This is a genomic window from Bradyrhizobium sp. USDA 223, assembly GCF_044909005.1.
GTDB lineage: Bacteria > Pseudomonadota > Alphaproteobacteria > Rhizobiales > Xanthobacteraceae > Bradyrhizobium > Bradyrhizobium yuanmingense.
In genome coordinates, this window is sequence record NZ_JBIYDR010000001.1 from 633,258 (window position 1) to 690,928 (window position 57,671).

Below are 57,671 nucleotides of genomic sequence, written 5' to 3' on the forward strand. Positions count from 1 at the left end.
ATGAGCGGTTCGCGAGCGCCATGCCGTAGACAACGTGTTAGGAGCTGCAGCTCAGTGATGCGGAAAAATCGGGCGACATTCGCAGTTGCAGTCGATGAGATCGACTAATCATAGTTTCTGACCGTTAGCTTACGACCAAGATAGCAGGCGATCCGCCGGATGGTTCATTTGGAAGAACGGAGCATGCCGGCGTCCGCGGCTATGTGTGTGCCGATTTGGAAGCCATAAAACTGAACCAATTTCACATAAATGGCGCATTAGGCCTGTTCAGCCTTGGCGAGGAGGCCGTCGAGTGATCAAGTACTCTCTCGCGAAGCAGCAATGTAACCCCGATCTATCTGGTGCCACTACTGGTTTTTGCGAGCATCATGAGATCTAGATGTCGTCGCCAACAGGGGAGCGTGCCATGATGAAGACCAATTCATTGAAGACGAGGTGACGCGTCAAGAGTCGCCGATTTCGTCCGCTCATGCGGGATGTGCGGTTCTGCCGGCGATGAGCAGTGAATACTGCCTGGCATCGATGACAAACTGTTTCGCCTCGGAGAGACTTAATGATGGACTTACATAAGTAGCGGCAGGTGCAATCGCCGGCTCGATTCGCCCTACGTGCAGATAGTGGTACCGCTCACGCTCAGACAACCGGCGGCCCGATGGCGCAATACGTCTTAGAGGAATAATCAGAGGAGAGTGAGTGATGATAGACATCTACGGCTTTCGCGGATGGCGCGCTGTAGATTGGTTTAGGAACGTTGGGCCGAGGACCGAGCAGGTTAACTTGTTACGAGACAGCGTCATCTACGTAGACTTCAGGGCTATCCGAGAAGCAAAGGGGCGGGCGTGCGAGCGCAGATGATAGACAAGCTGGAGGCCGGCCGCGTGCAACACGGCCGGTTCGCTACTGCTCCAGGGTCAGGCCCTTCCGGTCTGTTCCTTGTGCAGGGGCCTTGTGGGTGTGAGCTCAAGATAAGTGCGTTCGTCCGTCCTGGCTGGGAGCATGTCGCTGTTTCGACCCCGCGGCGTTGTCCGAACTGGGACGAGATGTGCTTTGTGAAAGACCTGTTCTGGGATGAAGAAGAGTGCGTCATGCAACTGCATCCGCCACATTCAAAGTACGTGAATAACAGCCGATATTGCCTTCACTTGTGGAGACCCACTTATCGAGACATTCCGATGCCGTCCCCGAGCTTCGTAGGCGTCGTTGGATTAAGTCCCTCAGATGCGGCAACGTTGTTCGCGCGAATGAACGCGACAGCATGACGGGCTGAGCTAACAAAATGCGAGCAAGGTGTGGTCGAGCGGGTGCACAGGCACCGGTTCGGCTTCCCGAAATGACGTGTCACATGCGGGTGTATGTCGGGCTCGCTCGACTGTTGCAGTGTTCAGGCGGGCTGAACCTGAAATGCCGCCGTTAAACACGAGCGGCTAACGGCACACTGACCGGGGAGAGAAATGTCTGCGCCACTTGTTGTAGAGTGAACAAAACCGTAACTCGTGTTCAAACCGGGTTTTCGGATCTGTGCTGAAGGTACGTCAGCGGCAACAACAGCATCTCACTGGCCGATGGCCGATCACGGGGACGCGAATTGCGCACTCTTGGAGGCGAAGTTGTGCCGACCGAGCGGCGCAACACGATAAAGGTGAGATCGACCACCAAACCGACGGTCGCGCTGTCCAGCGGTAGCCATCATCCTGACTGCATCTGCAATTCCAAGCTCGCCCTCCGTAAGTGTGCAAGAGTAACTAGCCGTTCGGCCACTGCCTCACACCTGCAGCCCCGCTCGTGAGTGGCACTGTCGTGCAACCAATTGGCCGTCGCAGCGGTAGCTTCCCCAGGCTTGTTGGTGGTCAGCTCTTCGTCAGTTTGCTGCGATATCATCCGCAGCAAGATGTAAGCAGCGCGCTCTCCCTGAGGACGCGTGCGCCGAAGAAGCAGGTGAACCAGCATGTATAATCGACTCGATGGCCAATACACACGCGCTGATCAAGCCGACGGATCGATCAAGCCCGAAGACAGTAGCGAATTTGCGCAAACACTCACTGAAGTCGCGCGACGAGAGAGCCTGCCGTCCGGCGAATTGATCGACAGAATGGGGCTCTGCTTCAGCAAGCCACATACCTCAGAGTCAATCGTTTATAGTCCAAGCAACTCGCGCCACAGCTCCTCTCTGTCCTCCAGCTCGGAGTTATCCTCTGCCGATAGCCCTGTCCGCGCTCTATTCGATTACAGGACTGCTGAACTGCCCGAAGCCAATGTCAACGGAATCTGTGTTGGATTGGTAGCGGAGTGGCTCCTTAACCTCCCAAGCAGCCCGTCATCTCGAATGAGGGCTCTGCTCCCGGACACTGAAAAGCACCGCTCAGCGGCAAGTCGGCAGGAACAGTACGAAGAGCTGAAGGCTCAATTGAAAAACGATGGCGCGGAAGGGTCTCACAACCTCCAGGCAAAAAGCACAACGTTACGCGACGCTGGCTTAGAGCCGTCTGCTGAAGAGACGCGATATAGGTTTGATACATCTTCGTGCATTGACCAGATCGTGAAGGAGCTCACCGAGGATGCGTCCATGTATTTGGTAAGCTTGCGTTTCGCTGCAGGTGGCGCCCACATGATTGCGACAGTGACGTCGAATGGAACGACGACCCTCTTTGATCCTAACTATGGGGAATTTTCTGTTCCGTCAGATGAGGTCGGAGAGTTATTCAAGAGTCTTGCGGAGCGCTACAGGAGCCCCCCGAACAAAATGTACATATCGACTGTCGTCACACAAAGGGTGACGTGAGGACTTCCTAGGTTGCAACGGACCTTACCCGATGCCCCCGCACGGAACCTCATCGGCCGGTGCGGGACAGCCACGTCGCCTAGATGGTGCACTCGACGCGGTTCTTCGGATGTTGGATCGGTGCTCTCGACGGAAGCTCTCTGGAAGTAGTGCAGAGAGGGGAGAATGTTCAGGTGATATAGGTCGTCCGATCACCCAAGTTCGTGAGCCAGCGTCTTCGCCGCCTCAAAGCCCTTGCACTCGAGCAGGATCGAGGGCCCGTTAGGCTAACTTCCTCGTGTGGGTTCCGATGCCCGGCCAATCGCGCTCAGGGCCAAGGTCGGTGACCAGTCATCCACAGAGCTGGCACAAGCTGTAGTTCGACTGCTTCGGAATCCTCGCCAGCTCTTCTGTACTGATTCGCCAACCAAATAGCTGCAGCCGACGACAACCGCATGCAGTCGCACCGGCGCCCAAACGGAGTCCTCACTCGCCACGAGCTCCCGCGCCTTGTTGCGTCGCTGCACTTCCCGTAGCGTCCGGCTTTGGTGAAAATCTGAGCCACGATCTAACTCAGTGACAACACTATGCACTGCGTCGTTCCAAGCCTCACGGTCGAATTGTTTCGCCGAGCTGGACTACGTTTGAGAACTTACTTGCCGAATAATGCGAGGTGAGATCCTTCTCCTCGACGGAGCGAGCGCATGCGGGCATTGAGCTTGATCTGGAAGACCGCCGCCCGGTAGTGTGGATCTGATCCCAGTCTCACGTCGGAAGCAGCGCGGGCGCGACTCGGCGCTGGTCGGACTGGATGTATCAGATGTTCTCTCTGCCACGCCCGCACCACTGGTTGAAGTTAGCAGAAACGTGACTCGGCGCCAAAATCCCCACGCATACTCGGGGCAAGCGCTGTCCCTACCACGTGCTGCTAACTTCAACATCGATGTAGACGGGCGAGCTTTCCGAAACCTGACGAACCCGACGCCATGCATCAAGCGAAAGCGGCCTGTGCGGGGGAAGCCCTCCCGTCTTGACCCCGCCACCCGCCTAGCGGAAGTTTGACTTAAAAGTATCGCTGAGTACAGACGCAAGCTCCTCCTTTAAGAGGTCGTGAAAACTCGCATATGCCATGTGCCAGCGAGAAGGTGGCAGCAGGACGCTTAAACCACACCACGCCTATCGATGTTTGCAGCGCGTGGCGAATCGAGGCGGCTCAGCCTTCTCGAGCGCCAGCCCCGATCGGGGAGCGGTATCGGGTGCTCTTTAACGCGAAAGCCTTCGCTGCCGCGGCGTGCCGCCAGGAATGAGAAGGTTAGGCCCTCATAGCAGCGCGTGCCGCATGTAGACGTGACAGTTTTCACGGACCCTTCCGCTTACGGAAGTTGCGCGCTGCGCGCGGAACCACCGCGTGGAAGGACGTCGGACATGCGGGAGATGTCAGACATACTGCACCAATTTAAGGTAGTCGTCTGTGAGGACAGGTGAGCGAATGGAGCAAGCCGCATCGTGAAGAAAGGTGGCGAGTGTCCTATTAGCCCGACTGCGAGTTTCGACAGATTGTCGTGCCGGCACGCGAGTGCGGAGAGATGTCAGTTCAGAACTGACCAGGTCAGCCGCCGCTGCGGCGCAATCTGACGCTGAGAAGCAATCAGCAGACATGACAGCTTTTGCCAGTCCCAATGTGGTGAGCCAACCCGCATAGATCAGCACGGCACCGTCAGTCTCATTCAGCCCGGAGAGCTCGTCAATTGCAGCAGCATGGACTGATGCCGCCCCAATCGACCGAAACAGATCGGCTATTTCGTCGCGTGTGGCTTTAGAGAGGAGGCAACGGCCGAGATGCGATAGGAGCGCCTCAGTCGGACCTTCGAAGATGCGGAGGATGCGAGCGTCTCGGTAGATTTTGGCCAAAGGCGTTCCCTCATCGTAGCCGCGGCCGCCTAACAGCTGGACGCATTGATCGGCGACAAGGCCGCACCACTCTGAGGACAAAACCTTCGTCGCCGACGCAAGGTGGACGTTCGGCGCACCGCGCGCTGAAACAAGTCGGCAGGATGCTGCTAGCATCGCCTTCACTACTTCCCGCCGCAGCACCATCTGTCCAAATAGCTGCTCGATGTAACTGTTCTCGATCATGCGTAGTTTACCAAGCCGACGATGGCTTGCATAAGAGGCGGCTACCTGGATAGCGCGCTCAAGGGCTCCAAGACCCATAGCAGCCACACCGATGCGGCCGCGGTTCATACTAGATGCCGCCGCACCCCAGCCGTCTTGATCGCGAGAGAGCACGTAAGAACGGGGCATCTCGACGTCCTGGAACTCCAGGGTATTCTGAATGATGCCACGTAGGCCGAGTGTACGATGCTCGTGCGTGACCTTTAGGCCTGGAGCCTGTCTGTCAACGAGTACACCAACCAGCCGACCTTTCGCATCGGGTCCTGACGCGCGCGCAAAGCAAACGATCCAGCGAGCCCAGTCAGCAAGGCCGATCCAGATTTTGCGGCCAGAGATACGCACTTTATCTTCGTGCATGAAAGCCGCAGCCTCTATATGTCTCGGGGCAGAACCAGCTCCAGGCTCCGTCAAAGCGAAAGCGCAGAGATCGCCGCTTGTTGCACCCCGAATGATATGGGCTTGTGCGGGTATGTGCGATGCCGCTTCGATGCAGGGCAAAGCTAGGAAGTTATGGATAACGAGGGTCGACGCAGCGGAGACATCGAACGATGCCGTGGCGGAGATGAGATCGATGGCCTCTTGCAAAGAGAGAGCTAATCCGCCGTGCTCTCCTGGTGCGGTGAGCCCGAACAGTCCATGCCTTGCCAAGATGCTGTGTAGGGTCGGAGGGAAGGCTCGGCGGTCATCCGCGTCTGCGAAATTCAGCTGACTGAGCTCAGCGATGAAACTGGAGTATCGTGCAGTTGCATGCCCTTCAGCTAAGCGTTCCTGCGTCTCCCCGAATTGAGCGTAAACTTGGGTGTACATGGCCATAAGACCACAATGATCCTGACCGCGTTTCATGCCAATTCATCCGAGAGGCTACCTTGGCCAGACATTGGTATAGTGTGGATGCAGGCGCAGTATAGGCACATTGCCGAGGGCCGGAGTGTCTTGCGGCCGCCCCGCCGGCGAGTTCTTTTGCAAAGCACCCCACCATTCCCATCGGATACCCTATAGATTGGACGCAAAGCAAGCCTTGCGACTTTAGTGTGCGATCATTCTAAAGCATGTCATGCCCCGAGCTCCGCAGCAGGGGAGTTGAGGGGAGCGCCGTCCGCGATGACCAAATGAGGCGCAGAATAATCGGCGCACTTTCCGCAAAATACCTTGTGATTTTTGAGAATGTTCTCCGGGTTCGAACAAGCCCTTAGGCCACAAGATGTAAGTGCGAAACGTCACGAAAGGCATTTCGTCGCTTCCAGTTACGCGACAGGAAAAGAAAGTGGGCAAGGAGGTCGAAAGCGGGCAGGCGGCGCCGGGTCTACCGCACGCCAAGGGTTCGAACATTTGGATGAGCAGAGGCAGCTTCGTGCGTCAAAATAGCCGGCTCCATCGTCGTACCGGACGCGGTACTGTCGTCGCGAAGCACATGAAATTTGAATCGGGGTCCTGCCGCTGCGCACGTTAGATAGGCCGATGGGCCGGACCTTCGGGGGCTGGCAACGGGCTACCGGCCGCTCCATGCAAAAAACCCTGACATTATTGCCAGGGTTTCGCATGTCATCGAGAACTTGAGAAGGTGGATCAGAAGTCCATGCCGCCCATGCCGCCGCCCGGAGGCATCGCGGGGCCAGGGCCGCCCTTCTTGGGCAGCTCGGCAACCATCGCTTCCGTTGTGATCAGCAGCCCGGCCACCGAGGAGGCGTTCTGGACCGCGATGCGCACGACCTTGGCCGGGTCAATGATGCCTTTGGAGAGGAGGTTGCTGTACTCGCCTGTCTGCGCATCGAAGCCAAAAGAGTACTGCTCGTTATCGAGCACCTTGCCGACTACGATCGAACCGTCTTCGCCGGCATTGATCGCGATCTGGCGGGCCGGCCAAGACAGTGCTTTTCGCACGATCTCGACGCCGGTCTTCTGGTCGTCGTTCTGTGTGCGCAGGCCCTTGAGCTGCTCGGAGGCACGGAGCAGGGCGACGCCGCCGCCCGGAACAATGCCTTCTTCCACGGCCGCGCGGGTCGCATGCATCGCGTCATCAACGCGATCCTTGCGCTCCTTCACCTCGACCTCGGTCGCGCCGCCGACGCGGATCACCGCGACGCCGCCCGCGAGCTTGGCCTGACGCTCCTGGAGCTTCTCACGGTCGTAGTCCGAGGTGGTCTCCTCGATCTGCGCCTTGATCTGGGCCACGCGCGCCTCGATGTCGGCCTTCTTGCCGGCGCCGTTGACGATCGTGGTGTTCTCCTTGTCGATCATCACCTTCTTGGCGCGACCGAGCATGTTGAGCGTGACGTTCTCGAGCTTGATGCCGAGATCTTCCGAGATCGCCTGGCCGTCGGTCAGGATCGCGATGTCCTGCAGCATGGCCTTGCGGCGATCGCCGAAGCCCGGAGCCTTGACGGCCGCGACCTTCAGGCCGCCGCGCAGGCGGTTCACGACGAGGGTCGCAAGCGCTTCGCCTTCGACGTCCTCGGCGACGATGACCAGCGGCTTGCCGGTCTGCACCACGGCCTCGAGCAGCGGCAGCAGCTCGTTCAGCGAGGAGAGCTTCTTCTCGTTGATGAGGATGTAGGCATCGTCCATCTCAACGCGCATCTTGTCGGCGTTGGTGACGAAGTAGGGCGAGATGTAGCCGCGGTCGAACTGCATGCCCTCGACCACATCGAGTTCGGTCTCGAGCGACTTGGCTTCCTCGACGGTGATGACGCCCTCGTTGCCGACCTTCTTCATGGCGTCGGCGAGGAACTTGCCGATCTCGGCATCGCCGTTGGCCGAGATGGTGCCGACCTGGGCGATCTCGTCGTTCGAGGTGACCTTCTTCGAGTTCTTCTCGAGGTCGGCCACGACAGCTTCGACCGCGAGGTCGATACCGCGCTTGAGGTCCATCGGGTTCATGCCGGCGGCGACCGACTTGGCGCCTTCACGCACGATTGCGGCGGCCAGGACGGTCGCGGTGGTGGTGCCATCGCCGGCAGCATCCGCAGCCTTCGAAGCCACTTCGCGCACCATCTGGGCGCCCATGTTCTCGAACTTGTCGTCGAGTTCGATCTCCTTGGCAACGGCAACGCCGTCCTTGGTGATGCGCGGCGCGCCGAACGACTTGTCGAGCACGACGTTGCGGCCCTTTGGACCAAGCGTGACCTGTACGGCATTGGCGAGAATGTCGACGCCGCGCAGCATACGATCCCTCGCATCTACTCCGAACTTGACTTCTTTGACTGACATAGAGAATTCCCTCAGTTCCGTTTAATTCATCCTTCAGCGCCCCGGTGGGCTCTCCTCAGGAGGGTGAGCTGTGCCAGCCCAGGATTAGGCGACTTTCTTCTTGGAGAACACATCGGTGAGAACGCCCATAATGTCGCTCTCCTTCATGATCAACAGGTCTTGCCCATCGATCTTGACCTCGGTGCCGGACCATTTTCCAAACAGCACCCGCTCACCGACTTCGATGTCGATCGGAATTAGCTTGCCAGCTTCGTCGCGGCCACCGGGGCCAACGGCGACGACTTCGCCCTGGGAGGGCTTTTCCTTGGCAGTGTCGGGAATGATGATGCCGCCAGCGGTCTTCTCTTCTGCGTCGATGCGCTTGACCACGACGCGGTCGTGAAGCGGACGGAAAGTCATAGAGGTCTCCTGAGCGTTTGAACAAGTTGAAGTTAGGCACAATGTGACAAGTAGACTGTAGCAAGAGTCAGGCCAGAAATGCGCTGAGCGATCTATCCTTCCAGTTCTGTAAAAGCATTGCCCGGGCAGCGTGTGTGTTTGTCCGGAAGCAAACGCGCTGAGGTGCACAGCCCACTCGGGTGTTGTGAAAAAGACATTGCGCTTCTTCGAAACACCCGCAGAGAGCCCCGGGACACTTCAACGTTGCTCAGGCGGCGGTTGCACTGATCGAGAGGCCTCGGGTTTCGACGACGTCGGGATCGCACATAATTACCTGGCGGTACAATCTAGCAGTGTGGCCGGAAGCGTGCGGTCTACAAGCTTTATCGAAGAGCGGCTCGTCCAATCTACCGTAGTCGTGCATGCGAATATGTATGCAACGATCTCGAAAGATCAGGTGCTGTTTCTTGTAAGCGGTGGCGTGCTCCAAGGCAGGTCACCATCGAATTGTACCGGATTGCCCGTGTCCAGCCGTGGCAGGGCGCTCAAAGCCTGCCGAATCGACCCTGGTCGTCGGTACGCCGACAGCACTTGAAGAAAGTTGCACGCGCCACGAAAGCTTGATTGCACCGAGCAACGCGTGCGTCCCGGCTTTCGCCGACTTCGTTCCTCGCCCACGAGCGCCGGGAGCTACTGGCAGCGAATCTGAGATGGCGGCCATCAGTCGGCCGAGCACATTCTGCGCAATTGGCATCCATATCTGACAGGTGACGCCCAAACGAGGGTGCTCTTTCGGCAACTCGAAAGAGCTAAGACGACGATCTGGCTCACTGAGGCCGCACTTTCCGACAATAGGTTCGAGAATTGCAGCGCGAGGGATAGCCTCTCCGGTTGATGCCGATGGCATCCAAACAGCTTCGTGGATCAAGAGGACTGGCGGATAAATGAATCTTATACCTTGATATACGTTGTGCGGCGGCTTCCGGCGTGTGAAGGCGGATTTGAAGTCGAAATTTCACCAGATCTCCGCGCACCATGGAAAAGCAGCTGTGTCGTCCGTAGAAGTACATCAGCACATCGTCTCACTTCTTCAGAAGCCGAATCCAGTCATCCTGGATATCGGCTGCAATGACGGGACTGATACGCAAAAGTTCCTAGAACTGTGCCCACAACCCCAGCTCTACTGCTTTGAGCCGGACCCTCGAGCGATCGCGCGCTTCAAGAAGAAGCTCGGCCCATCCCTCAATAGGGTGAAGCTGTTTGAGATCGCCATCAGTGATCGAAACGGAACGATCGACTTCCATCCAAGCAATGCAGATGGCGATGCGAAAGATTGGGACCTATCCGGTTCAATACGCCGTCCAAAAAACCATCTTACCGAGTACGATTGGGTCCGGTTTGATCACCCTGTCTCCGTTGAGACACGGCGGCTGGACGACTGGTGCAGCGAAGCCAAGCTGGACGGAGTCGATTTTATCTGGATGGACGTTCAGGGAGCCGAGGCCGACGTTATCGCCGGCGGTATGCGGACCTTGAGCAACACGCGGTTCATCTACACCGAGTATAGTGACCGCGAGCTCTACGAAGGGCAGTTGTCCCTGCAAGCCATTCTTAACTTGTTGCCATCATTTGAAGTGGCGGCTCACTATCCGCGCGCAGTGGAAGGTGATGTCTTGCTCAAGAATACGCGTGCCTAGCGGCTACTCAGATCGAGCGTCTCATTCACGGCCTGACCAGCGGATTCTATGCTGGCCGCAGCTGCACAACGTTGATCATCAAGGCGAGCGGTTATCGCGAGCCGGACAGGCAGTGCGGCTGCGGTTGCCATTGGGCCGGCGTGCACGTTGGCCGATCGAGCGGGAGCGGCCAGCGCGCTATCGCAGTCCTCGGATCCACGCCGTCCTGAGGAAGGCAGGGCCGTGGGCTAGCGTGGCGATCGAACAGCCGATGTAGCAGCACGGCGCTCGCGCGCTCATGGCGCCGCTACGTCGGTTCGGCTCCACCGACACTCGCCAGGATCTAACGCCGATCACGCCGAACCTGATCGCGTGGCTTCACCGGCGCAGCCAAAATCGCGCCCGGCTTGCCGATATCACTCCATCCAAACGGCATAGGGCTAGCTGTATTGGCGGGCGCCATGGATCTCTTCAGCCGCAAGAGAGCCGCCCGGGCGAAGCGCGACCTCATGCGGGCCGAAGCGCCTCTTCCGCGCCGTCGATGCCGATTCGCCAGCAGCGGCAAGATGATTGATCGATTTTCCGATCGGGGGTGTACAGTACGCTTCAGGTTAACGTCCCACGGCCGTTGCCAGCGCTGGCGTGCCGCATCGATGAGCCGCAAGGGTGAGTGATAGGATAGTGGGCCATGGAGAGCTTCTTCCGCGCCGTGCGCCCCAAGCGGCAAGTAGGCAACCGGTGCGAGAGTCGAGCCCGCTTGCGTGGTGGTTTGGAGAGTTCGTGAGTTGAACCGCGAGCCGTTGCGCAGAAGTTCAGGTGTATCCTGGGCGGCCACGTCAATGATCGGGGCAGGGGCCAAGAGATTATAAGGGCTCGTATGTTTGGACAACGAACGGGTAGTCCAGGATATGGAGGGGCATCAAGACAGCCCAGCGGTGTCTTTGTTCACATTGAAACATGGGGCCATGTCCTCAGCGGCAGACCAAATCATCACGCAAGTGCAGTAATCCGTCGGCGTGGCGTGTGGCTTGCCCATGCGTGCCCCACTTTATGGGAAGCCCGGTTGTATTGCACTTCCCAGCAGGGCGCGGCCAGCGCTCTGGAGCGTTCCCTCGTTTAAAGCTGCGTGCTGGGCAACCACGAAGCTGTCGCACATGGCGCGGGCTAGATTGCTGTTACTATAGAGCGCCTCAGTTCCAGCAAGACCGCTCGCGATCCTGCACACCTCTGCCCCCTGCCGCGCGGCGTTCGTCGCGGCGAGTCGCATTAGCGTCGTGGTACCAAGATTTACCTCACCCTTGAGCGCCTCCTTCCACAGCTCCTCCGTGGCTTCGTAAAAGAAGGAACGAGCGGAACGTAACATGGCTTCGGCTTTGGCGATTTCAAGCTGGACATAGCCGCGCTCAGCCATCACGGGCGCTCCAGTGATCGAGGCACGGGTTTCGGCCATGGCGATTACGTCGTCTATTGCGGAGCGCGCAATCCCGATGCCGACAATGGCATGCGCCTGCGCGGCGAAGGCGACGGCCGGATAACGATAGATCGGCCCATCAAGTGTCGGCGGACCGCCGCGGATCAAGGTCCATTCCTCTGGCACAATGACGTCGCTGACCACGACATCGTGGCTTCCGGTGCCTTGCAGTCCGATGACGTCCCAATTGGGCCGAATTGTCACCTTCTCGGCCGGCATCACCGCTACACGCGGGAGGTCACCGCTCGGATCGTCTTCCAAGGTGATACCAACTCCTATCAAATCCGCCTCGGGTGAGCCGCTAGCGAATGGCCACACGCCGTTCACGATAAATCCGTCGGCGCATCGCTTAGCGGGTTGGAGCGGGAAAAGCGCACCCGCCAACACCACGTCAGGTCCATTGGCGTACACTTTGCGAAGGGTGTCGTCGGGAAGAGCAGCGAGGTAGCGAGCTCCATCCCCGAAGCTGGCGACCCAACCGGCGGAGCCGTCGGCCTCGGAAATGCGCTCAACCAGCCGACAAAAATCGGCTGGCGTTCGCTCCTCACCGCCGAATCGCTTGGCAGCCATAGCCCGATAGACGCCGACGCGTCTGAAGCCGTCGACGATTTCTTTTGGAATCTTCTGCGCGCGGCTAAACTCGTTGCGACGCGCTCGGATGTCGACGAGTAGCTTCGACAGATCAGCCCAGGTCGCAGTCGCGGCGTGGGTCCCGGAAGTTATCTTTTCTGGTGGAGCGTTCATAGATCATCCTCCGTATCTTGAGCCGATCATCGCCGCGCGTCATTCATATGGACTAGGCGTATGGCGAGGCCAGGTGATCTGGCACCCGCTGGGCGGCATTCTCAAACCTGTCGCAGTTGATATCGAATGCATGAGATTGCATGGGGTAGCTTCCCAAGTTAAGCGGCCGGAGGCCTGAACGAGATATAGCTGTTGTCGCTGGCATTGAGGCTGGCCGGCAAAGCAGCCGGTACGCTGCGGCGGCATCGATCCGCCTTTGCCGCACTGACTCTCCGGCGGTCGATCGGGGGCTGCGGTGCATGTCTTCTCCACATGAACGTGTGGTCACACTTGGGACAGGCCGGGTCGAACCAAGTTTGGAATTCTTGAGTTGTGCTTGGTAGAGCGCCCAAGCCTGCGGCCTCTTGCCCGCCTTCCCAGCAATTGACGTGCCATCAAGCATGGCTGCCGACTTTGTCTGAATCGCGCGAGATCACTCCGCCGTGCCATGCCAGCACGATGCTCGTGTCTCCGTGTTTTCTTTCAGGCACAAGATGTCATTAACTCAACAAGCGGCAAAGAAAACCACAGAGGCGGACCTCGACCGCCAACGACCGGGTTCAACGTTCCTGCTTAAGCTTAAGTCCCGCTCCGGTCTCCTGACGCCACCAACAGCCCAAATTTGCTGCTCGTGCGACTGCTGGTGAGCGCTTGCTTAGATGCTGACCTCCAGACCGCAGGTGTTCAAGAAACGCACGGCGGCTCCAGACGCTGTAATTGCACGATTAACTGTGGTTCGAGGTGACTGCAAGAGTGCCCCGCTCATGCAAGCGAAGACGAAGCGTTTCGAACAGGTTTCGGGGGCTTTCCGGGCTTGCCAGCAACAGAGGAGCCTGTCCGCGTTCTGTCGTACCGAACGCAAGAAGTTCGTGCACATTCCTGACTGGCCGACCCTCTTGCGGCGGCTGGCGGCTCTTTCTTCGGCGGTCTACCAATTCTTCCGATCTTGGCCGAGCTTGCCAAATTCCTGCGACAACTATGCGCGCATCACGAGCGTTGCGACAGACCAGGCACGGCACGTTCTGAAGCTAGTGCTCTGTTCCCATAAGCGACTCCGTGGTTGAAGAGCCTGATTCCGGAAGCGCGGTTGCCAGATGATTTCCGTCGGTGCGCGCAGTTGAAACATGGCTGCTGGCGCACCGAAGTCAGCTGTGCAGATAGAACTCGAAACATTCGCTAAGTCTCGCCGGTTTCTTTTCGTGTCGAGCTCGTCATGGAGGACGGCGAACGAGACGATCTAACGAACGATTGATGCGCGGCTGGCTTTCCGATGGTCGCGGTCTCCCAAATGGCTGATGCAGGAGGGCTGTCCGGTACTGATGCGGGTAGCATGTTGCTTTACAGCCCCAGGCCGTGCAGTCTTGCTGGTTGTACTATGTGATCCTCGGCCCTGGCTGAGCTCGGTTATAAAAGCAGGACCGTGGATGCCTTGCCCGCTCGGAGCTGAGAAGCTCTCGGGATCGTCGCGTGCTCTGGAGTTCAGAGCCTGCAATGCTTCGCGATGCGATCTGCTGCCTGAACACCTCCATTGGGTTGGCGGTTCAACCAGGAGGCATGAATGCTGCCGGACGCGCTATGTGTGTTTCTTGATGCTGGCCGCGCGTTGCCAACATGAGTGCGTATAACACGAGAAGAATTAAGAGGCCGCGCATATCTAAGGGTTCCTGAAGCGATGACAATTGTGGAGCGGATGGCATCCGGCGTATTTGTTGTAGACGATGGACCAACAAAACGGCGCGGAACAGAAGCGCTGTATCAGGCAGCAGACGATTTGCCGGGAGTGTGAAGGTGCTGGCATCAGCTCACAATATCGACCTTGCCGGTGTCGATCCGATACAGGCCCCCGACGACCTTCAGTCGGTTCTGCTCGACTGCGGCGTTCAGAATCGGACCCGTCGATTTGAATTTGCTCACGTTATTGATCACATTTTGTCGGGTTGCTTGGGCGAACGCGTCGCCGGCTTGGTCGCCAGATGCTTTCACTGCAGGAGAAAGTGCAGTGACCAGGGATGAAATGTGCCCCGGCGGCCGCTTATCTTCATGGAGCGACTTGATCGTGGCGTCTATCGCACCGCAATGATCGTGGCCAAGTACGAGGATCAGCGGCGTGTTGAGTATGGCAACCGCGTATTCCATACTGGCGAGCGTATCATCGTTAGCGAAGTTGCCGGCGACCCGGCAGACAAACAGATCACCTAGTCCGCTGTTGAAGACAAGTTCGGGGACCACGCGGGAGTCGGCGCAGCTCAGAACCGCTGCATATGGATTTTGTCCCTCAACCAAGACCGGCCGCTCGCGCCTGAAATCGTCGACTCGTGATGCGCCCTGGACATAACGATCGTTCCCCTTCAGCAGCCGACTCAGGGCAGCATCTGGCGAGAGCAGGTTGTTTGGCTTGGGCGGGCCTTTTGCTTCCTTCCCGTCGACAATCTTACTGTCGAACCGCAGGAAAGCTGTCGAAGCAGCAAAGAGCAACAGTGACCGGCGCGAACGCGCGTGCTTGTTTAAATGGGACATGTCTTGAGATGGGCTGCTTGCATGTGTCGCCTCATGGCACGGCCTTACGCCACCCGGTGGCTTCGGCTTCCGCTTCGCTGCAGAGCCAGCGTTCGCCGCGCTTCTTCGTCATGCCGATTTGTTCGTAACCGGGTTGCCCTGGCAGGTAATAAATGCGCTCGCCTCTGCGCTCGACAGTGCCTTTTATCAGGCACTCGGGGGACGGCGGTTCCGATAGCAGGACGGATCCAAGCAGGACTTCCTGAGCGTCGACCGGAACCGACGTCGCGCCCACGATAATCGTACCCCTATTGCGGCGAGGCCAGTCCCAGGGCGCGATGAACGCGCCGGACCACAGCCCCGCATGGGCTGTGCTGGCCGCCAACTCATAAACAAGGTAGGTATGGTGAGATGCACCAGCCGATAGCGCCAAGCCCGAGCGTACCATCCAGGCGTTTATATCCTCGCCTTCGATGAAGCAGCTGCCGAGGGCTCGCCGATACTCATCGACTCTTTCGGTATGACAATCCCACGTTCGCCCATTCGAATGCTTGATCAGCTCGTCGCGAACAGCTACGCCGCAGGCCCATTTCCGGCCCTGTGCGTCGAGGCAAATCTGATCCGTCTCAGGAGCTTCGATGCCTGAGAGACGAACGGTCGTTTTCTCGATCTGGATTGTATTGCCGTCGAGGATGCGCGGAGCACCGCTGAGTGTCGCGGCGAAAACCGGAGATGTGATGAGAGCGATCAATGCGAACATAATTCCGCGGTGCTTCATCCCGACAATAACCTTTCGCTACTGATCCATGTTAACGCACGATACGGTGCCGATACATTCGATTGCTCGACCACAGATGTAGATTCCGCCGGCTTCGATGTGTGCTTTATGAGAGCTTGGCGTGAGACCGAGCCTACGACCTGACGCTGCGTAAGGATCAAGAGCTTTCTTCCCGTGCGTGCGGCGGTGTCCTTCGAGCATCGGCGGCTCTCTCACCGGAAGCGTACTGTACCGTTGAACCTAAGGAGGAGATCCTCCGCGTGGCGCCGAACTCGCGATGCTGGACAAACCCGATCCTCGGAATCCTGTGCTCCTCCTTGCAAAAAGTGAGCGACTATGAAGCGTCGGCGCTTGCGGCTGAGTCAGGCGTTGAGGAGCAACCTTGCCATGGTTAGTGATGACTTCCATCGGCAAGCCGGACAGTTCCGACGAGGGCGAGGAAATTCGCCCCAAAGTCTTGTCACGAAAAAGATGTTCACCTGGTCTGGCTCGCTCTGACCGGGTTAGACAAAGACGCGATGGAGTTCAGCCTCAACGCTCGCCGCGTAAATGAAGCGTTCTTGTTCGAGCAAACCGCGTAAATCCGTTCCTTGTTACGCCAGACGAGATGATCGTTGATACCAATCGCATTATGGCATTTGGCTCCTCCGCGCGGCACCATCGTCGTTGGTGCTACTGCCCAGACGTGTGTACAAGAATTGAACTGTTTATGGCTCAGGCGGCGCTACGGGCCGCCGCTCTTTGGTAGTGACGGTTCCCCGCGATCTCAAGTGGCTTACCCAGGAACGCTGGCATCAGCGCCCGTTTTCTCCAGGAATTGGAAAGGCTGCGATATCGAGCCGCGGGCTTTGCCGTGGATGCACCCGGCGTGGGCAAGCTGCCGACGTGTTCGGACAATCGCGAGTGCCATCCTGATGCAATTCAGTGTGAGGTTTCAGTCCACAATACGTGTTTGCCCATCGCGCACTCGGGGCGAATAGCTCTGGTGCGGTTTAGCCGACTCAAGCTACACATCGTTCCTTAGCACCTCACTACATAATGGGAATGAGATGGTCGCAGTCGTTCGGGAAGTACCGGTCTCATCTTACGCGCTTGAAGTAGATGGCCAACTCAGAGCCGAATTCGCGACCAAAGACGGTGCCACGGCAGGTCGAGCAGAATTAAAGAAGCGGTTTCCGATGCTTAAAATCCGGGTCTATGACGTGCAGACGAATCAATGCGAGGAAATCTAGGGCCGAGTCAGTTCGGCGCTCAACGTGCTTGCGTACAGCTCCGGAGCTTCCCGCCCTGCGCACTCGGAAATGGGCAGGCGCTCAGCGGGTATGCCGGGGTTGCTACCAGTTTAACTTCCTCGCCCGTTTCGTCTCAGCATAGGTCCCTAGTGCCGGGTCAAAGTCGCTTGGCTCACGCTCCTGCGTATGCCGCAGTCATACGATGCGCGGCGCGCACGCCGGGTCGGCTTGGGCCGGAGGCATCTACAAGCTCTCTACTGAAGAATGCATGAGAGCTGGTTCCCCCCCAGCAACTTGGTGTGCTCTCACTGGGTGGAGTGCAGGCGGCAAACCACATCTCGCAAACTAGTACGCGCCGCTAAGCTCGACACGTGGTGGAAGAACGCAATTGTGCTGCTCGACCTTCCTTACGGCGGGCCGAACTGCTGCGAGAAAGGCAGCGGGACTGTTGCGGAGCCGTAAACAACGCAACTGCAGAGCGCGTATGTCTTGCAGTTGGTACGAGGCGTTCGACCGTACGGCAGCTGCGGTGCGATGTTGCCCTGCGCGACCGTCTGCTAAGGCCTTCGCTCTCCTAGTCTTCCTCTTCCTTTGGCTCGGTCCGTTGGAACCAGGAGCCCGGAGGAAATTTCGCGATGCGCTTGGCAAAAGAGGATTGTGGCTCCCAATCTTGGCCTTCGCTCTTCTCGAAGGTGATGACCCCGTTGTGTGTAAAATAACGTGGTCCTTGGATATCGCAATTCACCAAGAGCAGAATGCGCCATAGATCGCCTTTCTCGTTCGGCTTGTCATTCTGCTTGGGTAAGTAGTCGACCCCAACAGGTTCAATGATAGTGCATCGGCCCTGCCGCAGAAGATCGCCGAGCCGGCCTTGCGGCGTAGTCACAAAGTTGAAGTTACTTGGATCATGCAGAAAGCTAAGATTTGCGTCCCTTTCACCATCTGCGACTTCTTTGGCGATCAGCGAGAGCGCTAGGGCACGCCAGCCCAATTCCATCGGCTTCGCATAGGTTGACGCAAGCTCAATCGTACCGTCGAGCGCGACTTTCCAGGTGATAGCGTACTGTTCGTCTGATTTGTTGTCTCGGTGCCTGGTCCACGAAACGAAAACATGGTCGTTTTCGCCAAGTTCAGCGACCCCCCACATCTGAGGGACGAACTGTGCCACCTTCGAGACATTGGAGATGATTTGTTCTATCGTCTCACCATCTTGCGCTCGCCACGTTGACTTGAGTCTTTCGACAAGTGGGTTGTCGCTGGCGCGAATAGTGTTACTCATGGCAGCCGGCCAGGCTAGGCAGATTAGAAGTCCGCCCAGGCGAAGCCATAGCGCGGGTCTTCCTGACATTCTCTTCATGACCCTCGGCCTATCACGGTTCATCCGTACATCTTTCAAGGCGGGCAACCTTGAACCTGCTATGAGCGAGCGCAAGAAGTTTACGGAGACGCGACGGGGCACCCGCGGCTGTCCCGCGCGGGCAGGCGCTCCCCTCTATGTCACGCGCCGCTAACTTCCATAGCCAGCGACAGCGTCAATTGGCTGAGCTGGACATCCCCAGCAGAAGAGACTGGGCATGTCGAGGGGCTTGCATTCTTCGTGCCAGGCAGCAGGCGGAGATTTGCACGGGTTTTATGTCCCTATTGTCGACTTTCCGACCTGCGCACGTTTCGATGTTTCCATTCAGTGTATCGGCCGTAGTTTGTGCATCCTTGTCCCGCACAGATAGTTTGCGGAAGAGGTGAACGCCTCGATGCCAAGTGCCTGATGAGATTCGACGGTGTGTTTGCCGTCATTGAACCGGGTGGTTCGCTAAAGTTGCCGTCGGCGTTCGGCCTACATGATGGCTGGCGATACGAGCCGAGAAGTCTGGCTGGCACGAAAATCAACCTGCTCGCCGCGTATGTTGCTAGATTGCGCCTCCTGCCTTGACGTGTTCAATGGGGATCCTCTAGTCGAGAAAATAGCTGGCCAGCGAATGTGCTGGGCGAACCGCTGGAAATCGGAAGCCGCATCGAATGCATTCTGCTCGAAACGGCGGTAATCGCCGCTACGCGGGCTGGTTTTGTCCCTTTCATTGATGGGGCGGGCGGCGTCGCCTCAAGGCAGCTCCGAGTCGCACTCCGACATCCGACAAGGACATCTCTGATTGCGATAGCTCTGTTTAGAGAATCATAGAGATGGACGGTCATTCGCCTAGTAGATGTCGCAGATTAGCGTGGCACATAATCTGAGAGGTTGACGGAAGAGTCCTCCTGCCGATAATCCAAGCTCGTCGAGGTTCTCCGAATCCCACTTGATCCGGAGCTAAGAGGGAAGCCGGTCCAAATGCCGGCGCTGCCCCCGCAACTGTGAGCGGCGAGCTACTGTCCAACGATGTCACTGAAGCCCGCACGGCTTTGGGAAGGCCGGACAGCAGCGATGAGCCAGCGAGCCAGGAGACCTGCCCCGACGATAGATTGGTCCACGGGCGGGGTGTCTCGGTGGTGCGCCAAGCAGCCGTCGCGCGCGCGACTTCCTCTGCCTGCGTCCGCCATGGCCTCTGTCCCCAACAGGGGTTAACACTATGTCTCTTCTCTCTCTTCCGGTTGCTACGCTCGGTACGCCACGCATCGGTCCAAGGCGTGAGCTCAAATTCGCTCTTGAAAGCTACTGGGCCGGAAAGATCAGCGAACAGCAATTGCTCGAGGACGCATCCGGCCTGCGCGCAGCGAACTGGGCTCGTCAGAAGTCTCTCGGCGTCACGGTCATTCCGTCGAATGACTTCTCGCTGTATGATCAGGTGCTCGATACAAGTGTCATGGTTGGCGCTATCCCGGAGATCTACGCCTCGAAAGGAGAATCCGTTTCCCTCAAGACGTACTTCGCCATGGCTCGCGGATCACAATGCGACGATCAGGATGCGAGTTGCGGTCTGGGCCCGCGGGGGTCTGGCGCACCCGCGCAGGAAATGACTAAGTGGTTTGATACCAACTACCACTACATGGTTCCCGAGTTTTACAAGGGACAGGGGTTCAGACTTTGCTCTCGCAAACCAATTGAAGAGTATGTGGAAGCAAAGGCTCTAGGCTTTCAAACCCGCCCTGTCATGATCGGGCCCGTCACATTCCTAAAGCTCGGTAAGAGTGCCGATAGCGCGTTCCAGCCCCTCTCCCTACTGGATGATTTGATACCGGTCTATATCGACGTTCTGCATGAATTGGCCGAACGAGGGGCAAGTTGGGTTCAGTTTGACGAGCCCTGCCTGGTCCTTGATCTGGACGAAGCGGTGCGAAAATCATTGCTACATGCCTATAACCGGTTCGCAAAGGAGGGACCGGCTATCAAGATCATGGTTGCCAGCTATTTCGGCGAGCTAGGCGACAATCTGGATACCGCATTGAGCCTCCCGGTTTCCGGTCTGCACTTTGATCTAGTTCGAGCGCCAGAGTTGTTGGATAAGATCGTCGCTGTCGGCCGAAGTGATCTCGTCATGTCGCTCGGGGTCATCGACGGCCGTAATGTATGGCGGTCGAACTTGTCGTCCCTTCGTCAGCGGCTGGAGCCCGCGATTGCGAAGCTCGGCAAGCACCGTGTACAGCTCGCTCCATCCTGCTCGCTGCTTCACGTGCCGGTCGATGTTGAACTCGAGACCGGGCTCACGTCCGACGTCAAGAGCTGGCTTGCTTTCTCTGTTCAGAAGATGCGTGAGCTTGCGATCCTGGCGCGAGCACTCGCTGGCGACCAAAATGTTGGGCTCGCTCTTGCCGATTCGGAATGCGCTGCGACTGCCCGCCGGACTTCGCCGAAGATCCATGATGCCAATGTCGCTACCCGGATGAGGGCGATCGACCAGACGATGCGCAGGCGCGCAAGCCCATTTGCCCGTCGTTCCGAGATCCAAAGGGCGCGCTTTGGACTACCAGCTTTTCCCACCACGACAATCGGATCGTTTCCGCAGACCAGCGAGGTTCGAAATGCTCGTGCGGCGCATGCGCTAGGCGCGATGAGCGACGAACAATATGACAGGTTCATCAAGGAGGAGATAGCCCGCGCCGTACATTGGCAGGAGGACATTGGTCTTGACGTCCTCGTGCACGGAGAATTTGAGCGCAATGACATGGTGCAGTACTTTGGCGAGCAACTCGGCGGCTTCCTATTTACCAGGAAGGGATGGGTACAGTCTTATGGTTCGCGCTGCGTCAGGCCCCCGATCCTGTTTGGCGATGTAGTGCGGTCGAAGCCGATCACTGTGGACTGGTGGCGCTATGCGCAATCACTAACTAGCAAGCCAATGAAGGCCATGTTGACCGGACCGGTGACGATCCTGAACTGGTCGTTTGTTCGCGATGATATTCCTAGAAGCGAGGTCTGCCGTCAGCTTGCGCTCGCGATCCGCGACGAAGTCCGCGATCTCGAGAATGCCGGTGCGGCCATGATCCAGATCGACGAAGCGGCACTCCGCGAAGGATTGCCCTTGCGCCGATCGGAGTGGAAGGCATATCTCGATTGGGCCGGAGATTGCTTCCGCATTTGCTCATCCGGCGTTGCCGATCAAACGCAAATTCATACACATATGTGCTACTCAGAGTTTAACGACATCATCGGTGCGATCGCTGCAATGGATGCGGATGTCATTTCGATCGAAACGTCGCGATCGAAAATGGAGCTACTGGACGCATTCAGCAAGTACGAATATCCAAATCAAATCGGACCGGGCGTGTACGACATCCACTCTCCACGCGTTCCCGAGGTGGGCGAAATGCAGGAGCTGATGGTGCTGGCTCGGACGCGTTTGCAGGAAGCGCAGCTCTGGGTCAATCCGGACTGCGGCCTAAAAACGCGCAACTGGGAGGAGGTTCGGCCTGCGCTAACCAACATGGTCGCTGCCGCCCGCGAACTGCGTGCAGCATCCGATCCGCAAAACCATTGATCCCGCGCTCGGGTCTGTTCTCGACCAAGCGAAATCGCTTGTGGTCATTTGCGCTCTCCACAATCTCGAGCAAGCCTTGGGGCCAACCAAAATGCCTGGCCCCAGTTGGTGGTCCGAAGGAGGTGCACCCGGTGGAACGACGCTGACGCGTCGCGCTACTTGGCCGGGAGAGAATAGCCGACGGTTCATCAAGGCGAGAAACATTCGCCGAAAATATGGACTCATATCGACACATTTATCGTGGCCAACTATGACGTGGTAAGCGATCGTTTGGTATGAGAGTCAAAATCTACACAGAGGTGTGTCGCTCGCGAGTACATTGGGAACGGTTGCGACAGCAATGCGAGGAGTGATGCCGGACGGTCACCGCAAGCCCCCACCACAATCGGTCCGCTCGGACATGTTTCCCGTCAGGCGCTCTCATTCAAGAGACTCTAGATAGTTTCCGACGAGAGGACGCCGAACCCAGTTCCTGCCTCAACTCACGCCGATCTATTGTGCAGGATGGCCGCCGCTATCCGAGCCAGATACGCCAATGCGTCGGCTGCACGGCGACGTGCTCTCCGGTATTCGCGTTGATCCATCCGCCGAACACCCGGCGACAAGGAAAGACCACCCGGTGAATTGAATTGCCCTCGATCACGGCAATCTCCAGATCCTGATCGAAGGGCGGCATGATTTCGAGCCGCTCCCAGATCGAGTCGCCATTAGATCCTGGACGAAGTTCATCGCTGCGAGCTGACAAATTTAGACAACCTTGTGAACATTGCGAACATCGCTTGGTTTCCGCGCGAACAGGCTCTGCCCGATTCGACCGGACGGCGCGCGGTATCGATGGCGTGAGCCGCGGCAGAGGGCTATCGGCCGTCGCATCGTTGGTACGGAACACGGTCCGCTCGCGAACCGAAATATTTAGATTTCCGCCGGGAAACAAGGCCTGAGCTTCAGTCGAAGCGATCTGGGTCAGCTCAAGACCTCGGCTGTTGGTATTTGTAACTGTTCTGCACGAACTAAACTGGTCTGCAGCTCCAGCAATCCGGCCCGCGGCGGGGTAGATGGTCCGGCTTTCCGTCATGTCACATCTCTTGTTGGTGACACATCTCCGTGTTCTGCAGCGTCATGGCGTGGGTGTGCGGGCGACCTCAGCCGCGCTCTCGCGCGCGTACCACGCGCTCCAGCGAGCGCGCGAAGACGCCGGATTCGGTTGACACCATTAGAATGAACGTAGCTTCGCTCGGAGCCCATAATCGGGCCTGTCCGCAGGTCGATAAAGTAGACGCCATCGCAAGCGGCGCAACTTATCATGTGCAGGTCATCGACCCGCGGCTCGGCTGCGCCCGGAAGGAGTCCTAAAAAGTGATCGCTGGTACCCGGACATGAAAGCATCATGGGCTCAAGTCGTTCTTTCCGCCATGCGTCTGACCTTACTAGAAGATGACTGCTATCAGGACGGAGCCGCCGCAGCATTGATGCGGGTCAAAAGGCCAGTCCATCCGGAGTGGTTGAGCTCGAGCGGCAGCTACGTGCCACAGACGCCCGCGTTGGCAGTCGACATGTCCGAACTCGGGAGTCCGCCAGTGCCTCGCACTCTCTGCAAGACGCCAGCGTGTTGATTTGAGGCGCAACTCACGCTCCAAGGGCTACGGCAGCATTTTTCCTCATTGCTCCGTGCACGCGGATGGTCAAACGATTGTTCGCCTTTCATTGTCGGTAGCCTTGCGGGGCTGATCCCACCCTTAGGGTTTGGCACTGAAGTCCGGACCTGGGCTCGTGGAAACGTGGGCTGCGACAAGCCTAATGATCGGCTTTGCTGTGGCGGCGGCTGGTGGACTGTCGGATGCATGATCGGGGTTCCTTGCCTGATTGCTGCACGATCGCCTGCGCGTATAGTGCCTCGCCGCCGCATATGAAAAATCTGCACGCGCGCGCCTGCAATGCTAGTGCATGTTGCGCTCGATCGTCTCTGCGAGACAATCCTCGATCAAACACTTGATTTTCCCGGTCGGCGGCATGAGGCTCCTGAGAGGCGCTGCCCCTCGGCTCAAAGCGTCGTGCGATAAGGCAGGTAGGACAGACAGGCCATCCCTGTTCTTCGCGACAATAAGCGGCTCGCGCCGCGCTGTTACATCTGGATCTATCTTCGGACGAGCGGACAGACCTCTTGGGGTGCTGCTTGAGGCAGATCAAGTACTCTCGGTGCGAATGGCAGAATAGTAGATAAGCGAACCACGGGAAGAGAGGGGCATGCCTTCATTTAATGTTCGGTTTATTAAGACCGTTTGTGACGATACTGGCGGCGAGCATCGTGCGTGCCAGGCAGCATTCAAGGTCGATGCCGCCTCCCTGAGTGCTGCTGCTCAGCAGGCGGAGACTGATTTTTGCAAGCAAAAGAGTGTCCGCGATTGGACAATCTTCGCCGATGTGGTGGAGCTTCGAACCTCACCTGCATTAGCTAATCCATCCAATCAGCCTTTCGAGGATCCCCAAGGACGAGCTTCTCATGAGCAAGCAAGGGTTTCGCCCTTCCTGAGGTTTCCACGGAAGCGGGACATCTTCACCGACCAAGGCTCGTAGTTCACGGGCGCGACGTTCACCAGCGTGCTCGCCAGTCATGGCATCCCCCTTGCTTGCCCGGCGCGACAACGAATTCGTCGAGCATGCCTATGAGACTGTGTCCGACGCCCGCGTCTCGGGCGGACGATACCTCGCCTTCTACAATGGCCGGCGTCCGCCTTCGAGCCTTGGCGGCGGCGCTCCGGATCAAGCTTACTTCCGGCCGCTGCCATTCCGTGCGGTAGCCTTACTATGGCAGACGCTCCACTTACACAATCGGCACAGATCGGCAGTCGGTCTGTGGAATCCTGAAGGCACGGCCAATACCGCGTAAGCGTGACCTTAAATTCGTACGACGAGGGGTCGAGAGTGAAGGAAGTCGTGGTGGGTACGGCCACCAATCATGCGGCTCACGATCGCGAACTCTCTTGCGATCTATTCTCTTATATCAATCTTAAGCTTCGCTGGGAGTGGTATTGTCCGCGTTCTCTCGTCGGCGGCAGCAGGTACGCAAGCTGGCGCACGGGTCCGCCACCGAATCCAGGACCGCTATCTCGGCGAACTGAATGAGGACGTCGAAGGAATTGTGAACCCGTTGCGGGAGCTTAACGTGAAGGTGCATCGACCGATGACCCTTTGCTCGTGCGGTCTCGAAAAGGTGGCTGATTATTTGCCAGAAGCAATGCGCAAGTGATAGTCGCGCCCGAACCACTCAAAAATAGTTCCCCAGCTTACGACGATGACGATCTGCCGTTGTCCAGTCTTTACATAGATATCAACGTCCTTTCGGTCCCTCCTGACGTCGTTTTAGTCAACGACGCCTGCCCCGAACTGGCCCGGATCCTTGAACACAGTCGCTTTCCGGTCATACCGGCTCGGCACCGCCATAGGTGGATCTTTATGGGAGGTCCATTGCTTTACTCTCGACACGGTCCGCGAAGACGGGACGGAGGATTTCTTCAACTATACCGGCGATAAACGTAATCGTCTGCTTCCCGAGGCGGCGCCTCGTAAAGCCATTGCTTGGGAAGCCTGATAGCTGGCGAGGGTGTGCTCGCTAGGACTGGTCAAGGTTATGCTGCATCAACTAGTTGCCAGAACCAAAAAACTGTAGCGTAGGTTCCGCAAAGCCGCAAAGTAGCTGAGTCAATTAGATGTACTCTCGCCACGTTTCAGGTCGACGATCGGCGAGTGCGCCTGTCAGCGGACCCTAAGTTGGGACGTGAACACGCTCACATCTTGCGCCACCATCGTGCCCGTGACGGTCTTGACGTATCAGGACGGGAGCTTTCGAATGTCATTTGATCGTCCAGTGACTTTAAGGGAGACTGTTGCTTCGATGCACCAAACCGATGAACGGCCGGTCTACGCTCGTGCGACAAAAGACACCACATGTTCGATATCTATTTGAACCAAAGACACGATCTTTTGGTCATTCCGACAGGCTTTGGGATCCCCGCGGGATTGGACGGCAATTGGAAGAGAAAGAAGCGGGCGGTTCGTTCCGTGAGCGACGTCATTCGTCAAGATGTACAACAGCGTGGTTACCACCGACGTCGTTTGATCTCGTACCGGTCCAAGGCGACACTTGAGACCTCGTCACACTCCTAGTCAACGCAGCTATCTAATGCTGAACCGTTCTTCGGAAACTTCGGGCAGGATGTGGCCGATGCCGTCGAAAGCGGTGCTTACCGCGGCGACAGCAGGCGGGTGTCGCGCATTGGGCTTAAGGAGGAAGCCTTCTTTTGAGGCGGGGCGCGCCTCTGGAGCTTACCGCAAAATAGGCGTTGTCGGGCTTTTCCTTGGGTCAAGGGCGTGTGCGTGAGTTTTCAGCTGTCTACCTCAAGATGCTGCCGGCCAGCCGCACGGTCGGGCAAGCATCGAAGTCGTTAAGCAGCATTGGCTATCTGTATAGCAGCGGCCCGGAGTGGCCAGCTCGTATGAAGCGCACCGCAGCCGCGCGCCCCAACTCGGTATTTTCGGCCAAAGCTGATGCGGGAGGCCGGGTGCTGGATCCTCAGCGAGGGGGGAAGGGAATATTTTGAGACGCTCGAACACTTAGATCGGTGTGCTATGCAGGCGTAGGTTGAGCGACAAATCGCGCAACAGCCGAAAGCTGAGCAACCGCCCCTTTGACTTCGCAGGTGGGAACGAAGGCGGGCAGAAAGCGCCCCACGGCAAGCGATTGAGCCCACGTAAACCGCTGCCGGCGTGACGGTCAGCCGATCACCCCCTTGCTGATGGTGATGTACTCAACTACACCTCGAAGCTCACATTTGGAAACAGTGGCGTTGTAATGGGTATTGCGAAGTTGTTCAACGCGGCTAGGGATATTGGCTTGATTTAACCTGAGGGATGGAGAATCTGGCCTCTTCATGCACATCAGCGTGGTCGAGACGACGGTCGGCTAAACTGATCTCGGGGTTGGCTTACTCATTCCAGAGAGTGTCAGTTGCTTAGCTGCGAATAGAAGGGCGTTGATTGGAACGTTCTCAGAGCGCGAGGTGTATATGAAGTTTACAGTTCCACGGCTGTACTAGCCCAGACGTCTCGCGTTTGGAAGGCATGACCAAGTTATACGCTGGCGCCACTTCTATCATATTGTCTGTTTTTTGCGGTCGTCGTGCCGTGAAAACTATGCTACAAGCCGCTCCTCTCAAAAGGAGCATTCATCGTGAAGAAAGCAACCAAGAAACGCGTTAAGCGGCGCGAATGGACGAGGGCAGATATCAAGGAGCTCAAAGTCCATTCGAAGGCCCGAACCCCGGTCATAAAAATAGCAAAGATGACCAAACGCAGCGTCGGTGCGCTCCGCCAGAAGGCCTTGCATCTTGGAATCGGGCTCGGACACCAACGGTAGTTTTGAGCAGCGCTGGTACTGGCGCGATAGGGCGGCTCGCTGGGCCGCCCTCAGTACCCATAGAAATTTTGTCGGAAATTAGCTTTACGGATCCGCGCTGAGAGAGTGTTTGGATCCTGGTTCACTGTCGCGGTGGGAGCTCCAGCATCCTCTCATTATTGACGGACTATCTTAGACGTGGTCTCAACGGTTGTGACCAATCGGCAGTGAAGACATTACCTTGGTGATGGCCCAATCAAGGATCTCCCACATGAACGGCCGATCCAGTGTGTTGGCCGACCAACGGCGGTGCTCACTGGAAGTAGCGTCTGGATCGCTACCGCGCTGAGAAGATTGCTGCGTCCTGCCATGTGTGATGTTCGCGTTATAGTCTGCTTCTTTGCAGCACTCCGCTCATATGCCTAAATTGTTTGTGTATGCCGAGCCTCAGCAACGTGCATGTCGCAGTTACCTCTTCAATGCCCCAGCGCATGATGTGCCGCGCGCGGTCTTTGGCAAACGTCCGTATAGTTCTTTTCAACCTTGCTATATTTGCAGTCAATCTTCGTGCAATTGAGCTGTTGCTTGATTTCGTTTTATCGGTCGAGCAATCGGGGAAGCGATTGCAGTTATCGTTCTGTGATCCCGCCCGATCGGACTGAACGGGTCTCAAGTCATGAGTGGCAGACAAAATTCTTGTCCTTTCGACTCCTTGTACGCAAGCGGTTGCCCCCATGTGATCCGGCGGCCGGCTTTGTTTCGCCCAATCGAGCTAGCGCCGACAGATGGCGCTTGCCAAGCACGAGTGTCTGAATGATGAGCGGACGTTTTGGTCGTTCACCTGAGGTGTGCTTTCTCCTTGGTCTTCCACGATCCGGGACCACACTCCTGGCACATTTGCTGCAGCTCCATCCAGACATTGTGGCTCCGCCTGAACCCTGGTTAATGCTGGCGCTTGAAGCAATTGGCAAGGTGGATCGGCGTCATCCGGCCGGCAGCTCTCTAATTGAGGCCGCCACCTCCGAATTCTTGGGACGGATAGATCGCACGATCGTTAGCCGCGCTTTTGCAGATGCAGCATACGATCAGTATCTGGCAAAAGCGGGTAAGCGCATCATCATAGATAAGACACCACGCTATTGGACGGCACTTGAATTTGTTGAATCCGTCTATCCGGAATCGCCACACATCCTTCTGATGCGCAATCCCTACGCCATCGCCGCTTCACTGAAATCGACGTGGGGCATCCCACTGCGGGCAGAAAGCGCGCAGCCGGTGAGCGTATCCAGTCTCGCTGACCTCATGCTTCGACTGCCCGATGGCATAATATCTTCACTGGCCGATTTGGTTTTGGGTCTTCCTAGGCTCGCCGCGCAACGTATTCGCCCGCAGACTCATTTGGTGCAATACGAACTGCTCGTGGCGCACCCGGACGAGGAAATCCAGCGTCTACTGACAGCGCTCGGCTGTGATCCAGGAGGCGTCGCATCGGCGAGCATGGGACGAGTAGATTATCTTCAGTCCAGCAGCTTTGGAGACCGAAAAATCCTGGAACGAAACACCATCGACGAAAGCTCTGTCAAATCATGGCAATCTCAATTGAGCGTCGAAGAGATGCAAACCGTGACCGATCTGGTCGGTGCCGAGCTTTTGGTGGAACTCGGATATGAGCAGGAACTGCTGCATGCCCAGAAAGCCGGAGTTCTGGACAGGGGACGGGAAGTAACCGAACTCTATCGTCGGATATTCCGAACCTGGTGGGATTTGCGAAGTGCCAAGGCGGGAGGCTCACGCTGGAGAGTCGGCCCACACTACTTGGAACATTTCGGAGAACCGGGACGTAGCTATCGAGATGTTGCGAGGCGAGGTCGCGCGGCTTGAGCAGATCCTAGGGAGCTCCTAAGGACTCTGAATGCTTGTGATCAAGCCACGCTGGTTGATTTAGCCAACTTAACCGGCACGCTGATCTCCGATCAGGTGTGCCGCACGCCGGCCGTACGAGCGGCAGAATGCGATATGCTGCCGCGTCCGAAGTGTGCTGTCGAACGGGTCTTGGCCTCATTGACGAGCCGTGCGCCTTGGCCGGCCATTTCTGCCGCGGATATTCCCCGCTCTGGGCTGGAGCCATAGAGCGGCGAAGAACAGAGATCCTGCACCGAAAACAAGATATATGCTGCCAAAACATCTGCACCGTCTCGAAGCTGAATCGATAGAAATCATGCGTGATGTGGTCGCCGAGTTCAAAAGGCCCGCCATGCTTTACTCCATCGGAAAAGATTCAAGCGTTTTGCTACACCTTGCGATCAAGGCGTTCTATCCGGCAAAAATACCTTTCCCCCTGCTTCACGTCGATACGACCTGGAAGTTCCGCGAGATGATCAGCTTCCGAGACGCGACAGCCAGGCGGCTCGGCCTCGACCTGATTGTCCATGTCAACAAGGACGGCAGCGCGCGTGGGATCAATCCGATCGATTCCGGCTCCGCGCTACATACCCAGGTGATGAAAACGGACGCGCTGAAACAGGCGCTCGACCTCCACGGATTTGATGCCGCCTTTGGCGGAGCCCGGCGCGATGAGGAAAGAAGTCGCGCGAAAGAACGGATACTCTCCTTCCGTTCGGCTGGACATGTATGGGACCCCCGTAACCAACGGCCGGAGCTCTGGAGCCTGTTCAATACACGGATTCGCCAGGGCGAAACCATGCGCGTGTTTGCGATGTCAAACTGGACCGAGCTCGAGGTGTGGGAATACATCATGATCGAGAAAATTCCGGTCGTTCCGCTCTACTTCGCAAAACGAAGACCGATAGTTCATCGAAATGGTGCGATGATCATGGTTGACGACGAGCGATTGCCGCTTAACTGCGACGAGGCGCCGGAAATGCGGATGATCCGCTTTCGCACCCTTGGATGTTATCCCTTGAGCGGGGCTATCGAATCCGATGCGACGACGATCGAAGGTATCGTCGCAGAAATGCAGACCGCGACCGTGTCGGAGCGCCAGGGGCGCCTAATTGATACCGATGAAGCCGCTTCAATGGAGAAGAAGAAGCGGGAAGGCTACTTTTGATGTTTACAGAGCCGACAACGGAACCGGTTCCGACCCGGACGAAGGATCAGCTACGATTCATCACATGTGGCTCGGTGGACGACGGTAAATCGACGCTGATCGGCCGATTACTGCACGACAGCAAGATGATCTACCACGATCAGATCACGGCGCTGGAACGCGACAGCATCAAGTACGGTAGCACCGGGGATAACATCGACTTCGCGCTGCTTGTGGACGGCCTCGAGGCCGAACGGGAGCAGGGCATTACGATCGATGTTGCCTACCGCTTCTTCACTACGCCGCGGCGCTCCTTCATGGTGGCCGATACTCCCGGCCATGAGCAGTATACCCGCAATATGGCTACCGGCGCCTCGCAAGCCCAGCTCGCCATTATCCTGATCGATGCCCGCAAAGGCGTGATGGTTCAGACGCGCCGCCACTCCTTTATCTGCGCGCTGCTCGGTATTCGTCATATCGTGCTGGCAGTGAACAAGATCGATCTTGTCGCATACGACAAGGAGTGCTTCGATCGGATCGCGTGCGACTATATGGCCTTCGCCGCCGGTCTCGGCTTCACCTCGATCGTTCCGATCCCGATCTCGGCGCGATACGGCGACAACGTCGTAGACCGCTCCGCGCGTGCCAACTGGTATCGTGGTCCCTGCCTGCTTGAATATTTGGAGAGCATTGACATCCAGTCCGGCACCGCAAGCCAGGCTTTCCGCTTTCCGGTACAATGGGTGAACCGGCCAAATCCGGATTTTCGGGGCTATGCCGGGACGGTGGTTTCGGGGAGGATCTCGGCGGGGGATGAGATCATTGTCGCCACGTCGGGACGGACCACGCGCATCAAGCGGATCGTGACCCACGGTGGCGACCTTGTCGGCGCCGAAGCCGGGGATGCGGTGACCATTACACTGGAAGACGAAATTGATATCGGCCGCGGCGACATTCTGTCCCGACCGGACGATCAACCGAAGGTCGCCGACCAATTCGCTGCTTATGTGATTTGGATGGACGAGGAGCCGCTCGCTCCCGGACGCAATTACATCCTGCGGATCGGATCGCAGACGATTTCCGGCAGCATTACCGAAATTCGGCATCGGATCGACGTCAACACTTGTGCGCATCTGGCCGCCGGGATGGTTTCGTTGAACGAGATCGCCTTCTGTAATGTTGCGACCACAATGCCCGCAGTATTCGATGCTTATGACGTCAATCGGAAGACCGGATCATTCATCGTCATCGATCGTTACACCAATCGTACGGCGGGGGCCGGCATGATTGCCGTTCCGCTGCGGCAGACCGCCAATATTGCTAGGCAAGCCCTATCCGTGGATAGGAGGGAACGTGCCGCGCTCAAGAATCAGAAGCCTTGCGTCATTTGGTTCACCGGCCTGTCTGGCGCGGGAAAGTCGGCGATTGCGAACCTCGTTGATCAAAAGCTGTTTGCGATGTCGCGGCATACCATGCTGCTGGATGGCGACAACCTCCGACACGGATTAAGCGCCGATCTGGGCTTCTCGGAGGCGGACCGCGTGGAGAACATTCGGCGTGTCGGTGAAGTTGCCAAGTTGATGGCGGACAGCGGCTTGATTGTGATCTGCTCGTTCATCTCGCCCACGAGAGCCGAACGGGACAGGGTGCGCATCCTTGTTGGCGACGAAGAGTTCATAGAAGTCTTTGTCGATACGCCGATCGAGGAATGCGCGCGGCGAGACCCGAAAGGGCTGTACTCAATGGCGAAATCAGGCAACATCAAGAACTTCACCGGAATCGACGCCTGCTACGAGGCACCAGAAACACCGGATATTCATCTCAGGACCATGGAGCAGAACCTAGAGCATTCAGCGAAAGCGGTAGTGGATGTCTTGATAGCGCGCTCAATTCTTGATGGTTAGATGTGCTCGCGCCAGGTCATCAATTCGCACAATATCCTTCCGGCGCGGCTCAGGCGGGACCTGCGGTCAAACTTTTCGCTCGAAAGGAACAGAATGGTCGCACCCTCTCGTGTACTCCCAGCTTCCGGTTATGTGCTCGAAGTGGATGGTCAATTCAAAACCGAGTACGCGAGCAAGGATGGAGCGGTGGAGCTCAAGAGACGCCGTCCCATGCTGCAGATCAGAATCTACGATGCGGTGAGAAAGGCCAGAGAGGAAGTCCGACTTCCACTAGGTTGAGGGGGGTGCCTCGCGCTTCTTGGTGCGCGTGCGGCCAAGGACACGCCGATCTGCCTTTAAAGCCGCGCCGGGCCGCGAACTCGGGCGGCTTTACTCTCCCGCACAGTACGAAACGCGGGCCGCGGTTTTCCGGGGCTGGCTATCCGGCGAGCCTGGGCTTACTCCAGGTATATTGATCAATCTGAAGCGAGCAATCGGTCGCGATCCATCCTGTCGTGACCTATGGTAACGTCCGGCAAGCTTGCTTCCTTTTGGCCGCCGCTCGTAGGCGAACACGGTCGGCGTACGCCCAGCACCTTCATCGCGAGGCAACGCTGCCGCGACCATTAGGCATCCTGCGCTACGGAGCTCCGTTGCGTGTTCGCGTCATGCTCCAGTCCTCCTTCCATCGTGTTGCCATGAAGGCGGCCATTGACGCGACCGAAAAGTTAAGGGAGCTCATCGCTGGCCAAGCGACAAAGAATGATCTCTCGATGAGCCGCTCTGGTCAGCCATCGACGCGCTCGACCGCACTTTAGACCGCGTAGAACGCGAGTGCACATCAACGAGCGGGCCTGCGGAGGAATCAAAGCGAGCAGAACGGCTCGGAAGTGACTATCCTTGAACCAGAGTGCCTCATGGGCGAGGTACTTGCGCTCACCGAGTGCTGGTGATGGGTGGCTCGCCGGCTGAGGCGTTTGAGCGCCGTAAATCACCGTACCTTCGCCGCCATGATCGCCCGGTGAGATGTCTCGCGGCGAGCGGCGTGTAGTAGCGAACAATGGATTCTGCCGACGATCGATTTGAAAGATGGACCTGTACCACTCATCTGGACTCGGCTCGACGCACTCCCAGCAAATCAGGACAACATGCTCTGTCGCACGGCCGCTCGGCGAAAGGTACCTACTGATCCTTGCTAAGCGGCCAGCAAGGATCGCTCAATCATCATCAAGTCGAACTCGACCGCAGGCGGCAAAGTCCTCTCGAGTCAACCGCAAGGACCGGATAACAGCAAAGCGATGCAGGAGTGATCTCGCCGGCAACGCGGAGAAGCGTAAGCGGTGTTTTCCTCCCACCTGAGATCAGATCGGGAATGGTCGGCTCGGGATTACACTTTTCATCACCAACGTCGAATTGAGGCGCATGACGTGTGGCAGGGCGAGAAGGCTGTCGTCGTACAGTCTTTGGAATGTAGCTAGGTCCTTGCTGACGACGTGAAGCATGTAATCAGGCTCACCGAAGAGTCGCTGGGCTTGGACTATCTCGGGCACCCCGAGCAGCGCCTTCTCGAACGCCAACACGTTTTCTCTGCTCCCCTCGCGAAGAGTCGCATAAACAATAGCCGCAAACCCAAGGCCCAGCTTCGATGGCTCTACGGAGGCTCTGTAATCCGTTATCACTCCGGCTTCTTCCAGCGCTCTCAATCGACGATGGCAAGGCGAAAGGCTTAAACCGACGCGCTCCGCTAAGTCGGTAGCAGAAATGCGTCCTTCGCGTTGAAGAATAGCAAGTATCTTGCGGTCAATTGCGTCCATGCGAGAGAATATGCCTCAGATCGCTCGTTCATTGCAATAATTTGGGAGCACATTTCGCCAGCGACGCCGTAAAAATCCGCATCTCGCAATCAGAGGTGCATGAGATGGAAATCGGTTTGGTCGCCGCCTTTTGGGCTTTGTCGCTGTCACTTGTCCTGACACCAGGAGCCGATTGGGCTTACGCGATATCGGCAGGCATGAAGGATCGTGCGATAGTGCCTGCCGTGGCTGGAATGTTGCTGGGGTACGTAGCAGTCACGACAGTAGTAGCCGCTGGTGTGGGAGCCATCGTCGCCAGCGTGCCGTCTGTCCTAACTGGGCTTACACTGATCGGCGCGGCCTACTTGCTCTATCTTGGGCTTGCGGTTTCACGGAGCCCGCCCCTTCCGGAAGCAGGTCAACAGCAGACAGGAAGTTGGTATCAGTGGCTGACGCGCGGCTTTGGTATCAGCGGCATCAACCCTAAAGCGCTGCTGCTCTTCCTGGCCATCCTACCGCAGTTCACCAGTCGTCTGTCTACGTGGCCGATATCGGCACAAATCGCCTTGCTGGGCGTAGTTCACATAATCAATTGTGCCGTGATTTACACAGCAGTGTCGGCCACCTCACGTGCTGTCCTTCGAACCAGACCACGCATTGCTCGGCTGGTCGCACAAGCTTCCGGTGTCGCGATGATCACTATCGCAATCGTGCTTATTGTCGAACAGCTATCACAGTTCAGCAGGTGACTGCTCGTTCGATCAGGGCATCCTGCAAACTTTAGCCATTTGTCCGCCGCGAATAGTTCCACGGCATCAGCACGTCGATATGCATCTGCCTGTGCCCGTTTACGATGGCGGTGAGTGTGGAGGACAGGTAGGCGAACGGATCGACGGCATTGAGTTTGCACGTTTCGATGAGTGAGGCGATGGTCGCCCAGTTCTCCGCTCCTGCATCGTGTCCGGCAAAGAGGGCATTCTTCCGGTTCAACGCAATCGGCCTGATGGTGCGCTCAACCGTATTGTTGTCGATCTCGATCCGGCCGTCAGTCAGGAAGACGCAAAGGACATCCCAGTGTTTGGCGATATAGGCCAACGCCTCACCGAGCGGCGACTTGCCCGCGACACGGGCGCGATGATGCGTCAGCCAAACCCTCATGTCCGCGATTAGCGGCGCTGATCGTTCCTGCCGCCCGGCGAGCGAGCTTGTGCGGAACCGCGCAGTTCTGCCTCGATCCGATAGAGTTCACCGATCCGCTTCAAGCCTTCGTCGGCAATCGGCGCTGATCCGGTGCGAGTGATCTCGACCAGTTTACGACAAGCATGCGCCCAACAATAGGCAAGTTGGATGTTCGACCCAACACGATCCGGCGCGATCAGCCGATTATATCCGGCATAACCATCCACCTGAAGGATGCCCGTAAATCCTCGGAATATCCGCTCGGCATGTAGCCCGCCGCGACCGGGTGCATAGGTGAAGGCTATCCCCGGCGGCGCACCTCCGTCCCACGGTCGATCATCACGGGCCAGCGCCCAGAAGTATCCTGTCTTGGTTTTACGAGAACCTGGATCAAGCACCGGCGCACGGGTCTCGTCCATGAAGAGCTTCGTTGACCGCTTCAGGTCCGCAAGCAAGGCATCGAAAACCGGACGCAGTTCGAAAGCTGCCCGACCAACCCAGTCGGCGAGTGTTGAGCGGTCGAGATCAATCCCCTGGCGGTTCATGATCTGGGCCTGGCGGTAGAGCGGCAGATGATCGGCATACTTGGACACCAGCACATGCGCGATGGTCGCCTGGCAATCCTGCATGGATCAATCGTGCAGGTGCTGGAGCCTGCGCTACGCCGTCGGTACAGGCACGGCAGGCGTATTTTGGACGATGAGTAACGATGACACGGAACTGCGCAGGGATGACATCCAGCCGCTCGGATACGTCCTCCCCTATGCAATGCAGGCCACCGCCACAGTTGCAGATCAAGCTCTCCGGCTGGATGATCTCTTCGACACGAGGAAGGTGGGCGGGAAGAGAGCCACGATTGGCGGCGCGAGATTTGGGGCTCGGTTTGCCCGAGGGGCTATCGGCTTCATCTTCGGCATGGATGGCCGCTATGGCGGTTTCCAGGTCTTCCAATGCGAGATCGAATTGCTCGGGATCAGACTTCTCGGACTTGCGCCCAAAGGCAGCCTGCTTGAAGGCGGCGACCAGCTTGTCTAGCCGTTCGATCCGATCATCCTTGCGGACTTCACGCGCTTGAGCTGCGAGCAGCATCGCCTTCAAGGCAGCAATATCGTCCGGCAAATCGGCGGCGTCCAACATGCCGGAAGTTTGTCAAACTCTACCTCTGTTCGCCGTCCGGATTTCTCGCTCGAGTCATCGTGCCGCACCTATTCGATTGCGGTCGGTGCTCTTGCCTCAACGGTACGAACCCGACGCCAGTCGAGCCCGCAAACAGCGCCTCGAACTGGGCAGCCCAAGGGTCATCAGACCGTCCCCGATATCTCGCCAAGTGAACGTGTGCTCCTCCAGCCGCTTGTAGGCCATCACCAGACCGCTGCCATCCCATTAGATCAGCTTCAGGCGGTCCGCTTTGCGGGATCGGAATACGAAGACCGTTCCTGTGAACGGTTCCTTGTGCAGCTCGTTCTTTACCAGCGCCGCTAATCCGTCGTGACCCTTGCGGAAATCGACGGGCTTGGTCGCCACCATGATCCGAACGCGGTTTGATGGAAAGATCATGAGGAACCTGCGCATGCAAGCGCGACAGAGGCGATCCGGGCGGCAGATGCGTCTTCTTCCAGACGGATCGTCACAGAGCCGAAGAGAATCTCGGGGCGGTTGGCTTTCTTGAGCGGCGGCTCCGAAATGGGGGCTCGACGATGACCGCTGCGAACTCCGCCGCGTCCTCGGGTTTGTGGCAGAACCAGCTTGCCCTGCCGCGCCATCGTCCGCCAGGTGGAAAGGTGGTTCGGCTTCAGGCCGTAGCGCTCTGCGACTTCATTCACCAACGCTCCGGGCCGAAGGCTCTCCGAAACGATCTGCGCCTTGATCTCGTCCGGCCAATGCCGATGCGGCTCACGTCCAGACTTTCTGGTCGTGAGAAACTCCAATGTACTCTCCATGGAGAAATTCCCGTTGCTCGTCCATGGATAGGCGATCACAGATCACGGCGGCGAGGACAACGTGGGAGCGGAACATCGGTTACCGTAAACGGGCCGATTAGCCCTCACTGCGGTCCAGCTCGCGCTTGCAGGCGGAATGCTTACGATAGGTCCAAATTGAACTCTCAAACGATTCAACCGCGCTGTGAATCCTCTGTCCTCTGCTGCTTACGTCAGCTTGTCGCCGCCAAATGAGAGTACGTCAGGAAAATTTACGTGAGAAAATCCCCGGAGAGGGTTGAACCGCCCGTAACGTCAAGTTGTACGATCTCCGAAATGGACATCAGCGTCCCAGATCCTCCAACCAGCGACGGAGTGCAAATGTATCAAGTCCAAAGCAACGCATTAGACTCCCGCTGCGAACCACGATCATCGAGTGTGCCAGGCATTGATAATCCGGGCACGTCGTCTCCTGGCTGCATCGCCCGGACAGGCTCACACGTAAATTGTCCGCAGACTGGCGCTTCATAGCTGCAAGAGGGCGATCGCGCTCAAGCTTGCACAGACGTGACAGTGGATGAGAGCGAACGTCGGCGCCGGTTGCGCCCGAGTGCTTAGTGCCAAAGGCTATTTGGGAGGTCTGAAGGGCATCAATGAGGAGCTTTGTGAAACATCGCTCTCCATCCGCGATGAGATATGGAGGTTGTCATCCGACAGCCTTCTCGGGCGCCGACGCGAAACGCGTCCACGATACATGTCGCTTCATTCGAAGCTGTTGATGAGAAACGGGGCGCGCGCCACGGCGCTCCCTGCTGTGCGTACTCCAGGTCATCGACCAATACAATGTTAGGAGGAATGGTTTGACAAGACAGCGGTCTTTGCTGACGCCTGGTCCATTATCGTTATCGCTGGCGGTCAGGAGCCAGATGCAGCTTGATCTCGCGTCTCGCGATGACGAGTTCAAGGAGGTGACCGCCTGCATGAGGCGGCTGATGCTCAACTTGCTGGGAAACGCTGAGGAATATTCGGTGGTGCCTATTCAAGGAGGTGGCTCCTTTGCAATGGAGGCGGCCCTCTCTTCATTTGTGTCCCGAGCCCACAGGCCGCTCGTTTGCGTAAACGGCATCTATGGCGAGCGCATTCTACAAATTTTGCGGCTGTGGGGTGTCGAGGCACTGAAGCTTGTCAAGCGCGCGACCGATCCGTTGGATCCGGAAGAGATCGGCGAGTATCTGAGCCGAAATCCCGGCGTTACGCACCTGTGTTTCGTGCATTGTGAGACGACGACCGGAATCGTCAATCCGCTGCACGAGATCGTGGAGGTGGCGAGGCGAGGTGGCGTAAAGACCATCATCGATGGGATGAGTTCCTTCGGCGCCCTCAATATCGATCTGAGCCAGCGTGGACCTGACGTACTGGTCACATCGAGCAACAAGTGCATAGAAGGGCCGCCGGGAGTTGCGTTTGTCATCGCCTCGCGCGAGCTGCTGGAGAATGCGACTCAAGAACCGAGATCGTTTGTGCTCGATGTGAGAGATCAATGGCGATCGCTCGAGCGCACGGGTGAGTGGCGGTCGACCCCTCCAACCCACGTCGTTCAGGCAACGACAATGGCTTTGAAGATTCTGCACGAGGAAGGCATCGATGCCAGGCGCTTCAGGTACGAGAAGGTCAGAGACGACCTCATCAAGGAACTCGAAGGGATAGTGGCTCCGCTGTTGTCCCCCGAGTTGCAGTCGCCGGTCTGTGTTGCGTTCAGTGCGCCGTCCGGAATAGTGGACCAGCCAGGATTCGATGGGCTGTATCGCCACTTGGCGGCCCATAATCTTTACGTCTACTCGAAGCTGCATCTTGCGACGCGGAGCTTTCGGGTCGGTTGCATTGGGCAAATCCAATCCAGCTGGATTGAGCAGTTGGGATGCGCCTTTCGTACATATTTCCGGTCCGGTCAGGCCCGGTCAGCAAGGCCGGCGTCGGGCCAAGAGGCATATGGGGCGCGCGTAAAGATGCCGGCTCAATCAGCTGGGGACCGGCAGCTGCGGCTTTCCCCCGAGACTGCTGTTCTGCATGCGGGCTATCGACGCGACCCGGTGACAAAAGCCGTCGCAGTGCCGATTTACCAGAATACAGCTTATGAACTCGATGGCGATCTAAATCACATCGCTGACGTCTACAACGTCAAGGCGGATGGGTTCACCTACACGAGGATTATCAATCCGACGACCCGCGCGCTGGAGAAGCGCTACGCCGCTGTCGACATGGGCAGCGACTCGCTCGCCGTTGCGTCAGGTCAAGCGGCGACGTTCCTTGCTATCATCAACCTTTCAAGTGGCGAAGTAGGGGACAATATTGTTGCCTCTCCGTATCTATATGGCAATACCTGGAACCTGCTCCACAACACCTTAAAGCGTTTGGGAATCAGCGTGAGGACAGCAGATCCCCGAAGGCCCGAGACGTTCGAACGTGCCATTGATGATCGCACGATTTGCCTGTTCGGAGAGGTAATTTCGAATCCCTGTCTGATTCCGCTCCCGGTCAAACAGCTGGCGGAAATCGGCCGAAGGTACGGCGTGCCTCTGGTCGTAGACAATACGACCACGCCGCTGGTATGTCGGCCGTCAGACCTGGGCGCCGCAGTTACGACGTACTCTGCAACAAAATATATATCCGGTCATGGCACGACCCTCGGCGGACTAATCGTTGACAGCGGCAAATTTAGCTATCGGGGAGCCTCCCGCTTTCCCTTGTTCAACGGTCCCGACGAAGCGCATGGCGGAATTGTCTGGCACAACGCTGTGCGCGATGTCGATGATCTAGGAAAGAGCGAGTTTCTCCTCAAGGCTCGCATGACCTGGTTGCGCGATACGGGTGCAGCCATCGCCCCGTTTGCGAGCTTTCAACTGATCCAAGGGCTTGAAACGCTGCCGCTTCGCATGAAGCAGCACTGCGCTAATGCCAGGATCGTCGCCGGCGTTCTAAAGGAGCATCCTAAAGTGCGTCGCGTCTTCTACCCGGGGCTCTTTGAGGGCGCCGATCGGGAAATCGTCGATCAGACACTCAACGCCGAATACGGACATGGGGCGATGGTCATGTTCGAAGTGGAAGACGAGCTGGCCGGGCGCAAGTTCATCCAGAACGTTGACTTGATGTATCACGTTTCCAATGTGGGAGATGCCCGCACGCTCGTGACTCATCCTGTCTCGACGACCCACACCACTGTCCCGCGGGAAAAGCGCGAAGCGGCCGGCATATTTGGCGGCTCAATCCGGCTTTGTGTCGGCATCGAAGATGTTAACGACATCTTGCGCGATCTGGACAAGGCGCTTTCCGCAATCTGACAACCTGCAAGGCGATCAGGAAGAGGTTCTCATGAATCAGGCAGACGCTTGGAAACTGAGGTCATCACGCTATGAGGCCGTTCAATTCAGTCGGGAGATCAATAAGCAGCTTTCGGAGCTAAGGCCGGACAACATCACGGGGGCCGCCTACATTGCGAAAGATTACGCTGTCATCACAGCGTGCACGCTTGCGACCGTGTCTGTCTCGTGGTGGTTCTACCCGCTGGCCGTTCTCCTGATCGGTGCCTATCAACGCGGATTGACAACCATCGCTCACGATGCGGCTCACCGCACGCTCGCGAAGAATACGACCTGGAATTATGTGCTGGGCATTCTGTTCGCTTCCTATCCCTTGTTCCAACGCCACTGGGCCTACCGGATCTCACATGTCTACTTGCATCATCCCTATCTCGGCGACCCGGACAAGGATCCCGACCTGAAGTTTTTCCTGGCCAGCGGCGTCTACGATGTGCAGCCTCCAGAGAGATACGCTTTCAACATCATCTGGAAGCCGATCTTCGGCGGCGCGACAGTAGCGTATCTGAAGTATCTTTGGACTAATCGGTTTTCGATCGAGGAGACCGAAGAGCAGAGCCGCTCAGGCATACTTGTCGACAGGTATGGCTTCTATCTGTTCTGGTTCAGCATCCTGGCCGGGTCATATGCTCTTGGTCTGCTCCATATCGTCGTCCTGTTTTGGATCGTGCCCTATCTCACGACGTTTCAGGTTCTCGGCTGGTTTATCGAACTCGCTGAGCACTCACCCATGTGCGAAACAGAGACGCAGAACGTCTATCTCACCAGGAATAGGAAAGGAAGCTTCCTCGAACGAGCCATCCTGGGACAGAATCTGGATGAGTACCACCTTGAGCATCACCTTTCACCCGGCATCCCGTTTTGGCTGTTGCGCAAGGCTCAGAAAATCCGAATGCAGGATCCGAACTACGCGAAGGTCGCCGCCACCTGGGGCGGGCTCTTTGTCAAGGGACCTCAAGGTCAACCTAGCGTCATAACTCAGTTGAAAGAGCGAAATCGACGGCTGTATGAGCAGTCCGTTGCCGGGGTTCGCACGCGAGGCAAGGTGGCGTGAGGTTGCAACAGCCCGAGCGCACCCAAGCCGTTGTCGCCGTCACTTCGAACCGTCTTCTGGTCGATGGTGTGCATCGCGACTGGTTACGGCGCAAGTACGTGCAGGCACTCCATCGTCATGCTGGAGTGGCTTGTGTCATATTGCCGACCGTCGACGCGGAAGATGCTATGGAGGAGGTCGCCCCGGCCATCATGCGCCGGCTCGACGGTCTGGTCTTGACAGGCGATGAATCAAACGTGGACCCCGCAGTCCTGTCAGCGCCCGCATCCTTTGCGGATCCTGATCGGCGGGATGTTGAGCCTGGGATCCTTGACCGTCCCCGGGACAGGCTCTCTGCCGTAGCCATAGAGAGCGCCATCGCCCTCGGAATGCCTATTCTGGGCATCTGCCGTGGGCTTCAGGAACTCAACGTCTATTTCGGCGGAACACTCCGCCCATCGCTTGCGGAGTGGAGCCGAGAAAGCGGCGCCATGCATGCCGAGAAGCCAAATCGTCCCAGGGACCGTCAGTACGATGCCGCGCACTGCGTCAGGATATCATCCTATGGCGCACTGTTTCCAATCGCGCGGACGATCGAAGCGCAAGTCAACTCGCTGCACAATCAAGGCATCGAGGCACTTGCCCCAGCGCTAAGGCGCGAGGCGTGGGCGCCTGACGGTCTGGTCGAGGCAGCTTCAGTGATTGGCGCTCCGACGCTGCAAATCGGTGTGCAATGGCACCCCGAATGGCACGTCTCAACCGACCTCCTCAGCAAGCAACTGTTCAAAGCATTTGGAGAGGCGTGTGTTGGGTACTGCCGGACTAAGAAGGGCTAGAGGCAGATCGTGATTTTGCAAACGAAACGTGGCCCGCGCGAGCCGAAAGGGCAGTCCTCCGAAAACGACGCGCGCGCCTGGGCTTCCGAGAGCTCCGCCCGGCCTCGCGGGCACAAAAAGGGTGGACGATCTACGAGTGGCTTCGCTCTAGGAGTGTTTTTTGTGGCGCTTTATGTCGTTCTGAGCGCGGCAGGGGAGGTTTATGCGGCATCGTATTTTCAGAAAGCGGATGTGTTCGTGGCGCTCCTGCTGTCTTTCGCGGTGGTTTGTATAACGTTCAACTTCTTGGCTCGTCACGAGGGAGGCGAAGCAAGAGCCGGAAAATGGTCGCTCCTGGTCTTCGTCGCACTCAACGTCGTGACGGCGATCAGCTGGATCGGCCTATTTATAGGACTGAAATACGCTGAACCTGCGATCGTGGTCGCTTTCATGGTGGCGTTGGGGCCCGCCGCAACAGTGTGGTTAAACGCCCTGATCAGGCGCAGGGGCGCCCCACCAGCATCCGATATTGTCGTGAGCGCCGCGATTGCGACGATCGGGACTTACATGATTTGGATCTCGGCCAGCGGCAATGCGGGCGTGGAGTGGGGGGCTCGATCGTCCATTGGCATCGTCTTGGCCATCGTGGCCGGCCTATCGCTCGCCCTCACAAATATACTTGTCAAGGTGCTGTTCGACCGTGGGTTTTCCGGCCGACAGGTGCTGGCGCATCGCTTTTATGGAACCATTCTCTTGCTGCTGGGGCTGGTCGACCATTCATCTATCGTGCCGGAGATCTCGCAGCATTGGTTTGCGATCGCAGCAATTGGGCTGTCGACGATCGTTTTACCTTTGCTCTTGATTCAGGAGGGCATTCGCCGCGTAGAGCCCTTCACCGTCAACATGGTCCTGTCCACCGCCCCCATCGTCACCTTCCTGTTCCAGTACTTCGATTCTCGCATCGTGCCTTCGTCACACACGTTCGTTGGAAATGTCCTCATTACGGCTATCGCTGTCAGCAACATCTACTTGCAGTATCGGAGATCCGCATGAAAGAACGGAAATGTGTAGTCGTGGACGCATACTCTACGGGCCGCTACCTACCCGAAGAATTCAAGCGCTATGGAATTGGGACCGTGCATGTGATGTCGGCCGCACAGATTCCACCCATATTCCAAGCGCATTTCAATGCAGATCTGTACGATGAACTCATTCGCCCCGGCGAGCGCATGGGGTATGATGACATCGTTGAATATCATCTTCAGGCTCTCCAGGGCAGAGAATTTGAGTTCGTTATCGCGGGTTGCGAGTCTGGAGTCGAACTCGCCGATTCGTTGTCCGAGCGGCTGGGCTTACCTTCAAACGGGACCGCTCTATCGGCTGCTCGGCGTGACAAAGCACGATTGTCTTGTGCGCTGACCTATGCCGGTGTGCGATCGATCAGACAAGTCGTGTCTGACAATGCTGTAGAGATCGCAAGCTGGAGGAGCGAAGCGAACTTCGACGAGATCGTGATCAAACCTCTGAACAGTACGGGCACCGAGGATGTATTCTTTTGCTCGACAGATGCCGATATTCAGCGTGCTCTAAGCGCGATTGTCGGGAAGACGAACCGTGTCGGAGCATTGAATCGTTTTGCCCTCGGGCAGGAAAAAATAAACGGTCAACAATACACCGTAAACGCCGTCTCGATCCACGGAGATGCCTTCATTACGGAGGCCTGGACCTATGACACCGTTCCTATCGAGGGGGCATCATCGGTCTGCTCACTCGAGAGATTGTTGGACGGCAGCGAACCAATCGTTCAGGAGCTCTCCGACTACCTGAAACGTGCGTTGCAGGCACTTCAGATCCTCGAGGGACCGGCTCATGCCGAGATCATTGTCGATCATCGGGGGCCCGTTCTGGTGGACTTCGGGGCGAGGCTTCAAGGGACTATGTCGGCAAAAGCACGAATGATGGCGTTGGGGCATAACCATATCACGCTGACCGCTTGGCGCTACGCAGATCCCGAGGGCTTTGGGGAGTACATGAGGATGCGCGGGCCGTACAACCGGAAGGCGCACGCACTATGTGTCTCCCTGATCTCCAACAGGGGCGGTGTCGTTGCCGGCTACCCGGGACTCCAAGCAATTCGCAAGCTCCCGAGCTTTGCGGATGCCATTGCATTCGTTCCAATTGGTGAAGAGCTGGTTCCGACCATCGATTTGGCGTCGACACCAGGCATCGTCTATCTCGTGAATAGCGACGTGAATCAGCTTAATGATGACTATCACAAGTTGCGAGCAATGCGGATGGACCAGGTGTTCGAACTGGTGGCGCGGGATAGCCAGTGATGACAACTGAAGCAACCTTGACCGGAGCGAGTCCAGCCCGCGCGGCGATGATCGGCGTAAGCGACTTCGACGGTGTGCTGCGAGGCAAGCACGTCTTAGGTGAAGATCTCTCGGGTCAAGATAAAGTCATCAAGTTCTCTGAAGCGGTGTTGGCGTGGGATTGTTCGGATCGGGTCATTCCGATCAGTTTCACGCAGCAGCCGGTATCAACATTTGGGGATGCTGACCTGCGTATTCTGTCTGCCACCGGCCGTTCGGTGTCTGATGTCGGCAATCAATATCTCTACCTCGCCGAGTTCACGGGCGCACATGAGAACATCTGCCCGCGGGGTGTTCTGCGTAAGGTCCTGAGAAGGGCTGCTGACCTCGGATACAGATGCGCTGTCGGGTTCGAGTTTGAATTCATGTTGTTCAAGGAGAACGCCGATACAATTGAGGATAAGCCGTTCAGCGAATGGGCTCCTTTAACACGGGGCCCGTTCGGCTACTCGATTATGCGCTCCGTTGCTCAACATGAGCTGTTCGATGAGATTTTGGCGCTTTGTGAGAAAGCTAGAATACCTCTCAGCGGACTGCACTTCGAAACGGGACCGGGAGTAGTCGAAGCGTCACTTCGTCATTGTGATGCGTTGGAAGCTGCCGATCGAGCAACCATATTTAAGTCGATGATAAAAGCATGGGCGCAAAGGCGAGGCTTGATGGCTACATTCATGGCCAAGGTTTCCGAGGATTGGCCGGGCCAGTCCGGCCATATTCACATTTCGATGTCCTCGGATGGTCAGAATGCGTTTTACGACAGCAATGCGGTTGGCAACTTCTCAAAGGTTATGAGGCAATTCATCGCCGGACAATTGAACTACATGAACGAGTTTTGTGTGCTCGCTGCGCCGAACTTCAATAGCTACAAGAGGTTGGTGCCTGGCTGCTGGGCACCAATCTGTCCAAGCTGGGGTGTTGACAACCGCTCCTGCGCGGTTCGCGCTATCTCGGGAGAGCCGTCCGTCCATCGTCTGGAATATCGGCTGGCTGGCGCAGACGTGAACCCATATCTTGCGCTCGCATGTGCCATTGGTTCCGGAATATTGGGACTCGAGACAGGTGTGGCACTACCCGCGTCGATCGCCGGTGATGCAAGCGTGGAGATGACTGCGAGACTACCTCAAAGCCTATCAGAGGCAACGTCTCGTTTTGCACAGTCAGCAGCAGCGAACGAGGTTTTCGGAGAAAGGTTTGTTGAAGCATTCTCTTGCTCGCGCCGTTGGGAATGGGACGCCGTTCAAAATCGAGTGACCGACTTTGAACGTCGGAGATACTTCGAGATCATCTAGTTTGTCTTGACAGTTCTGTGCCTCGTTCCTCTCGCAGCCATGTGAAGGGGGCGTGGAGCTGATGAGGTCTGCTGCCAACTGCTCTGTGGCCGCAATTGCGATTGCTTCGATGTGATGCAGGTAAGTTGTGCTAACTTTTTCAAGAAGGAAGGCGAAAGGGGAATAGTTGTCCAGTGGGGCGAAGCCGAAGAGCAGTGACGCGCAACGCTGTAGCCGAACCGCGGAGCCCCGCGCCCGAGACGAGGTTGGGGTAGATCAGTGCTGGCCAGGACGCGCTCCGAGCGGCGCTCTGAATTCCCTGCCGGCGAAGAGGGGCCAATCACTTTTGGTCCTGGATTCATGAGCGCGAGGAATGCTGCGCAGTCTATTTCGCGAAGATGCGTAAAGGATTGTCCCTCAAGCGCCGCACGAGGGTATCGCGCAGAACCGCCCCAGCAGATCTTGGGATGCGCGCGTACAAAGGCTGCAACAATGATCTTGCCTTTATCGGCTTCGAACGGGTGAGCGCATCACGCGAAAGGCCAAAGAACTTTAGGGAAGGCCGTAAGAAAGTACTCCTCCGGTGAGGGCCCCGGTGAGGCCGCCTTCGCTGGATAGCCGATTTGCGATCAAGCAGCGTGAGTGACGCACGCGCGCCAGGACCGGACCGTCGTAGGACGCGATCTATCGGTGAGTTGAATGGTCGTCTCGCCCCTGTCCTTCTGATCGGTCGCCTTGAGCGACGTCTCCGCGGCTGTCCTGATGGGTGCCGTCAAGCTTGGAGAAAATCGTGCCAAGCTAGCGAAGCCTTAAAGACATGGCAGAGCTCGCTCTTGGCGGTGCAGTTGAGTCCAAATGAGCGGGTCGCCACCGACTGCGATATAACCCAGCTCTGCTCCCTCACGTGCCCGCACCTGGACCGTTTACTTCTACAAAAATAACGACAAGAACAGTCAGAAAGGCGACAATCAGCACCCCATGGGGGATAGCTGTATTTGAGCGCGGCGTCTCTGCAGCTAGGAGATTAAAAGGCGGGGCGGCAGGATTGCACATCCCGTACGTCACAAGGGGGAGGTTGAGCCTATCAGCGCCATCGAGGATATTGACTGTCGGGCGTTGGGGCGTGCGGATCATACATCTAAGGCTGGGTTCCAGCCCCGCGGAATTGCCAGGCAGCTTGACGGGCTGGAGGTTGTGCGCCGGTTGACCGGGTGCGGCTAGCGTCGTTTGGCTGTCGTAGGGGCCGCCATTCCTGAAGCTTGGTAGCACCTCTCGGGGACCATTCTGCTCGAATGTCGCCACAGCTTTGACGCTCGAAGGACTTGCGCCAGCGGCAGCACTCGTTGCGTCTGAAAGTTCAGGTGCAAGCAGCATCAAAGCCAGGTGGAACAAGATAAATCGGATCAGCCTCATTAGCATTCCGAGATAGTCGCTGCGGCCTGCGTTCTTTGCGCCAGCCCCTGCTCGTTATCCAGCAATTTACGTGCCTTCAGAAATGCGGGTCCGGCGGCCTAGGCCAGACCGTGCATTGCGATTACATGGCCTTCTCCCGTCACACGCTGGCCGCATGCAAGGCCTTGAACGGCCGAGCCGAGATCACTCTTTCGCCCGCGAACTCGTGGCCCACCACCATGGGCACAGGCACCGTTTTACGAGCCCACTCGTCCCAGCGGAAAATATGAATATCCGTACCGCTAATCCCGGTCTTCTTGACCCTGATCAAGAGATCAGTCGGTCCGATCAGGGGCACGGGTTCGTCGCGTAGACAGAGTCCGGGCTCAGACTTAGCCTTGACGAGCGCCTTCATGTTAGAAACCTTACGCTTTAATTGATGCAGAGCACTGCGATCGCGCGCGTTGCGTAGGCATCAGTGGCGATGGTGCAATCGCGTGCGGCGGCGCGAGCGGAGACAGCAAATTCCATACCAACGTCCGGTGGAATCGCTAAGCGCCCTCTGCAATCGCCCGCGAGGTGGCTTCACGTCTTCGGGAATTGCTTGCCGTGAGATTTTGACACGATATGGGCCGAGCGTTCCTGTGGGCCGAGAAGGCTGTCGGAGAGATTCGTAGGGATCGCCGGCTACGGCGGCTGTTCTGCCCGGCCAGCGATCCGCCCAGCTCAACAGGATCATCCCGCGGCGCGGCTCCCGCACCTCACCGGCAGTTCGCGGGGCTCCGCGGCGGCAGGAGAGCGAAGCATCATTGAAAGCCTCGCGGGGTAAATGCCGAGCGTCTGAAGAGTGAACCATCTCACTCAACGTTGTGCGGATATTTACCTTCGGGTGGCTGTTGCGCATCAGCCAGCCCGGGCTAGCGCTTTCGCAACCGCTAGCTCCCCGACGGCAACCGCGTCCCCGTCCTGTCGCGAAGACGACATTCCACTCCAAGAAGCAAGACGAGCCGCACAATTCTTTGGCCTGGCTTTTGCTACCGCAGTTTTTTGGCCACGCGGTCGGTGCATTCAAAGCGCTAGATCGGTAGGACCACAGTTCGGCACTGGCAGCGCAAGGAGGCACTATGCAATCCGCCGATGGGGATGCACTATCGATCAAGACTATCGATCTTCAGGACCACTCGAGAGTCCTTGCGATCCTAACAACCGCATTTACGATGTGTCCTTTGTTGAGGTGGCTGTACCCTGAACCGCGGGAGTACCTGCAGCATTTTAATGGACTTATTAAGCATCACTGCGGCAGTCCATATTCGAGCGGCGCATACCTTAACGACGGCGACAAGGGGGCCATCTTATGGGACACAGCTGGCGAAAAGCGCGACAACACCAGCATGATGGAATTCCTTCTAAAGAGCGTTCCTGCGCACTGGCGTTCCGAAACCGAAAGACTTTTTGAAACGTTCGGTAAGTACCATCCGCATCAGCCGCATTGGTATGTCACTATGGTAGCCATTGATCCCATACATCAGCGATCAGGGCTCGCAGGACATCTTCTTCGGCACGCAACCGAGATCTCAGATGCCGCGCAGAGACCTGTGCACTTGGAGGCGACCAGTCCGCACGCGATGCGACTTTATGCTCAACAAGGTTGGAGTGTTTTGACGGAAGTCAAGGTCGGCGGTTCTCCACCGTTCTTTCCCATGTTACGCGAACCAAAAGCGTGATCGCTTGAAATGTTCGCAGGGGCCTCTTGATGCTTGATCAACAACACCAAAGACGCATTGATGATCAATTTGAGACTATGAAGGCAGCGAACGGATCACTCCTTGGTTATCCCTTCGCTAAAGGATTCAGCTACGAGTCGTTGTGGCGTTTCATGACTGCGTTAAGATTGGCGAATTACGCCCCTTGATATGATGCAGCCGTGAGCAGACGATGCGAAAGAGTGGACGCGCGTGATTTCAACCCGCTCAATCCTAGTGGGCGTGAGGCTTACAAAAACGGGGGGCAAAGGCGGCAACCGGACAGGCGGCCAATAGAACTTCAACCAGCCTTCCGGACGAGGCGTCTGGCGGCATCATCGCTTCAGTCGCCCGTTTAAGTCAACGGCAGATGGCTAGAGCGTGAGGACGAGCCAGGCCGGCGCAGCCCAAGCGAGGCGACCTCATTCGGTTCACCTGATGGTACCGAGACCGTCTTTCACCGTGAGTGTGCCGTGGCAAGCAATATGGTACTTGCGCCCAACAACAGGCATCTCGTCTGCCTGGGAGAATGACGGCACGTTGATCGAGAGTTCTTTTACGAGAACTTCCTCATATCCGCCATCTCTCTCCATGATCACGCGCCATCTCCATTCGCCGCCCGGGCTTTCATCGGCCATTGTGTTGTAGCGGAGGCGAATCAAAGTACTCATTTGAAGTGCCCATCGAGATCATCTCCGACCCGAGAGGTCGAAGGAAGCCATTGCCTTGTCCCAAACGAGGGCGAACAAGTCGTCAAGCCCAGGAAGCCTCTCCGCTGCCAGCGCCCTCTTTCGGCTTTTCAATTTAGCTGCTCGAAGCGCCTGTCCAATACATACAAACGTTTGTGCGGACCGACTTCGGTAGATCGCTCCAAAAGAAGCGCGCATCCCTGCAATCTGGCAGTTCTCATCGTGGCCTGCACGCGGGGTTGCCAGCGTAGCGAACTTTGCGGCCGCGTCCAGAAACCACCAATGCGATGCGTCATGATCGCGTCCTGGGACTCGCCGCGCCTGATATGGCCCTCACATACTGGACACGCACGGGAGCTGCCACAAGTCCGGGCGCCAGTCCTGGGAACACTTTTCATTCTCGCCGCCAAAACCTGGCTCGTCCGGGTCAATTTGCGTCAAGTCCGGCAGACGCTCTCGATGTTCCCAGTGGCGCTATCATCGTTGCCGTTCCGTGTGCCGAGGCGTGCTCCATCGAAACCGAACAGGGCCCGCCTGTGGCCATTGCTCCGAGCCCGAATTGGCATCCGATTTCACTCATTTCGAGAACAATAGGCTATAACCGGCAGCCTTAAAGGGCAGGACAACGGAGTTGGGCTGCTCGATCCGGACGCACAGTCATAACCTGACGCTCCTACCGCCGATAGGCTACACGAACGCGTACTGGCACCAACCCGAAGCGAACTACGGCAACAATCAGACCAGGCTCAATCTGCTCCTGGGGCCCTTTCCCTACGCCATCCCTGCAGGTTGCTTCCGCGGCCGAGTGAATCGCGACAAGAAGGGAAATAAGAATCGTTGGGGACGTTTTCGCGTCGAGAAAAGTGGCTCCGCCCGGAGGGAGGCACACCGAGCGCCACCGATGAGGAATGGAGCACTGAAGAGGGGTGACGTGATCCTTCTTCGTCGATCGGCTGCTCGCAGAGGCGCGTCGTAAGCGAAAGCCTGCGAACGGGATCGTTCTGCCGGAATACGCGCTCGACTGGAGCACGCATGATGCTCTGGTCAGGCACGTCCGCGATCACCATCCTTCGATTGAGTTCGTGATCTCGGGTGCGTCGAGGGACTGTAACGGCCTTCTCGGCAACTTCGTTGTGGTCTCGACTCCTATACCAACAGCTTCGGCGAGAGAGTTGCGGCAACTCATTCCAGGTGCAAGCATCATCGTTGGCAGCTCGACAGCCAGCAGATCGAGTCCTACAGCTTACAAGACGAGCTGTCCACGAAATGGGTGTGCTGGGAATATCTGGAAATCGGCCATCGCATCATCCACATCGACGTTTTCCGCAACCGGTCCGCTTTGACAGCCGTGATCTGTGGAAGACTTTGCTCGCGTCCACCCTGCGCTGTCGTGATCCCTCGGGCCCAATCTCGTGTGTGCGCTCCTCACGGACGGCCCCCAACTCGCTTTCCGCTGGCCAGGATCTTACGCTGCGAGCCTCACGGATGATCCCGGCTCGTCGGTGTTGACTATAACCTGCGCAGCGCTCATCGACCGCTCGAACGCCTCCGGGAAAGCTGCGGGTTTGAAGCGGGGGCCGCGGAGCATCGCGCTGTGGCGTCATCACCTCCGCATGGGAAGCGCTGCGCCTCCAATCAAGGAACGCACCAGTTCACGTTGCGGCCGAACCAACAGGCCTGATGCTGCAGCTCGACAGTAAGCCCGCTCCCGAAACGACGATCGACGGCCGAGCCAATTCCGACACCACGGCTTGGTATTATCTGAGCGAGGAAGCTATCGCGATTCCTCGGCAAAGAAATAAAACGGGAAGGCTGGAACTGGATCGTCGACGGCGTGAAGTAAGCGGTTAAGCTGCACGGCGTATATCGGCCGACCAGGACCAGGACCAGGACCAGGACCTGGATCCATGAGCCTGAGTATTGCTGGAGTCTCGCGCGGGCGACAGGTTGGTCTCGAGAACTTACCACCGCCGACCTGGAGATGATGAACCTGACCGGCGACAGCAACGCATTCTCGGAGGCCCTCGACCCGAAGCGAAGCGCATCTTGGCGGAGGCTGCTGGCGAAGAGCAGTCGCGCAGACCGATCGATGGTCCCGCCTCGTTTGTTGGAGGGAATAACCGACGGCAAAGTCCTGCTGATTTCTGCATTCTTGTTCTTCCTGGTCTGCGAAAGTTCTGGAACGGTCTTCTGGCTTCCTCAGACCATTGCCTCGTATTGCGGGACCTGACTGCGCTGGAGTCGGCCTCCCTTCGTGATGCCTTATGCGCTAGGTGGAATGGTCATGGTCGTCTGGAGGCGCATTCCGGCGGAAAGCGGGAACGGGCCAGGGACGGCCGGCTTCGGACGGCTGAGCAGCACACCGCGGCGGAGCCGCCGAGAGCACTGTCCCCTGAAAGCAGACGTTTTGTTGAGTGTGAACCGCACGCTAACAACGGCAACTTTTCTAAAAGACGAACAAAGCCTGGTGTCAATACGTCCTATCTAACACGGATTAGGGCTTGCCGCTTTTTCCTGGTCCGTTGTAGAATCTTCTTCGTGTGAGGATTTCGAAGGGAATAGCTTCCGTTCAGCTCCGGATTAAGCAAATTCATTTGAAGGATTCTGTGGGGGACATTGCGATGGCTAAGCCTTCCGTTTCCCGTGACGCCTTTCGTAGCTTGTTCGCCTTTTATGCGGCCAAGGCCCACCATGATCATAACGGTGTCGCCGAAGCCCGGCTCCTGAAGCTATTTGGATCGAGCGACCACATCCCGGACGGGCTGCTGGAGTTGTGGTCGTCACGGACCGAGCTGATTGGCCCTGAGGCCGTTGGCAACATAATGTCACCACTGGCTCATCAGATCCTGGACGACGGCGCACAATACAACCACGCCAGCGACTTCCTGCATCGATTGTTGCGAGAGTTGGACCGAGACGGCCATTAACCGCAACTACGAGATTGGTTGGATCGCTTTTCTGGGTAATCGGGCGTCATCGTTCGGCCGCGCAATGAGTACACGCCCAAACTCGGCGGCGTGGCGGACCCTCTAATCAGGACAAGCGGTCGCTTCGATCTTCATTCGACGTTGCACTTGGGAAGACGGCAACGAGCCGATCCCCTTCCCAAAGCTCAACGTCGTGCTCGCCATACATTTGCTCGGCCCGACATCTCGCAGCCTTCTCGTCGACGCAGTCGAGTTTCGCGGCGCATATCACTCGCCTGCTGCTGTCCACCACGAGCACCCTGTACCGCATGATGACAGTCCCATCCCAAAGGAGCCTGTCATCCTAGTCGAATGTTCGTGTAAAGCAGCGCCAAAGTAAGCGCAGACGCGCGGAACCTTTGTACGTGTGGCCACTCGGCTATACCGTCGCCTGGACTCGTCCGTCACACCGGCGCGTCAGGTATCCTGCCCAGTGTAGCGCGCTTCAGCACAAGCGGCGAGCCGGACGGCAACTTGGTTCGGCGCACTGCTGATGATGCTGGGGATGCTCTCCATCTTAAGCCCGAGCCGCTCGCTTCGGCACGCGGTGAGATTGCGATGCCACCGGTGCCGAATATTTCGCGACGTAATATCTGACCTCGCTGCAAGATATGCGAGTTGTGGGCCTGTGGTGACGCGAAGCGAAGGCTTCGGACCCCAGCGGCATCAGCAGCAACGCAACAATGGCCGCCGCGCGTACAATCATTCCCCCGCCCCATTCTGTCTGCTTCGTACAGAGAGCGGGTCTGAGTCGCCCACGCGGCGCAAATTAAGAATCGCGCACTGGTCAAAGTGCCGGGAAACTGTTGCTCCAATGCTTCGGTGTTCCGGCCAATGGCTGCAGACGGCAGCTGCTCGTGAAGCGACCTGACCCGGCTTCGTATCAATGTCGAAGCGGGGACGGGCGATCGTTGCATTGAACGGTAGCTATCACCGCCGAACAACTCTTCTCCGCGCGGCCTTCTGGATACGCCGACCAATCCTTCTCGCGTTAGCGGCTCGCAGGCGTCGCCGGAGCGCCTGCAGTTCGCCAAATAGTGCGATAAGCCCCTCGACCCGTTGACGCAGAATAGCCGAATAGTTGTAAACTTGACCTCGGTTACTCATTACTGCCTCGAACAATCACTATTGAAACAATATGCAGGCGAGAACGGGAAGAGTATGCAATCGGAGGTAGGATCGTACAAGCTAAAAAAGAGGGCAGTGTAAACGTGGAAGGACCCGTTGACACCAGAGGGGTCGTCGTTGCGGGTCACTTCGTTCGAAAGTCGGTCGACTTGGGCCAGGTTGCGGGTCTGATGCCGCAGCACAAGGTTGGACACCTTTTGTCGGTTCAGGTGGGGTGCTTACTTCCTTACTGATTGGCCGGGTGCCCGCTCAAGAGGCGAGGCTTGCCCAGCCCCATGGTCGGGGAGGGAGCCTCGCCCCCAGCTGTGGTGCTCCCAACCCGCTCAAACGTCGTGACGAATGCCGCGAAGGCGGCGACGATCACGGCAATCGCGAACAACAGGATCACAGCGTCGGGATTTCGCTCAGTACTCATGAGCAACTCCACTCAGGCGGCCTGGCAGCTGAGCAGCCCCGAACTAAGTTCCGCATCGCGGCGTATCAGCTTTCACTTGAGAGCTTCGGGCCAAGCGCTCTCCAAACATCGACGTGAGCTTGCAAAACGCGGGTTCAAAATATTTGTTGGTCAATCCAGGGCGTTGGTTCAGATTTGTCTCTGGTCTTGGGTTAGGCTCAACGCGCGGGCGCTCCCCGCGAAACATCATCCCGATGCTGGGCGGCTCTTCAACTGAATGTCCTTAGCGCCGTCGGCGACGAGGAGCATGTGGCAGGTTTGCTGTCATAACCCCGCCGGCTTCGACGTTGTTGAAGTCAACTGCGGTTGCGAGATCGGAGGCGGTACCATCCACCGGCTGCGAGCACCACCACGTGCGCGATTGAGGAAGGCCGCCGATCCGAGCGGAAGCTAAATCGAACAAGGCGTGCCGCCGATGTTAGAGAGGGAGCATCCGCCAGCGATGGATGCGAGTAGACTGGTCCTAGCCACGAATCAGCCCTGCGGCTGGGGCATTATACCGCTGGTGCAGCCCCGTCGGCTACTTGGCCCAACACGACGTCGCAGCACGCGGCTCGAGCTTAAGACAACTCCCAGGACCATCAAAAGCAGGCCCCCAGGTTGCCGTCCAGGCATTGCGAGGAGGTCAGCGCTCAATTGAAGACCATGAACGCGAGAAAAGAAGAAAACCGGCAAGATCTGATCGAAGAGCTTGACGCGGCGATCGGAAGGCTCCGCGGTATCGCAAAGTCGCTGGAGAACCCTTCCCTGAGGTCGGCCGGTCCGTTCGTCAACGCGCACCAAAGTTGGCGGCGATCTTCAACGGGTAGAGTCCATCAGTGTAGCGTCGCGTTGGCATCTACCAGATACGGCGATCCCAACGATTGAGAGGAATTTCGCGCTGGCGAGCTTGGTGAAGCTTGGTACGCTGCCATAGGATGACGTGCCACCGATGGCGCCTTGGGTGGTGTAGGTGCAATTGCTGGCATTATAAGACCAGGCCGCTTTGACGCGTCCGCGCTCGCCATGACGAGGCCGGTGAGGCAGGCGGCGCGAGCCGGTACGTGAACAAGCCCACCGAAACCCTAGACCCAAGCTCGACGCCAAACCTTCACCCCTGCAGCCAGCAAGCGTTCACGCGACGATAGAGAAGATGCGAGGTCCCGGCGTGCCGGCCACGAGCATCGCCGCTGCCAGGAAAAATGAAGAACTGGTACCCGAACACAGGTCGGCCTGGCGTTGCGGTCTGAAGCGTCGTGGCTCAGGCCAGCGTTGGGACCATGATGCTGACTTCCTGATCGCGCGGTTCTTGGCTCGCAGCAAGGCCGGTGACGACACCGATACGGTCGGCAAGAGGACGGTTCTGGCTCATCTTGCGCTTGCCCTCGAACTTGGTGACAGGAATGCGGATGCCGACAATCCCACGCAGCTGGGCGCCGATGAAGTCTGCCGGAGCGTCGCTGACAGACCAAGGTGTCACCCGTGAGCCCTCATGGATGTTCGTCAATCGGGTAACTACATCAAGCAGACGTTCGTTATCTTCGAAGAACTCAACCGGACCGTAAGCATGGACGGCGATGTAGTTCCATGTCGGCACTACCTTTTCGGTTTCCTGCTTGGTGGCGTACCATGAGGGGGTCACGTAAGCTTCCGGACCCATGAAAATGGCCAGGGCTTCGCCGATCGGAGCCGCGCGCCATTGCGGATTGGCCTTGGCGAGGTGGCCGTACAGGACTCCCCGTTCGCCTTCCATCGGGTCCAGGAATAGCGGAAGTGGTGTTGCGAGCGGCCCTTCTGCCGTGGCTGTGATTAGGTTCGCCAAGCGTGCGGAGCTGATGGTCGATCGGATGTTCTCGATGTTATCATCCCGGAAGGCGGGGGGCACGTACATAGCGGTTCTCCGTTCTCCGCTCCGGAATAGCCCAAGCCTGCTACGTTTAGAAAGGCCAGTTCGTTACGATTTCGCTGGTCCAGTTGTTTCGCAGTTATCACCGTGAACGAAACTGGTCCCTCGCTTGCGCCAGGAGCTGGCACCCACGCTCAATCTGATGAGCCTCCAGCGCAGCATAACCCAAGATGAGCCCGACGAGGTTTTGTCCGCGCCGGCGGTCCGGCTGACGTTGATCGTACAGGAGCGAGATGGGGTAGATGCCAACCCCCTTTGCGCGGGCTGCTTCGATCAATGCTGCTTCGGACTTCTTGGGCAGATCGTCGAACCAAACGACCAGATGCAAGCCGGCAGCGTCACCTTCGATTCGGACTCGGTCGCCAAATCTCCGCCGCAATGCCTCGATCAGGGCTCGCCGGCGCTCGTCGTTGCGCCGCCGCATGCGCCTGACATGGCTGTCGTAGGCGCCCGCATCGAGCATCGTCGCTAGTGCCTCTTGCTCGATGAGAGATGTGTGCCGGTCCATGATCTGCTTGCCGGCGCTGAACGCGAACTGCAGTTCAGGAGGCACCACGACATAGCCGATCCTCAAGGTAGGCGAGAGTGTCTTGGAGACGGTCCCAAGACAGATGACGTGCTCGCTCTCTTCGAGAGCGTGCAGCGGGAGCACAGGTTTCGTGTCGTAGCGGTACTCGCTATCGTAGTCGTCTTCGATCACGTAGGCCTCAACCTTCTTGGTCCAGGCGAGCAACTGATGCCGCCGCCCGATCGGCATGACACCGCCAAGTGGAAATTGGTGCGAGGGCGTTACGTAAGCGAGACGAGCTTCGGCCCTTGCAAGCCTCGCCGTGTCCAGCCCGTTTGCGTCGACCGGAATTGGCACCGCAATAGCTCCGGTCGCCGAGAGGATGTGCCGCGCCATAGGGTAGCCGGGATCTTCCATGACGAACCGATCTCCAGCGTCAAGCAGCAGCCGAGCACACAAATCGAGCCCTTGCTGTGACCCGTTGACGACGATGATCTGATCGATCTCGCATCGTACGGTCCGCGAACGCCAGAGATAGCCCTGTAGTGCCGTCCGCAGGCGCAGCGAGCCACGTGGATCATCGTAAGTCAAGGTTCGGGGTCGCTGCGTGATCGCAGCGGTTACGGCTCTCTTCCATGCTAGTACGGGAAAGTCCAAAGGTGAGAGATCACCATAGCGAAAGTCGGCAACGAGATTACGAGGTTGCTCGGTTGAGCGTGCGACGACCTGTCGCAAACGTTCACCATACCGCGAGACTCGTGCCTTGCGTGTAGACGACCGTGCTTTCGTGCCTTTGCGCCCGGTCCCGACGACAGCCTTTGCGACCCGTGGGCGGGCGCCATGGCGGGTCTCGATGAATCCCTCAGCCGCCAATTGTTCGTATGCGACCGTCACCGTCCCGCGTGATACTCCCAGCTCTTCGGCGAGAGCGCGGGACGAGGGCAGCGAGCCATTCGAGCCGTA

33 protein-coding genes, 3 pseudogenes and 1 riboswitch (1 of these 37 only partly in view) are annotated in these 57,671 nt (G+C 57.6%); of the genes and pseudogenes, 19 read left to right on the plus strand and 17 right to left on the minus strand.

Translation table 11 applies throughout. The features are described 5' to 3' along the window. Window positions 1–1,945 precede the first annotated feature (1,945 nt). Window positions 1,946–2,779, plus strand: a complete 834-nt coding sequence (locus ABIA40_RS02560) for a YopT-type cysteine protease domain-containing protein (protein WP_225126426.1) — start codon at window positions 1,946–1,948, stop codon at window positions 2,777–2,779. A gap of 1,416 nt (window positions 2,780–4,195) precedes the next feature. Here ABIA40_RS02560 and ABIA40_RS02565 read toward each other — a convergent pair. The 3 genes from ABIA40_RS02565 to ABIA40_RS02575 all read right to left on the minus strand — a co-directional run bounded on the left by ABIA40_RS02565 (window position 4,196) and on the right by ABIA40_RS02575 (window position 8,539). Continuing rightward, window positions 4,196–5,776, minus strand: coding sequence for an acyl-CoA dehydrogenase family protein (locus tag ABIA40_RS02565; RefSeq protein WP_225174312.1), 1,581 nt, complete (start codon window positions 5,774–5,776; stop codon window positions 4,196–4,198). A gap of 723 nt (window positions 5,777–6,499) precedes the next feature. Further along, window positions 6,500–8,140 carry a chaperonin GroEL gene (groL, locus tag ABIA40_RS02570; RefSeq protein WP_225137364.1) on the minus strand — a complete coding sequence of 547 codons (1,641 nt, stop codon included), beginning with the start codon at window positions 8,138–8,140 and terminating at the stop codon, window positions 6,500–6,502. Between the two features lie 84 nt (window positions 8,141–8,224). Further along, window positions 8,225–8,539, minus strand: coding sequence for a co-chaperone GroES (locus tag ABIA40_RS02575; protein ID WP_036016041.1), 315 nt, complete (start codon window positions 8,537–8,539; stop codon window positions 8,225–8,227). 1,028 nt (window positions 8,540–9,567) lie between these two features. On the opposite strand from ABIA40_RS02575, the gene ABIA40_RS02580 reads away from it, so the two are divergent. Then, the gene (locus ABIA40_RS02580; protein WP_338129104.1) at window positions 9,568–10,215 is read left to right on the plus strand and encodes an FkbM family methyltransferase; all 648 of its coding nucleotides are present in this window, start codon (window positions 9,568–9,570) and stop codon (window positions 10,213–10,215) included. Window positions 10,216–11,242: 1,027 nt separating this feature from the next. Here the strand turns inward: ABIA40_RS02580 and ABIA40_RS02585 are convergent. From ABIA40_RS02585 to ABIA40_RS02600, 4 genes are all read right to left on the minus strand, one after another. Next, on the minus strand, window positions 11,243–12,409 hold the full coding sequence (locus ABIA40_RS02585; protein WP_225156257.1) for an acyl-CoA dehydrogenase family protein: 1,167 nt from the start codon (window positions 12,407–12,409) through the stop codon (window positions 11,243–11,245). Window positions 12,410–14,245: 1,836 nt separating this feature from the next. Then, a complete protein-coding gene (locus ABIA40_RS02590) occupies window positions 14,246–14,965 on the minus strand; it encodes a carbonic anhydrase (protein ID WP_404538893.1) in 720 nt (239 codons plus the stop codon). 31 nt (window positions 14,966–14,996) lie between these two features. Beyond that, complete coding sequence (locus tag ABIA40_RS02595; RefSeq protein WP_404538896.1) at window positions 14,997–15,722, minus strand: thermonuclease family protein; 726 nt, start codon at window positions 15,720–15,722, stop codon at window positions 14,997–14,999. Window positions 15,723–17,528: 1,806 nt separating this feature from the next. Next, window positions 17,529–18,233, minus strand: coding sequence for a nodulate formation efficiency C protein (locus ABIA40_RS02600; RefSeq protein WP_225137372.1), 705 nt, complete (start codon window positions 18,231–18,233; stop codon window positions 17,529–17,531). 980 nt (window positions 18,234–19,213) lie between these two features. Next, window positions 19,214–19,418, plus strand: a riboswitch (cobalamin riboswitch). A gap of 100 nt (window positions 19,419–19,518) precedes the next feature. On the opposite strand from ABIA40_RS02600, the gene metE reads away from it, so the two are divergent. Next, on the plus strand, window positions 19,519–21,864 hold the full coding sequence (gene metE / locus ABIA40_RS02605) for a 5-methyltetrahydropteroyltriglutamate--homocysteine S-methyltransferase (protein ID WP_404538899.1): 2,346 nt from the start codon (window positions 19,519–19,521) through the stop codon (window positions 21,862–21,864). Window positions 21,865–22,378: 514 nt separating this feature from the next. On the opposite strand, the gene ABIA40_RS02610 is transcribed toward metE, so the two are convergent. Further along, window positions 22,379–22,939 (minus strand): hypothetical protein, encoded by a 561-nt coding sequence (locus ABIA40_RS02610; protein WP_404538902.1) that lies wholly within the window; start codon window positions 22,937–22,939, stop codon window positions 22,379–22,381. A 1,466-nt stretch (window positions 22,940–24,405) separates the two neighbouring features. Here ABIA40_RS02610 and ABIA40_RS02615 point away from each other — a divergent pair. The 6 genes and pseudogenes from ABIA40_RS02615 to cysN all read left to right on the plus strand — a co-directional run. After that, window positions 24,406–24,664 (plus strand): annotated as a pseudogene (locus tag ABIA40_RS02615) (IS3 family transposase); the annotation flags it as partial. A gap of 156 nt (window positions 24,665–24,820) precedes the next feature. Further along, window positions 24,821–25,111: a hypothetical protein gene (locus ABIA40_RS02620; protein ID WP_225126552.1), complete on the plus strand. Its 291-nt coding sequence runs from the start codon at window positions 24,821–24,823 to the stop codon at window positions 25,109–25,111. Window positions 25,112–27,091: 1,980 nt separating this feature from the next. Continuing rightward, window positions 27,092–27,277 (plus strand): hypothetical protein, encoded by a 186-nt coding sequence (locus ABIA40_RS02625; RefSeq protein WP_074448398.1) that lies wholly within the window; start codon window positions 27,092–27,094, stop codon window positions 27,275–27,277. A 792-nt stretch (window positions 27,278–28,069) separates the two neighbouring features. Beyond that, on the plus strand, window positions 28,070–29,137 hold the full coding sequence (locus ABIA40_RS02630) for a sulfotransferase family protein (RefSeq protein WP_404538905.1): 1,068 nt from the start codon (window positions 28,070–28,072) through the stop codon (window positions 29,135–29,137). A gap of 232 nt (window positions 29,138–29,369) precedes the next feature. Beyond that, complete coding sequence (cysD, locus tag ABIA40_RS02635; RefSeq protein ID WP_404546144.1) at window positions 29,370–30,326, plus strand: sulfate adenylyltransferase subunit CysD; 957 nt, start codon at window positions 29,370–29,372, stop codon at window positions 30,324–30,326. Beyond that, entirely contained in the window at window positions 30,326–32,209 is a 1,884-nt protein-coding gene (gene cysN / locus ABIA40_RS02640; protein WP_404538908.1) for a sulfate adenylyltransferase subunit CysN, read from the plus strand. Before cysD ends, cysN begins: the two co-directional genes overlap by 1 nt. Before the next feature lie 1,340 nt (window positions 32,210–33,549). On the opposite strand, the gene ABIA40_RS02645 is transcribed toward cysN, so the two are convergent. Continuing rightward, the gene (locus ABIA40_RS02645; RefSeq protein ID WP_036016017.1) at window positions 33,550–34,002 is read right to left on the minus strand and encodes an Lrp/AsnC family transcriptional regulator; all 453 of its coding nucleotides are present in this window, start codon (window positions 34,000–34,002) and stop codon (window positions 33,550–33,552) included. Window positions 34,003–34,106: 104 nt separating this feature from the next. Between ABIA40_RS02645 and ABIA40_RS02650 the strand changes: the two genes are divergently transcribed. Continuing rightward, window positions 34,107–34,730 carry a LysE family translocator gene (locus ABIA40_RS02650; RefSeq protein WP_225126462.1) on the plus strand — a complete coding sequence of 208 codons (624 nt, stop codon included), beginning with the start codon at window positions 34,107–34,109 and terminating at the stop codon, window positions 34,728–34,730. A 31-nt stretch (window positions 34,731–34,761) separates the two neighbouring features. On the opposite strand, the pseudogene tnpC reads toward ABIA40_RS02650, so the two are convergent. The 3 genes and pseudogenes from tnpC to ABIA40_RS02665 form a co-directional block, all read right to left on the minus strand. After that, window positions 34,762–36,297 (minus strand): annotated as a pseudogene (tnpC, locus tag ABIA40_RS02655) (IS66 family transposase). A gap of 246 nt (window positions 36,298–36,543) precedes the next feature. Continuing rightward, window positions 36,544–36,717 carry an IS66 family insertion sequence element accessory protein TnpB gene (gene tnpB, locus ABIA40_RS02660; protein ID WP_404538913.1) on the minus strand — a complete coding sequence of 58 codons (174 nt, stop codon included), beginning with the start codon at window positions 36,715–36,717 and terminating at the stop codon, window positions 36,544–36,546. After that, on the minus strand, window positions 36,714–37,088 hold the full coding sequence (locus tag ABIA40_RS02665) for a transposase (RefSeq protein ID WP_240538287.1): 375 nt from the start codon (window positions 37,086–37,088) through the stop codon (window positions 36,714–36,716). Before ABIA40_RS02665 ends, tnpB begins: the two co-directional genes overlap by 4 nt. A 917-nt stretch (window positions 37,089–38,005) precedes the next feature. Here ABIA40_RS02665 and ABIA40_RS02670 point away from each other — a divergent pair. The 6 genes from ABIA40_RS02670 (at window position 38,006) to ABIA40_RS02695 (ending at window position 45,965) form a co-directional block, all read left to right on the plus strand. Next, window positions 38,006–40,417 (plus strand): 2-aminoethylphosphonate--pyruvate transaminase, encoded by a 2,412-nt coding sequence (locus ABIA40_RS02670; RefSeq protein ID WP_338129117.1) that lies wholly within the window; start codon window positions 38,006–38,008, stop codon window positions 40,415–40,417. A 31-nt stretch (window positions 40,418–40,448) separates the two neighbouring features. Beyond that, complete coding sequence (gene rtxC, locus ABIA40_RS02675; RefSeq protein WP_036016014.1) at window positions 40,449–41,507, plus strand: dhydrorhizobitoxine desaturase; 1,059 nt, start codon at window positions 40,449–40,451, stop codon at window positions 41,505–41,507. Continuing rightward, the gene (locus ABIA40_RS02680; protein ID WP_036016012.1) at window positions 41,504–42,322 is read left to right on the plus strand and encodes a gamma-glutamyl-gamma-aminobutyrate hydrolase family protein; all 819 of its coding nucleotides are present in this window, start codon (window positions 41,504–41,506) and stop codon (window positions 42,320–42,322) included. Before rtxC ends, ABIA40_RS02680 begins: the two co-directional genes overlap by 4 nt. 162 nt (window positions 42,323–42,484) lie before the next feature. Further along, complete coding sequence (locus ABIA40_RS02685; protein WP_225174489.1) at window positions 42,485–43,354, plus strand: DMT family transporter; 870 nt, start codon at window positions 42,485–42,487, stop codon at window positions 43,352–43,354. Further along, window positions 43,351–44,637 carry an ATP-grasp domain-containing protein gene (locus ABIA40_RS02690; protein WP_404538919.1) on the plus strand — a complete coding sequence of 429 codons (1,287 nt, stop codon included), beginning with the start codon at window positions 43,351–43,353 and terminating at the stop codon, window positions 44,635–44,637. The genes ABIA40_RS02685 and ABIA40_RS02690 overlap by 4 nt, the downstream gene beginning before the upstream one ends. After that, window positions 44,637–45,965 (plus strand): glutamine synthetase family protein, encoded by a 1,329-nt coding sequence (locus ABIA40_RS02695; protein WP_404538922.1) that lies wholly within the window; start codon window positions 44,637–44,639, stop codon window positions 45,963–45,965. The genes ABIA40_RS02690 and ABIA40_RS02695 overlap by 1 nt, the downstream gene beginning before the upstream one ends. Window positions 45,966–47,467: 1,502 nt before the next feature. On the opposite strand, the pseudogene ABIA40_RS02700 reads toward ABIA40_RS02695, so the two are convergent. Then, window positions 47,468–47,751, minus strand: a pseudogene (locus tag ABIA40_RS02700) (alcohol dehydrogenase catalytic domain-containing protein); the annotation flags it as partial. Window positions 47,752–48,460: 709 nt separating this feature from the next. Here ABIA40_RS02700 and ABIA40_RS02705 point away from each other — a divergent pair. Further along, complete coding sequence (locus ABIA40_RS02705) at window positions 48,461–49,060, plus strand: GNAT family N-acetyltransferase (protein ID WP_404538925.1); 600 nt, start codon at window positions 48,461–48,463, stop codon at window positions 49,058–49,060. 449 nt (window positions 49,061–49,509) lie between these two features. Here the strand turns inward: ABIA40_RS02705 and ABIA40_RS02710 are convergent, their stop codons facing one another. Beyond that, entirely contained in the window at window positions 49,510–49,749 is a 240-nt protein-coding gene (locus tag ABIA40_RS02710) for a hypothetical protein (protein ID WP_404538928.1), read from the minus strand. 1,698 nt (window positions 49,750–51,447) lie between these two features. On the opposite strand from ABIA40_RS02710, the gene ABIA40_RS02715 reads away from it, so the two are divergent. Together ABIA40_RS02715 and ABIA40_RS02720 are read left to right on the plus strand one after the other, a co-directional pair. Further along, window positions 51,448–51,618 carry a hypothetical protein gene (locus tag ABIA40_RS02715; protein ID WP_210161159.1) on the plus strand — a complete coding sequence of 57 codons (171 nt, stop codon included), beginning with the start codon at window positions 51,448–51,450 and terminating at the stop codon, window positions 51,616–51,618. A gap of 770 nt (window positions 51,619–52,388) precedes the next feature. Then, complete coding sequence (locus tag ABIA40_RS02720) at window positions 52,389–52,694, plus strand: hypothetical protein (RefSeq protein ID WP_036015997.1); 306 nt, start codon at window positions 52,389–52,391, stop codon at window positions 52,692–52,694. 1,393 nt (window positions 52,695–54,087) lie between these two features. Here ABIA40_RS02720 and ABIA40_RS02725 read toward each other — a convergent pair. The 3 genes from ABIA40_RS02725 to ABIA40_RS02735 all read right to left on the minus strand — a co-directional run. Further along, entirely contained in the window at window positions 54,088–54,276 is a 189-nt protein-coding gene (locus tag ABIA40_RS02725; RefSeq protein WP_404538933.1) for a hypothetical protein, read from the minus strand. A gap of 1,279 nt (window positions 54,277–55,555) precedes the next feature. Continuing rightward, entirely contained in the window at window positions 55,556–56,185 is a 630-nt protein-coding gene (locus ABIA40_RS02730; RefSeq protein ID WP_036015989.1) for an FMN-binding negative transcriptional regulator, read from the minus strand. 97 nt (window positions 56,186–56,282) lie between these two features. Then, window positions 56,283–57,671: the 3' portion of a PLP-dependent aminotransferase family protein gene (locus ABIA40_RS02735; protein ID WP_404538936.1), read on the minus strand. The gene runs 90 nt beyond the window's last position; only the last 1,389 of its 1,479 coding nucleotides appear in the window; the start codon falls outside the window, past its right edge; the stop codon is at window positions 56,283–56,285.

Bases quoted from the DNA above. Each gene is read 5' to 3' on its own strand.
- ABIA40_RS02560 (WP_225126426.1), top strand. From the start codon at position 1,946: ATGTATAATCGACTCGATGGCCAATACACACGCGCTGATCAAGCCGAC.
- ABIA40_RS02565 (WP_225174312.1), bottom strand. From the start codon at position 5,776: ATGAAACGCGGTCAGGATCATTGTGGTCTTATGGCCATGTACACCCAA.
- groL (WP_225137364.1), bottom strand. From the start codon at position 8,140: ATGTCAGTCAAAGAAGTCAAGTTCGGAGTAGATGCGAGGGATCGTATG.
- ABIA40_RS02575 (WP_036016041.1), bottom strand. From the start codon at position 8,539: ATGACTTTCCGTCCGCTTCACGACCGCGTCGTGGTCAAGCGCATCGAC.
- ABIA40_RS02585 (WP_225156257.1), bottom strand. From the start codon at position 12,409: ATGAACGCTCCACCAGAAAAGATAACTTCCGGGACCCACGCCGCGACT.
- ABIA40_RS02590 (WP_404538893.1), bottom strand. From the start codon at position 14,965: ATGTCCCATTTAAACAAGCACGCGCGTTCGCGCCGGTCACTGTTGCTC.
- ABIA40_RS02595 (WP_404538896.1), bottom strand. From the start codon at position 15,722: ATGAAGCACCGCGGAATTATGTTCGCATTGATCGCTCTCATCACATCT.
- ABIA40_RS02600 (WP_225137372.1), bottom strand. From the start codon at position 18,233: ATGAGTAACACTATTCGCGCCAGCGACAACCCACTTGTCGAAAGACTC.
- metE (WP_404538899.1), top strand. From the start codon at position 19,519: ATGTCTCTTCTCTCTCTTCCGGTTGCTACGCTCGGTACGCCACGCATC.
- ABIA40_RS02610 (WP_404538902.1), bottom strand. From the start codon at position 22,939: ATGACGGAAAGCCGGACCATCTACCCCGCCGCGGGCCGGATTGCTGGA.
- ABIA40_RS02620 (WP_225126552.1), top strand. From the start codon at position 24,821: ATGCGGCTCACGATCGCGAACTCTCTTGCGATCTATTCTCTTATATCA.
- ABIA40_RS02630 (WP_404538905.1), top strand. From the start codon at position 28,070: ATGATGAGCGGACGTTTTGGTCGTTCACCTGAGGTGTGCTTTCTCCTT.
- cysN (WP_404538908.1), top strand. From the start codon at position 30,326: ATGTTTACAGAGCCGACAACGGAACCGGTTCCGACCCGGACGAAGGAT.
- ABIA40_RS02645 (WP_036016017.1), bottom strand. From the start codon at position 34,002: ATGGACGCAATTGACCGCAAGATACTTGCTATTCTTCAACGCGAAGGA.
- ABIA40_RS02650 (WP_225126462.1), top strand. From the start codon at position 34,107: ATGGAAATCGGTTTGGTCGCCGCCTTTTGGGCTTTGTCGCTGTCACTT.
- tnpB (WP_404538913.1), bottom strand. From the start codon at position 36,717: ATGATCTTTCCATCAAACCGCGTTCGGATCATGGTGGCGACCAAGCCC.
- ABIA40_RS02670 (WP_338129117.1), top strand. From the start codon at position 38,006: ATGCAGCTTGATCTCGCGTCTCGCGATGACGAGTTCAAGGAGGTGACC.
- rtxC (WP_036016014.1), top strand. From the start codon at position 40,449: ATGAATCAGGCAGACGCTTGGAAACTGAGGTCATCACGCTATGAGGCC.
- ABIA40_RS02690 (WP_404538919.1), top strand. From the start codon at position 43,351: ATGAAAGAACGGAAATGTGTAGTCGTGGACGCATACTCTACGGGCCGC.
- ABIA40_RS02695 (WP_404538922.1), top strand. From the start codon at position 44,637: ATGACAACTGAAGCAACCTTGACCGGAGCGAGTCCAGCCCGCGCGGCG.
- ABIA40_RS02705 (WP_404538925.1), top strand. From the start codon at position 48,461: ATGCAATCCGCCGATGGGGATGCACTATCGATCAAGACTATCGATCTT.
- ABIA40_RS02710 (WP_404538928.1), bottom strand. From the start codon at position 49,749: ATGAGTACTTTGATTCGCCTCCGCTACAACACAATGGCCGATGAAAGC.
- ABIA40_RS02715 (WP_210161159.1), top strand. From the start codon at position 51,448: ATGCTGCAGCTCGACAGTAAGCCCGCTCCCGAAACGACGATCGACGGC.
- ABIA40_RS02720 (WP_036015997.1), top strand. From the start codon at position 52,389: ATGGCTAAGCCTTCCGTTTCCCGTGACGCCTTTCGTAGCTTGTTCGCC.
- ABIA40_RS02725 (WP_404538933.1), bottom strand. From the start codon at position 54,276: ATGAGTACTGAGCGAAATCCCGACGCTGTGATCCTGTTGTTCGCGATT.
- ABIA40_RS02730 (WP_036015989.1), bottom strand. From the start codon at position 56,185: ATGTACGTGCCCCCCGCCTTCCGGGATGATAACATCGAGAACATCCGA.